At 64.0% G+C, this 57,671-nt stretch carries 49 protein-coding genes (1 of these 49 running past the window's edge); 24 read left to right on the forward strand and 25 right to left on the reverse strand.

The genetic code is table 11. The features are described from left to right. The 3 genes from P3T18_RS06155 to P3T18_RS06165 all read right to left on the reverse strand — a co-directional run. On the reverse strand, positions 1-200 hold a 200-nt coding region (locus P3T18_RS06155; protein WP_429299054.1), incomplete at its 3' end, for a hypothetical protein. Positions 201-1,073: 873 nt separating this feature from the next. Next, positions 1,074-2,498, reverse strand: a complete 1,425-nt coding sequence (locus P3T18_RS06160; protein WP_429299055.1) for an HdeD family acid-resistance protein — start codon at positions 2,496-2,498, stop codon at positions 1,074-1,076. A 106-nt stretch (positions 2,499-2,604) separates the two neighbouring features. Further along, entirely contained in the window at positions 2,605-3,531 is a 927-nt protein-coding gene (locus tag P3T18_RS06165) for a recombination-associated protein RdgC (protein ID WP_429299056.1), read from the reverse strand. Positions 3,532-3,746: 215 nt separating this feature from the next. Here P3T18_RS06165 and P3T18_RS06170 point away from each other — a divergent pair, with 215 nt between their 5' ends. The 6 genes from P3T18_RS06170 to P3T18_RS06195 all read left to right on the forward strand — a co-directional run bounded on the left by P3T18_RS06170 (position 3,747) and on the right by P3T18_RS06195 (position 9,952). Beyond that, on the forward strand, positions 3,747-4,316 hold the full coding sequence (locus P3T18_RS06170; RefSeq protein ID WP_429299057.1) for an ester cyclase: 570 nt from the start codon (positions 3,747-3,749) through the stop codon (positions 4,314-4,316). 102 nt (positions 4,317-4,418) lie between these two features. Beyond that, positions 4,419-4,739 carry a hypothetical protein gene (locus P3T18_RS06175; protein ID WP_429299058.1) on the forward strand — a complete coding sequence of 107 codons (321 nt, stop codon included), beginning with the start codon at positions 4,419-4,421 and terminating at the stop codon, positions 4,737-4,739. Between the two features lie 411 nt (positions 4,740-5,150). Beyond that, positions 5,151-6,476, forward strand: a complete 1,326-nt coding sequence (locus tag P3T18_RS06180; RefSeq protein WP_429299059.1) for an O-antigen ligase family protein — start codon at positions 5,151-5,153, stop codon at positions 6,474-6,476. Next, entirely contained in the window at positions 6,469-7,473 is a 1,005-nt protein-coding gene (locus P3T18_RS06185) for a glycosyltransferase (RefSeq protein ID WP_429299060.1), read from the forward strand. The genes P3T18_RS06180 and P3T18_RS06185 overlap by 8 nt, the downstream gene beginning before the upstream one ends. A 301-nt stretch (positions 7,474-7,774) precedes the next feature. Then, on the forward strand, positions 7,775-8,776 hold the full coding sequence (gene waaC, locus P3T18_RS06190; protein WP_429299061.1) for a lipopolysaccharide heptosyltransferase I: 1,002 nt from the start codon (positions 7,775-7,777) through the stop codon (positions 8,774-8,776). 45 nt (positions 8,777-8,821) lie between these two features. Further along, entirely contained in the window at positions 8,822-9,952 is a 1,131-nt protein-coding gene (locus P3T18_RS06195) for a glycosyltransferase family 4 protein (RefSeq protein ID WP_429299062.1), read from the forward strand. A 14-nt stretch (positions 9,953-9,966) separates the two neighbouring features. On the opposite strand, the gene P3T18_RS06200 is transcribed toward P3T18_RS06195, so the two are convergent. Together P3T18_RS06200 and msbA are read right to left on the reverse strand one after the other, a co-directional pair. Further along, positions 9,967-11,055 (reverse strand): glycosyltransferase family 4 protein, encoded by a 1,089-nt coding sequence (locus tag P3T18_RS06200; protein WP_429299063.1) that lies wholly within the window; start codon positions 11,053-11,055, stop codon positions 9,967-9,969. 132 nt (positions 11,056-11,187) lie between these two features. Continuing rightward, a complete protein-coding gene (gene msbA, locus P3T18_RS06205) occupies positions 11,188-12,981 on the reverse strand; it encodes a lipid A export permease/ATP-binding protein MsbA (RefSeq protein ID WP_429299064.1) in 1,794 nt (597 codons plus the stop codon). 217 nt (positions 12,982-13,198) lie between these two features. Between msbA and P3T18_RS06210 the strand changes: the two genes are divergently transcribed. Further along, positions 13,199-13,960 (forward strand): glycosyltransferase family 2 protein, encoded by a 762-nt coding sequence (locus tag P3T18_RS06210; protein WP_429299065.1) that lies wholly within the window; start codon positions 13,199-13,201, stop codon positions 13,958-13,960. Positions 13,961-14,038: 78 nt separating this feature from the next. On the opposite strand, the gene dnaE is transcribed toward P3T18_RS06210, so the two are convergent. Then, complete coding sequence (gene dnaE / locus P3T18_RS06215; RefSeq protein ID WP_429299066.1) at positions 14,039-17,608, reverse strand: DNA polymerase III subunit alpha; 3,570 nt, start codon at positions 17,606-17,608, stop codon at positions 14,039-14,041. A gap of 325 nt (positions 17,609-17,933) precedes the next feature. Here dnaE and P3T18_RS06220 point away from each other — a divergent pair, with 325 nt between their 5' ends. Both P3T18_RS06220 and gluQRS read left to right on the forward strand, forming a co-directional pair. Then, on the forward strand, positions 17,934-18,797 hold the full coding sequence (locus P3T18_RS06220) for a sulfurtransferase (protein WP_429299067.1): 864 nt from the start codon (positions 17,934-17,936) through the stop codon (positions 18,795-18,797). Next, the gene (gene gluQRS, locus P3T18_RS06225) at positions 18,761-19,684 is read left to right on the forward strand and encodes a tRNA glutamyl-Q(34) synthetase GluQRS (protein WP_429299068.1); all 924 of its coding nucleotides are present in this window, start codon (positions 18,761-18,763) and stop codon (positions 19,682-19,684) included. The genes P3T18_RS06220 and gluQRS overlap by 37 nt, the downstream gene beginning before the upstream one ends. A gap of 16 nt (positions 19,685-19,700) precedes the next feature. Here gluQRS and P3T18_RS06230 read toward each other — a convergent pair whose 3' ends face one another. From P3T18_RS06230 to purT, 6 genes are all read right to left on the reverse strand, one after another. Further along, positions 19,701-21,185, reverse strand: coding sequence for a DEAD/DEAH box helicase (locus P3T18_RS06230; protein WP_429299069.1), 1,485 nt, complete (start codon positions 21,183-21,185; stop codon positions 19,701-19,703). A 386-nt stretch (positions 21,186-21,571) separates the two neighbouring features. Beyond that, positions 21,572-23,008 (reverse strand): aldehyde dehydrogenase family protein, encoded by a 1,437-nt coding sequence (locus P3T18_RS06235; protein ID WP_429299070.1) that lies wholly within the window; start codon positions 23,006-23,008, stop codon positions 21,572-21,574. 32 nt (positions 23,009-23,040) lie between these two features. After that, entirely contained in the window at positions 23,041-24,693 is a 1,653-nt protein-coding gene (locus tag P3T18_RS06240) for an acetolactate synthase large subunit (protein WP_429299071.1), read from the reverse strand. A gap of 208 nt (positions 24,694-24,901) precedes the next feature. Beyond that, complete coding sequence (locus P3T18_RS06245) at positions 24,902-25,270, reverse strand: MliC family protein (protein WP_429299072.1); 369 nt, start codon at positions 25,268-25,270, stop codon at positions 24,902-24,904. Between the two features lie 50 nt (positions 25,271-25,320). Then, complete coding sequence (locus tag P3T18_RS06250; protein WP_429300051.1) at positions 25,321-25,533, reverse strand: DUF6726 family protein; 213 nt, start codon at positions 25,531-25,533, stop codon at positions 25,321-25,323. 143 nt (positions 25,534-25,676) lie between these two features. Then, entirely contained in the window at positions 25,677-26,891 is a 1,215-nt protein-coding gene (gene purT, locus P3T18_RS06255) for a formate-dependent phosphoribosylglycinamide formyltransferase (RefSeq protein ID WP_429299073.1), read from the reverse strand. 178 nt (positions 26,892-27,069) lie between these two features. Here purT and P3T18_RS06260 point away from each other — a divergent pair, with 178 nt between their 5' ends. Next, entirely contained in the window at positions 27,070-27,609 is a 540-nt protein-coding gene (locus P3T18_RS06260) for an META domain-containing protein (RefSeq protein ID WP_429299074.1), read from the forward strand. Between the two features lie 152 nt (positions 27,610-27,761). Further along, entirely contained in the window at positions 27,762-32,084 is a 4,323-nt protein-coding gene (locus P3T18_RS06265) for a DNA translocase FtsK (RefSeq protein ID WP_429299075.1), read from the forward strand. A gap of 172 nt (positions 32,085-32,256) precedes the next feature. On the opposite strand, the gene P3T18_RS06270 is transcribed toward P3T18_RS06265, so the two are convergent. After that, positions 32,257-33,453: a lactonase family protein gene (locus P3T18_RS06270; RefSeq protein WP_429299076.1), complete on the reverse strand. Its 1,197-nt coding sequence runs from the start codon at positions 33,451-33,453 to the stop codon at positions 32,257-32,259. Positions 33,454-33,779: 326 nt separating this feature from the next. Between P3T18_RS06270 and P3T18_RS06275 the strand changes: the two genes are divergently transcribed. Then, positions 33,780-33,932, forward strand: a complete 153-nt coding sequence (locus tag P3T18_RS06275) for a DUF3096 domain-containing protein (RefSeq protein WP_007175701.1) — start codon at positions 33,780-33,782, stop codon at positions 33,930-33,932. Between the two features lie 190 nt (positions 33,933-34,122). On the opposite strand, the gene P3T18_RS06280 is transcribed toward P3T18_RS06275, so the two are convergent. Further along, positions 34,123-34,368, reverse strand: coding sequence for a hypothetical protein (locus P3T18_RS06280; RefSeq protein WP_429299077.1), 246 nt, complete (start codon positions 34,366-34,368; stop codon positions 34,123-34,125). Positions 34,369-34,650: 282 nt separating this feature from the next. Between P3T18_RS06280 and P3T18_RS06285 the strand changes: the two genes are divergently transcribed. Both P3T18_RS06285 and P3T18_RS06290 read left to right on the forward strand, forming a co-directional pair. Then, a complete protein-coding gene (locus P3T18_RS06285) occupies positions 34,651-36,531 on the forward strand; it encodes a glycoside hydrolase family 15 protein (RefSeq protein WP_429299078.1) in 1,881 nt (626 codons plus the stop codon). A 179-nt stretch (positions 36,532-36,710) separates the two neighbouring features. Beyond that, positions 36,711-37,988: a polyhydroxyalkanoate depolymerase gene (locus P3T18_RS06290; RefSeq protein ID WP_429299079.1), complete on the forward strand. Its 1,278-nt coding sequence runs from the start codon at positions 36,711-36,713 to the stop codon at positions 37,986-37,988. Between the two features lie 107 nt (positions 37,989-38,095). Here P3T18_RS06290 and P3T18_RS06295 read toward each other — a convergent pair whose 3' ends face one another. Continuing rightward, on the reverse strand, positions 38,096-38,728 hold the full coding sequence (locus P3T18_RS06295; protein WP_429299080.1) for a TetR family transcriptional regulator: 633 nt from the start codon (positions 38,726-38,728) through the stop codon (positions 38,096-38,098). Positions 38,729-39,092: 364 nt separating this feature from the next. On the opposite strand from P3T18_RS06295, the gene rsxB reads away from it, so the two are divergent. The 3 genes from rsxB (at position 39,093) to P3T18_RS06310 (ending at position 41,298) form a co-directional block, all read left to right on the forward strand. Then, positions 39,093-39,944: an electron transport complex subunit RsxB gene (gene rsxB, locus P3T18_RS06300; protein ID WP_429299081.1), complete on the forward strand. Its 852-nt coding sequence runs from the start codon at positions 39,093-39,095 to the stop codon at positions 39,942-39,944. A gap of 94 nt (positions 39,945-40,038) precedes the next feature. Beyond that, positions 40,039-40,683 carry an endonuclease III gene (gene nth / locus P3T18_RS06305; protein WP_429299082.1) on the forward strand — a complete coding sequence of 215 codons (645 nt, stop codon included), beginning with the start codon at positions 40,039-40,041 and terminating at the stop codon, positions 40,681-40,683. Positions 40,684-40,863: 180 nt separating this feature from the next. Further along, the gene (locus P3T18_RS06310; protein WP_429299083.1) at positions 40,864-41,298 is read left to right on the forward strand and encodes a DUF1841 family protein; all 435 of its coding nucleotides are present in this window, start codon (positions 40,864-40,866) and stop codon (positions 41,296-41,298) included. 98 nt (positions 41,299-41,396) lie between these two features. Here the strand turns inward: P3T18_RS06310 and P3T18_RS06315 are convergent, their stop codons facing one another. Beyond that, positions 41,397-41,780, reverse strand: a complete 384-nt coding sequence (locus tag P3T18_RS06315; RefSeq protein ID WP_429299084.1) for a c-type cytochrome — start codon at positions 41,778-41,780, stop codon at positions 41,397-41,399. A 57-nt stretch (positions 41,781-41,837) separates the two neighbouring features. Then, positions 41,838-42,206 carry a c-type cytochrome gene (locus P3T18_RS06320; RefSeq protein WP_429299085.1) on the reverse strand — a complete coding sequence of 123 codons (369 nt, stop codon included), beginning with the start codon at positions 42,204-42,206 and terminating at the stop codon, positions 41,838-41,840. A 266-nt stretch (positions 42,207-42,472) separates the two neighbouring features. Between P3T18_RS06320 and P3T18_RS06325 the strand changes: the two genes are divergently transcribed. The 5 genes from P3T18_RS06325 to P3T18_RS06345 all read left to right on the forward strand — a co-directional run bounded on the left by P3T18_RS06325 (position 42,473) and on the right by P3T18_RS06345 (position 47,913). After that, complete coding sequence (locus P3T18_RS06325) at positions 42,473-43,315, forward strand: AAA family ATPase (protein ID WP_429299086.1); 843 nt, start codon at positions 42,473-42,475, stop codon at positions 43,313-43,315. A gap of 46 nt (positions 43,316-43,361) precedes the next feature. Next, on the forward strand, positions 43,362-44,537 hold the full coding sequence (locus P3T18_RS06330) for a vWA domain-containing protein (protein ID WP_429299087.1): 1,176 nt from the start codon (positions 43,362-43,364) through the stop codon (positions 44,535-44,537). Between the two features lie 126 nt (positions 44,538-44,663). Continuing rightward, positions 44,664-45,839 carry a benzoate/H(+) symporter BenE family transporter gene (locus tag P3T18_RS06335; protein WP_429300052.1) on the forward strand — a complete coding sequence of 392 codons (1,176 nt, stop codon included), beginning with the start codon at positions 44,664-44,666 and terminating at the stop codon, positions 45,837-45,839. 253 nt (positions 45,840-46,092) lie between these two features. Next, positions 46,093-47,046, forward strand: a complete 954-nt coding sequence (tal, locus tag P3T18_RS06340) for a transaldolase (RefSeq protein ID WP_429299088.1) — start codon at positions 46,093-46,095, stop codon at positions 47,044-47,046. Between the two features lie 444 nt (positions 47,047-47,490). Further along, a complete protein-coding gene (locus tag P3T18_RS06345; protein ID WP_429300053.1) occupies positions 47,491-47,913 on the forward strand; it encodes a VOC family protein in 423 nt (140 codons plus the stop codon). A 42-nt stretch (positions 47,914-47,955) separates the two neighbouring features. Here the strand turns inward: P3T18_RS06345 and P3T18_RS06350 are convergent, their stop codons facing one another. The 6 genes from P3T18_RS06350 to P3T18_RS06375 all read right to left on the reverse strand — a co-directional run bounded on the left by P3T18_RS06350 (position 47,956) and on the right by P3T18_RS06375 (position 53,685). After that, the gene (locus P3T18_RS06350; RefSeq protein WP_429299089.1) at positions 47,956-49,092 is read right to left on the reverse strand and encodes an FUSC family protein; all 1,137 of its coding nucleotides are present in this window, start codon (positions 49,090-49,092) and stop codon (positions 47,956-47,958) included. A gap of 133 nt (positions 49,093-49,225) precedes the next feature. Further along, positions 49,226-50,776 (reverse strand): monocarboxylate uptake permease MctP, encoded by a 1,551-nt coding sequence (mctP, locus tag P3T18_RS06355; RefSeq protein WP_429299090.1) that lies wholly within the window; start codon positions 50,774-50,776, stop codon positions 49,226-49,228. Beyond that, entirely contained in the window at positions 50,776-51,024 is a 249-nt protein-coding gene (locus P3T18_RS06360; RefSeq protein WP_429299091.1) for a DUF3311 domain-containing protein, read from the reverse strand. The genes mctP and P3T18_RS06360 overlap by 1 nt, the downstream gene beginning before the upstream one ends. Positions 51,025-51,497: 473 nt before the next feature. Then, positions 51,498-52,433, reverse strand: coding sequence for a spermidine synthase (locus tag P3T18_RS06365; protein ID WP_429299092.1), 936 nt, complete (start codon positions 52,431-52,433; stop codon positions 51,498-51,500). After that, entirely contained in the window at positions 52,430-52,903 is a 474-nt protein-coding gene (locus tag P3T18_RS06370) for a DNA-deoxyinosine glycosylase (RefSeq protein WP_429299093.1), read from the reverse strand. Before P3T18_RS06370 ends, P3T18_RS06365 begins: the two co-directional genes overlap by 4 nt. Then, on the reverse strand, positions 52,903-53,685 hold the full coding sequence (locus P3T18_RS06375; protein WP_429299094.1) for a chorismate--pyruvate lyase family protein: 783 nt from the start codon (positions 53,683-53,685) through the stop codon (positions 52,903-52,905). The genes P3T18_RS06370 and P3T18_RS06375 overlap by 1 nt, the downstream gene beginning before the upstream one ends. Positions 53,686-53,865: 180 nt before the next feature. On the opposite strand from P3T18_RS06375, the gene P3T18_RS06380 reads away from it, so the two are divergent. Then, the gene (locus P3T18_RS06380) at positions 53,866-54,372 is read left to right on the forward strand and encodes an OmpA family protein (protein ID WP_429299095.1); all 507 of its coding nucleotides are present in this window, start codon (positions 53,866-53,868) and stop codon (positions 54,370-54,372) included. Between the two features lie 77 nt (positions 54,373-54,449). Here the strand turns inward: P3T18_RS06380 and P3T18_RS06385 are convergent, their stop codons facing one another. After that, a complete protein-coding gene (locus tag P3T18_RS06385; RefSeq protein ID WP_429299096.1) occupies positions 54,450-56,294 on the reverse strand; it encodes a glycosyltransferase family 9 protein in 1,845 nt (614 codons plus the stop codon). A gap of 327 nt (positions 56,295-56,621) precedes the next feature. On the opposite strand from P3T18_RS06385, the gene P3T18_RS06390 reads away from it, so the two are divergent. After that, complete coding sequence (locus P3T18_RS06390; protein ID WP_429299097.1) at positions 56,622-56,891, forward strand: hypothetical protein; 270 nt, start codon at positions 56,622-56,624, stop codon at positions 56,889-56,891. 124 nt (positions 56,892-57,015) lie between these two features. Here P3T18_RS06390 and htpG read toward each other — a convergent pair whose 3' ends face one another. Then, positions 57,016-57,671: the final stretch of a molecular chaperone HtpG gene (gene htpG / locus P3T18_RS06395; protein ID WP_429299098.1), read on the reverse strand. It continues 1,243 nt past the right edge of the window; 656 of the gene's 1,899 nt are visible here — the last part of the coding sequence; its start codon lies beyond the right edge, outside the window; it ends in the stop codon at positions 57,016-57,018.

The following is a 57,671-nucleotide window of genomic DNA, read 5'->3' on the forward strand; positions in this document are numbered from 1 at the left end:
AGTGCGTCGCCACTCGCGAAGTCGGTTTCGGAGAGCGTGACAATGCCTTCCGCGGGCAACACGGGGTCGGCTGCTGGACATGTGGTTTCGGGCGCGGGTGGCACGGGAGCGCCAGCGCAAAAGTCCTGTATCCAGTCCTGTGCGTTAGGACAGTTCGTGTAGTTCAGGCTGCTAAACGGGTCGCCCGGTCCTCTGGACATGGGTGATGTGCCAGCCACCTGGATCGCGCAGGTCCGGTTGCCAGGAATCCCGAGGGACTTCTGATACGTCTGCATGCATTGGGTGTAGTCCGCAGCGTTGGTGCCAGTGCCCGTCAGTAGCAGGTTAGCCACGACAGACAACTGGACCAGCCACCTGAATGTACTGCGGCGGTCCGTCCACGCTTTCATATATCCCCTTCCGTTGTTAGTTGTGCCTTTGAAGGCCTAACAACTTTCAGGTCACACTCGACTCCTTAATATCCGACAACTCTTAAATGGATAATCACCTTGCGTTAGATCAAAGTCGGTAGATCACGGAGAACCAGCAAATAGTCAGACTGCATATCCACAACGTCGTGAATCACAGATCCATGAAAAAAATCAATGCGGTGAAATCCTTTGCATACATATACAAGCTAGAAAAGCCCAACAACGGCCACGTATCACGTCAACCGCAACCGCTGGTCCGACCTGTCGGTTATCCTCAAACCACGAGTATGAAAACGTATCCCGAGAAACCGAATGCCGCGTGGAGCTTTTAAATCACTTATCCTCCCGTCGCGCACCATCGCACACCTGATTCAACGTCGTCTTCGGCAAGCGCACGCAGCGCCTCGGCACGGGGCGATCCTCTTACTACACTCGGCCCAAAGTTGCAGGCTGCGGCGTATCTTCATTCACGAATGTATGCAGGCGTATTGTGTTGCAGGAAAAAGTTCTCCACAGTTTTTGTTCACAAGCCTGTGCATAACTCCCCAGCAAGCCAGGCAAGCACTTGATCCGCCAGCGAATTTCCATTACTAGCCAAAGCTATGCACCCCGCGCCTCACCGCATCAACGCCAGCGCGACTCCGACGCGACCAGCCAAAGCCATCACTCACGCATCGCCTCTGCCCGCTCATCGCCTTGCATCGCCGCATGCGAAACCGGCGCATGACGTGCCTCCTCGCGCCACTGCTGACGCGAGCGCGCCATCCGGCGTACAGCGAGGCGCGCCATCTTGACCCAGCCCGACGGCCTGGGGTCCGCGAGCATGCTGAGCGCGCGAGCGTAGTCGAGCGTCAGACCGGGCGTCCATGCCATCGTCGCCGCGCGCTTGCGCACTTGAGCGGCCACCCATAGCTCGGGCGTCGTCACGACGCGCAAGAACGGCCGCCATCCGCCGCCGCTGCCCCACACGCGCGCCGACGCGCCCTCGAGCGCGGCTTCGAGCGCACGCGACACGCTGCTGGAGCAGTTGCGATGCGTGAGGTTGTAAGTCGTGTTCTGACGATACGTTTCCCAGAAACGTCGTAAGCGCTCGGGATCGTAATTGCGGATGCGGACCTGAACCGTCGACGGACACCACGCCTTCGATTCGGTCGGATAGTCGGGCTGAAAAAGTCCCGGCACGTTGTTCTCTGCCGTGGCACGCAGAAGACGCGCGAAATCGTCGGGAGAACGATCTATTTCCACACCGGGATAAAGACTGATATACACGCCTTCGGGCGATTCGAGCGCGGCGTGGCCGGTCGAGATCACGCCGTTGCGGTCCACTGCCGCGATGTAACGATCGACGATCAACTGCCGGCGCGCCTCGCCCTTCGCCGAGCCGACCGGCGTCCACACGTGCACGGTCAGCGCGGTTTCATCGGCGGCAGGCGGGCCGTCCCACACGACAGCGCCCATATTCGCCGCCACGCCGGAACTCGCCACCGCGGCTGCGGCATCGGCGTTCGGATCGACGCCGGCCACCGCCGGATTCGACACGAGGCGTCGCACGCGCAGACTGAGCAGGATCATGTTCCAGCCGCCGAAGATCAACCCGAGTCCGAGGCAGTAAGGCACGGTCCCGGCGTAATGCGTCGGATACGGCTGATAGAAGAAAATCGCAATCGCGATTTCGACCGCGCCGCCGATCATCGCGAGTCGCCAGGTCCGGTAACGCACCACTTTCGCGGAGACGATCTGCAACAGGCCGTCCGCGAAAAAGAGCGTGCCGAAAATCATCGAAAGAATGAAGTGGCCGTAATGATGGCCGGCGAGAATCAGCGCAGCGGACACGCAGAACGCGAGCCCTTTCACGTAGCGCAAAGTGCGCTGGCCGCCCATGCCGGTCCACGCGACGGCCAGCGTGGCGAGGCCCTCGAGCAGCAGCAAAAGCGCAAACGGCGTGATGGGGAAATACAGGGCGCCGTCGAGCGCGTCGGTGAACACCACCACGCCGAACAGCAGGCTCGCACAGCCGATCCGTTGCAGCGAACGCCAGCGCGTGCGCAGGTAATCGACGCCCAGCAGGATCATGACCAGACGAACCATTGCATGCTCTCCGTGATCGACGCGGCCCAGTGGTCCCCATCTTAACCACTTTCACGGGCGCGCCCTAACGCGCAGCGCCCGCGCGATCCAGGTTCTACCGCAGCGATCAGGCTGCGGCGGCTTGCGGCATCGCCACGCTGTCCTGCTCGCCGCCAAGCGCGTCGAGCAGATCGCCGAGCATGCGGTCGAGTTCGGCGGTCATCAGCGCGACGTCCGAGTCGAAAACTTCGTCGTCGTTCTGCGCGGTAGGATCGCTCGCCTCCTTGATGACGTCCAGCGCGGCGATGCGCTTGATGGTCAGCGAAGGCGTGAGGACGAACGACACGCGGTCGTTCCAGGTCATCGCGAGGCGCATGCACTGTTTGCCTGCTTCGATGTGACGGCGCATGTCGTCGGCGTCGAGCGCATGGCCGACGTAGCGCACGGTCGCGTTGCCTTCCGACGGCGACCGCAACTCGGTGTCCTGATCGAGCGAGAAGCCGGCCGGGCCTTCGCCAGACAGCAGCCAGCCGGTCATCGCGGCCACCGGCGACTGCGCGACGCGCACGGTGCCGAGCGGCAACTGGTCGATCGATTTCACCAGCAGTCCGCGCACTTCATCGGCAACCGCCTGCGAAGCCGCGTCGATCACGAGCCAGCCATTGCGTGTGTCGATCCACACGCGCGTATCGCGGCGAATGCTGAAGGCGCGCGGCAGCAGTTCGTCGGTGACCTGCTCCTTGAGTTCGCGCATCTGCTTACGGCCGGGTTTGAAGCCCTGCTGATCTTCGAGTTCGAGCGCGCGCTCTTTGGTCACCTGCGTCACGACGGAGGCCGGCAGCAATTTCTTTTCGGCGCGAAACGTGAGCAGCATCTGGCCGTTTTGCGCGTAGACGAGCGAGTCGTTGTCGCGCGGCGACGCCCAGCCGTGACTTTGCATCTCGACGCTATTGCCGGGGGCAAACGCGTGCGGCGCGAGCCACTTCTGCATCTGTTCGGGAGTCACGGACCACGGAGCGGGAAGACGGTGCAACTGAAGGTTTTTGAACCACATGGGCGAGGTGTCGAGTTCGGGCAAAGCGCGCCATTCTATCCGACGGCTCCGACGCGGCCATCCGGAACACCCCGGCGCCTGGCTGCAAAAACGGCATCGATGCGCGCCCATTTTCAAAAATAACCAGAAAATCCTTTCGACGACAGCCCAATTATCAATTCAGTTCTTAAGCCGGAGAATTCAGCTCATCGACCGACACCTCTGCGGAGAACCACATGTCCAGCCTGCTCCCGAAACTTGCCGTCCCTGCCCGTCACGCCTTGCTGGCAGCCGGCCTCGTCCTCGGCGGCGCGATTGCCGCCCACGCCGCCTCTGCGTCCGATACGGCGAGCCTGCCGGTGCCGCATCACATGGCGGTCGATTCCGCTTCGCCGACGAGCGCGGCGATCGTGCAAACGGCGCGCCGTTATGCCGCCTTCTGGAACACGGGCGACGAGGCTGACGCGAGGCTCGCGCTGTCGCCGGATTTCGTCGATCGCACCTTGCCGGACGGACGCCCGCAAGGTCCGACCGGCCCATTGCAGGCGTCGAAGGGATTCCGCGCGGCCGTGCCGGACCTGCATGCCGAGATCGACGATCTCGTCGTATCCGGCGACCGCGCCTCGGTCCACCTGCACTTCCACGGTCACTTCACGGGCAAGTTCCAGAATTTGCGGGGCAACGGCCAGACCGTCGACTTCCAGGCGTTCGATCTGTACCGCGTGCAGAACGGACGAATCGTCGAAAACTGGCATCTGGAAGACAACCTGACGCTGCTCAGACAGCTCGGCGCCATCAAGCCCTGACGTCGTCCGCGGCCTGTCGCTCATTGCCGGTCGTCTTCGCTCTCTGCGCACGTATAAATCACCTAGACTTTTTAGATGCATGCGAAATAGACGGAGGCGGCCATGGCCGATGAAACCGCACCCTGGCAGATGGTGGAATACGAGGGCTTCGAAATTCACGTGGCGCCGCTGCCCATGCAGCCGCTCGACGAAACCCGGCCCGTCGCCACGACAGACGGGCGCTACACCTATATCGGTTATGTCTGCCACCCCGGCGCGAATCCCCACATTCCCGGCCACGCGGTTGCGTTTCACGCGGACGGTGAAGAAAGCTTCGCCGGCAAGGACGAGGCGCTCTACGAGGCGGTGCATATCGGGCGCAGCATCGTCGAGGGAACGCATCCGGATCTGACCGTTTTGCCGCTGGTGACGGGCGGCGTGTAGCGACGCGCGGCGGGGCGGCGTGTAGCGGCGTGCGGCGGCATGCCGTCACGGGTCGCCGGCCGGGAGCGTTCAGCGGAAAGGAAACGAAAGCAAAGCGGCTCACCGCGCCTGCACCAGCGCCGACGCTCCGTGCCGGCGGCGCCCCAGCCGCCACGCGAGGCGCCGTCGTGCCGCAACTTCAAGCCGATGCAGGTGCGGCGCCGGGTTGGCGCCCGCCCCCTGCCGCGCCGAAACGCCCAGCTGCCGCCGACCGACATTTCCGCCGCCCATCCGACCGCTCGCCGATGGCCGCAATCGGGGTTGTCACACGGTTATAATCCGGGTCGCCCTCTTATCTTGAAAGAAATGCACCCAGCCTCAGGCCCTCGAACGGCAGGCCGGCACGGTAATGCTCATACGAATTCTCGGCCTATGATTTTTGCTCCCAGCCTGATCTGGATAAGCACAGCTTTACTTTTTTTCGCGCCCGCTGTGAACCTCGTCTGGCGTGGCGGCACCGGTTACTGTTTCTTCGCGCTCGTCGCGCTGGCGCTGGGCGCCGCCATCGCCAACCGGCGCACGCCGGGCTATTTCCACGCGCTGCGGGCCTATCCCTGGTACACGGCCGGGATGGTGACGTACGTCGTCGTGCTCATCGCGCAACAATTGCTGCTCGGCTACTGGATGCCGCGCCAGTTCGATCCGCTGTCGCGCTTCGTATTCGCGCTGCCGCTGTTCCTGCTGCTGCGGCGATTTCCGTCGCGTAACCTGCGCATCGTCGGCTGGGGCTGCGCGGCCGGCGCTTTCGGCGCGGGCATGTGGGCGCTGCTCGATCAGATGCGCGGCGGACTCACGGACGCCAGCCGCCTGAACAACTACTACACGAACGCGATCCCGTTCGGCGACACCGCCCTGCTGCTGGCGTTTCTCGCGATTTTCACGCTCGGCTGGGACGGCCGGCGCGACTGGCGCGTGCTGTCGCTCAAATTGCTGGCGCTGGTCGCGGGCGGCTACGCGTCGTATCTGTCCGGCTCACGCGGCGGCTGGCTCGCCATCCCGGTGTTCGTCGTGCTGCTCGGGGTGCAATTCCACTGGTTCGCGCAAAAGAAGCGTCTTGCGGTTGCCGCATTGGCGCTGGTGATCTGCGGGGCCGCGCTGCTGTCGACGCAGCGCGTCACGACGCGCGTCGAAGCCGCCACCTCTGACCTCGTGGCGCTGCGTCACGGCAACGACAACACATCGACGGGCCTGCGTTTGCAGTTGTGGCAGGCGTCGTGGCAACTGTTCGTCGATCATCCGCTTTACGGCGTCGGCAAAGGCCGGCTGGTCACGGCGCTGGGCGATATGGCGAAGCGCGGCGAGGCAAAAGCCGAGATCGTCAACGAACGCGCGCACAGCGACTTTTTCTCGACCATCGCCGAAACCGGCGCGATCGGCACGGTTTGTCTGGTGCTGCTGTACTTCAGCCTGTCCGTCTATTTCTGGCGCAACCGCCGCTCGACCGATCCGGCGATCCGCGCCGCGGCGTATTCGGGCCTCGCCGTGTCGTTCAGCACCGTCATTTTCGGCCTGACGATCGACGTGCTGGTGCCCGTCATGGTCACGGCCTTGCTGGCCTTGCTGAGCGCCACGTTCCTCGCGATGATCGACGCGCGCAAGCGGGAACTGTCGGTACAGGCGTCGACTTCGGCATCAACCCCGGCGCCGGTCGAGGCATTGGCGCGAGCCGCTTCTTCTTCCCGTGAGCAGCATGGATAACAGCCCGTCGAACAGCGCTTCCGCCTCGCCGGAACGTCCCCTCGTCTCGGTACTGCTGATCGCTTACAAGCAGGAAAGCATGGTGGCGGACGCCGTGCGCGGCATCCTCGCGCAAACCTATTCGCCGCTCGAAATCATCATTTCCGACGACGCCTCGCCCGACGGCACGTTCGCCGCGATCGAGGCCGCCGTGCGCGACTATCGCGGCCCGCACCGCGTCGTCACGCGCCACAACGCCGCCAACGAAGGGATCAGCGCGCATCTTTCGCGCCTCGCCGCCATGGCGCAGGGCGAACTGCTGTTCGTCGCGGCCGGCGACGATATTTCCGCGCCGAACCGCTGCGAGCGGGTGGTCGATTACTGGCTGGAACACGGCCGGCGCCACGATCTGATCGCCACCGACCTCGTCGCCATGGATCAGGACGGCCAGTTGCACGAACGCATGGAGCCGACCGATCTCGACAGCTACCGGAGTTTCGACGACTGGCTCGCGCAGCGGCCCTGGCTGGTGGGCGCGGCGCACACGTGGTCGCGCCGCCTGTTCGAGCGTTTCGGCCCGATGATGGCCGGCTCGGCGTCGGAAGACCAGATCATGACGTTTCGCGCCATCGTGTCGGGCGGCGCGTCGAGTCTGCGCGAACCGCTCGTGCGCTACCGGCGCGGCGGTCTGTCGAGCAAACGGCACCATCGCACCACCGCCGAACTGATCGCGCGCTTCCGGCAAGGCAACGGCTTTGCCCTCGTCGAAACCGAACAGATCCAGCGCGACGCCGAGATTGCCGGTCTCGGCGAACGGATGCGCGCGGCGCTCGCGCCCAAGGTCGCGCGGGAACAATTCATCCAGTCGATGTTCAACGCCCGCGGCGTCGGCGAACGCCTGGCGCTGCTCGGCGGCGCCCGCGAAGTCAAGCTCGGTCTGCGCATCCGCCTGTTTCTCTACACCACCTGCCCCGGCGTCTACGCGCCGTCGCTCTGGCTGAAGCGGCTCAAACGCTGAAGACCGCGCGGACGCCGCGCCCGGCTGGATCCGGCGCTGCTCGCCCCGATGCTTCGCGGAATGCGTGTCCGGTATAATCGACCCGTTGAAAATTGCCTCGGCCGGCCCCGCAGCCGCAGAGCGCCGGGCCATCATGAACGCTTCGGTTCTTACTCGAAGCCGATCGTCTGAACGCGCGGCGCGACACGCCAGTCCGAAGCGTTCTCCTGCGAATCACGGCAAAGCGGCGGAACAGACCGGCCCGACCGAACACCCCGCCGCCGGACCACCCCTCAAACCTGCGGCCATTCAAACTGCGCTGATGAACAGAATCCTCATTGTCAAAGTCACGTCGCTCGGTGACATCGTTCACGGTCAACCCGTGGTATCGGATCTGCATCGCGCCTTTCCGGGTGTCAAGGTGGACTGGGCTGCCGATTCGGCATTCGCCGACATCCTGCGCTGGAATCCCGGCATCGACCGCGTCCTGTGCGCGCCGCTGCGCGGCTTCAAGAAGCGCCGCGGCCTCGACGAACTGAAAGCGATTGCCGCCTCGATCGGAGAATTGCGCCAGGTCAAGTACGACGCCGTGCTCGATCTGCATGGCGTGTACAAGAGCGCGATCATCGCGTTTCTCGCGCGCTCGCGCCGCGTGTACGGCTATCGCAAGGAAGACCTCGGCGAAAACGGCGCGGCCTTCGCCTACAACGTGCGCTACCAGCCGCGCGGCAATCTGAACGCGTGGAACGGTTTGCGTCAGACCGTGAGCCAGGCGTTCGGCTATCAGCTCGAAGGTGCGCCGAACTTCGGCCTGCGGATTCCCGCGCCGGCCGTCGCGCCGGAAGCGGCAAAGCATGCGCCCTTTGCGCTCTTCTTCCACGCCACCTCGAGCGACGAAAAGAAGTGGCCCGTCGAGCACTGGCACAGCATCGGCCGCTCGCTGCTGGATCAGGGCATCACGCCGCTGCTGCCGTGGGGCTCGGACGCCGAGCACAAAGACGCAATCGCGATCGCGGCCGGCATTCCGGGTTCGGTGGTGTTGCCGCGTCTGAGCGTGGAAGCCGTCGCGCAACATATCGACATGGCCGCGCTGATCGTCGGCACCGACACCGGTTTCGTGCATCTGTCGAGCGCGCTGCAAAAACCCACCGTGATGATTTTCACGGCCACATCGCGCCCTCACTTCGGCATCGACGTGCCGGGCCTGTCCATGTCCGTTGGCGACGAAGGCCGCCCGGCGACGGTCGACGAAGTACGCGAAGCCATTGGCACAGTGCTGAGCGAACCCTCCAGCTTCGCGAGCAGCAATGTTCTCGCCGGGTAGTCACCAGCCCGACAATAAGATCGCAAAGCGGCGACAGCCGGATCAATGAAAATACTACTGACGAATTTCCACTCGGGGCGGGGCGGTGGTCATGTGACATACGTGATCGCCATTGCAAAGGCGCTGGCTCACCGCCACGCCATCTACATCGCCACGCCGGCCACCAGCTCGCTCTACGCGCAAGCCCGAACGCTGCCGGACGTGACGCTCATTGCAAAAGACTTCCCGAGCAAGATCAAGCAACTGGGCAGCATGTGGCGCGCGGCGCGCCGGCTTCGCCAGTTGCTCGAACGCGAAGCAATCGACATCGTTCACGTCAACGGCTCGGCGGACCACCGGCTGGTGATGCTCGCCACCGCGGGTCTCGGGCGCAGGAAGCCGCGTATCGTCTTCACGAAACACAATTCGATCGCCGTCGGCAAAGGGCTCGCGAACCGGATCCGCGCGCGGGTTGCCACGCATCACGTGATCGCCGTTTCCGATTTCACGGCGCGCATGCTGCGCGATACGCCCTATCACCAGAGCGGCGTGACCGTGGTGAAAAACGGCGTGGACATTGCGCGCTTTTCGCCGCCGGACACGCAAACCATGCAGCGCCGCCGACGCGAGATCGTCGGCGAGGCCAACGCGGGCAAGCTGATCATCGGAACGGTGACGGGCTTCGAATGGTACAAGGGCACGATGGACATCGTGACCGCGGTTGCCGCGCTACCGGCCGCGCTGCGCGAACAGATTCATCTCGTCGTGGTGGGTCAGGAACCGACGCCCGAACAGATTGCAACCATCGACGAACTCGGCATGCGCGGCAACGTCACCGTGGCCGGTCTGCAGAGCGACGTGCGAAGCTGGATCGCGGCGTTCGACATCGGCTTCGTGCTGTCGTACGCCATTGAGACCGTCTCGTTCGCCTGCCGCGAAATGATGGCGATGGCCAAGCCGGTGATCGTCACGCGCTACGCGGGCTTGCCGGAAAACATCACCGACTCGCTCGACGGCTGGATCGTCGAACCGCAAGCGCCGGCGCAATTGTCGACGCGGCTCGCGGAGATCGTGACGCGACGCGGCGAGGTGGAAGCCATGGGCGAACTGGCGCGCCGCCGGGCCAACGCCGAGTTCGGCGAAAGCCATTTCATCGACGGAACCGAAGCGGTTTATCAGCGGCTTCTGGCAGTCTAAGGAGAGGCGCGGCGTCAGCGCGCCGCAGCGCCGCGTCGCTCGACAATCGTCTTCACCAGCGCGAGCAGCGCATCGACGTGGCCCGCCACGCGCGCGTCGTAGCGCACCGCGTCGCGCGCCAGTTCGGACGGCAACGGCGCCGGGCCAGCCAGCCGCTGCTGTACGGCGCGTTCGATGGTGGCGCGCAGGCTGGCGACATCCTCCGGCGCGAAAACGAACTTCGCGTGGTCCGCGATCGCATCGCAGCAGCCGATGCTCGACGGGAAAATCACCGGCGTGCCGCACATCACCGACTCGACGCCCACCAGCCCGAACGGCTCGTATTTCGACGCCAGAATCGTGAAGTCGGCGGCGCGGTAGGCGTCCTCGATATCCTTCACGTAACCGACATAGCGAACCCGCTCCGACGTGCGCTCCGGCGGCCGTCCCGCCACGGCGAGCACCACCGGCAATGCCGTGTCGCGCAACGCCGCTTCGATCAGCGGCAAACCCTTGCGCTCGTGGCTGCTCGACGGAAACAGCAGCACGATCTCGTGATCGGCGAAACCGAATTTCTGGCGCAGCGTGGCGCGCTGCGCGCTGTCCGCAGGCGTGAAACGCGCGCCGTCGACCGGCGGATACAACACGCGAATCTTCGATTCGTCCACGCCATACAACTCGCGCAGTTCGTCGTGCATCAATGCCGAATGCGCGACGATGACGCTTGCCTGTTCGTACTGACTTTTTTCGAGCGCGATCTGCCAGCGATCCGAGCGGCGCGGCGCGCGTCCGGTTGCGCGCAAAAAGCCGAGATGCGTGCCGCCGCAGATGGCGATTTCCGACGAGTCGACCCGATTGCAGCCGATCAGCACGTCCACTGCCGCCGCGCGCCGCGCCCGCCGCAAACGCCAGGAGAACCAGCCGTCGCGCAGCTTGCCCGGCAACAGCGACACGTTGATGCGATGCGCCTCGACCATCGCGGCCTCCGGCACCGAACTGTCGAAGCGGCGCGCAAAGAATGCCGGCCGGATGCCCTTCGCCGCGAAACCGCGCACGAGATCCATGGCGTAGCGTTCGAGGCCGCCGCTGTGCTTCAGCGCGTTGCTGGAAAGTCCAATTTTCATGATTCAGACGGCGGCGCGAGACGCCAGGTCAAGACGTGAGGAGAGAGAGCGACGGCGCGACGAAAGACCTGGGCCGAGCGGCCATGGCATCGTTGTGCGCCGTTCGCGCATGGGCGGGAACGGCGCCGCGCGTCAGGCCGCGGTCTGCTGGAACTGGATGCGGTGCAGATGCGCGTAGAGGCCGTCTTGCGCCAGCAGTTCGCGATGACTGCCGCTCTCGACGATACGGCCCGACTCCATGACCAGAATGCGGTTGGCCCGCTCGATCGTCGACAGACGGTGCGCGATGACGAGCGTCGTGCGGCCTTTCATCAGCGTTTCCAATGCGGCCTGCACGTGACGCTCGGATTCCGAATCGAGCGCCGAAGTGGCTTCGTCGAGAATCAGGATCGGCGCGTCCTTGTAAATGGCGCGCGCGATGGCCAGCCGCTGGCGCTGGCCGCCCGAGAGCATCATGCCGTTGTCGCCGACCAGCGTCTCGATGCCGTTGGGCATGGCTTCGACCGTGTCCCACAGGTTGGCCGCGCGCAGCGCCGCCTTGACCTTCTCCGGATCGGCCACCTGACCATAGGCCACGTTGTTCGCCACGGTGTCGTTGAACAGCACGACGTCCTGGCTCACCATGGCGATCTGGCTGCGCAGCGCCTGCAAGCTGTATTCGGGCAACGCCACGCCGTCGACCAGAATCGCGCCGCCGGTCGGATCGAAGAAACGCGGCAACAGATTCACGAGCGTGGTCTTGCCGCTGCCGGACGGACCCGCCAGCGCGACCATCTCGCCCGGCGCCACCTTGAACGACACGTGGTCGAGCGTCTGCCGGTTGTGCGTCGCGTTGGTGCCGTAAGTGAACGATACGTCGCGGAACTCCACCGCGCCGTTGGCGCGCTCCAGCGGCTTGCCGCCGCCTTCCGGCTCGGACGGTTCGTCGATCAGACCGAAGATCAGTTCGCACGCCGTCATGCCGCGCTGCAAAGGCTGGTTCACGTCCATCAGATGCTTGAGCGGCGAGATGATCAGCAGCATCGACGTGACGAACGCGACGAAGCCGCCCACCGTGGTTTGATCCGACGACGACTGCACCACGGCAATCGTGATGACCACCGCGAGCGCGATCGACGCGAGAAACTGCGTCAACGGCTGAGCGAGACCGCCAGAGACGGTCATGCGCATCGCGTAGCCACGCAGACGCTTGCTCATCGACGCGAACCGGTCCATTTCGTATTGCTGGCCGTTATGCACCTTGACGACCTTGTAACCGCCCACCGTCTCTTCGACGATGTACGACAGTTCGTTGGTCAACATCTGATGCTCACGGTTCAGGCGCCGCAAGCGGCGGTTGATCTTGCCGACCAGCCAGCCGATTCCCGGCAGCAGCACCGCGACGATCAGCGTCAGACGCCAGTTCAGATAGAACAGGTAACCGAGCAGGAACAGCACGGTGAGCGAATCGCGCACCAGCGTGACGAGCACGCTCAGCAGCACGTTGAGAATCTGGTTCACCTCGAACACGATGGCATTGATGACCGTGCTCGCGGTCTCGCGCTGGAAGAACGCGACGCTGGTGTGGATCATGCGGTCGAACATTTTCAGGCGCAGTTCGAGCAGGATCTTGTTCGACACGTAAGCCAGCAGATAGCCGGACGCGTATTGCGACACGCCGCGTATCAGCGCCAGGCCAACCACCGCGGCCGGCACGAGCCACTTGGCGTTGTCCGCCGCATGCGCGCCGAAGCCTTTGTCCAGCAGCGGCTTGAGCAGGGCCGGGATCGCGGCGTCGGTGCCGGCGCTGACCGCCATTGCAACCACGGCGCCGATCAGCACCCAGATGAGCGGCTTGATGAACGGCCACAGCCGCCGCATGACGACGGCGGGCGACGAGCCCTCACCTGAACCGATGGTTTTGCTTAACGTTGGCTTCGCGCTCAAGGAATCCTCTGGAATGCGGGACGGCGTTCACGCGCGGGACGGGATGTCGGCCGCGTGGAATATCAAAAACAGCATTGTAAACGCTGGCGATGACCACCGGCGCTTACCGGTCGTTACCTCGGCGCAAGGGCCACACCGCCCTGCAGCCGGATCATGACGCTGTGTATACTTGCGCGACCCCAGGCAGCACGGCACCTCATCGACAGGCAACTCAGGTATGCAAGAAATCACCCTTGGCGTCGCCATCATCACGAAAAATGCCGCGGCGCGGCTCGCGGAATGCCTGCAAGCCGTGGCCTTCGCCGACGAGATCGTCGTGATCGACGGCGGCAGCACCGACGGCACCGCCGGGATCGCCCGCTCGCACGGCGCGCGCGTCATCGATCAGGCCGACTGGCCGGGTTTCGGCCCGCAGAAAAACCGTGCGGTGGAGGCGCTCGGCACTCAATGGATTCTTTCGATCGACGCCGACGAAATCGTCACGCCCGAACTCGCGGCAGCCATTCGCGCGGCAATCGCCGCGCCCACGGCGGACGTCTACGCGGTCGATCGGCTGTCGAGCTTTTGCGGCCACTGGATTCATCACAGCGGCTGGTATCCGGACTGGATTCCGCGCCTCTTCAAACGCGGAGCCGCGCGCTTCTCCGACGACCTCGTGCACGAACGCCTCGTGTTCGACTCGCCGGCGCAACGTCTGAGCGGCAAGCTCATGCACTACTCGTACGAAGACTTCGAAGGCGTGTTGCGCAAGCTCGACGCCTATTCGACGGCAGGCGCGCTGCAGCGTCATGCGGCAGGTCAGCGAGGCAGCTTCGGCAAAGCCGTGGGACGCGGCATCTGGGCGTTCCTGCGAACCTACCTGCTGCGACGCGGATTTCTCGATGGCCGCGCCGGTTTCATGATCGCCGTGTTCAATGCAGAAACGGTGTACTACCGCTTTCTGAAACTCGCGCGTCTGGCTGAAAAACCGCAGCGTTGATTGCGCGAAAGCACGGGCGCTAGTGCCGGGGAATAATTGAAGTCGATCGGCCCACGCTGCGCGCGGGCCGATGGCAGATCAGTACACGATCTCGATGGAGCTTCCGGCGAATTCGCCGCGCAATGCCGCGAGCAATTCGTCCGTGGGTTTGACGCGCCACGCGTCGCCCAGACGCATTTCGCCTTGCGCGTTCTCGCTGCGATACACCACTTGCACGGCGAGTCCGTTCGGAATCTGCACGGGCTGACGCTGACCACCACCGTAGCCACCGCCGTTGCGCCCGCCTGCCCCGCCGCCTCCGCGCGACGACGCTGCCGGCGCTGGCGCGGCCTGCGGCTCGTCCTTACCTGCGCTGTGGGCTTCGAGCACGCGCCGCAACGCCAACGCGTCGGCATTGCCGTTCATCTGCACCTTGACGGCTTCCGCGTAACGGCAACGCGCACGGCCCAGATCCATGACCGTTTCGACAGTAAAGCGAATACCGCCCGTGAACGCGTCGTTGCGCGCCTGACCTTGCACGACCAGCAGTTCGTCTTCCTTGAAAAGCTGCTTGTGCGCTTCGAATGTCTCGTTGAAGACGGTCACTTCGCACTGACCCGTGCCGTCGTCGAGCAACGCGATCAGCATCTTGCCGCGCTGGGTCATCTGCGTGCGCAGCGAAGCGATCACGCCCGCAACCAGCTTGTCGCGCCCTTCCTTCAATTCGCCGATCTTCTGACGCACGAAGCGTCGCACTTCGTCTTTATAGGCGTCGAACAGGTGGCCCGACAGATAGAAGCCGAGAGCAGCCTTCTCTTCCTGCAGCTTTTTCTTTTCCGGCCATTCCGGCTCGTCGACCAGTTCGTGACCTTGCGACGGCGCGTCGCCCATGTCGAACAGGCCAGCCTGCATGGCGTTGGCGCTCGCCTGCTCGGCCGCTTCCATGGCGAGCGAAACGGACGCGATCAATTGCGCGCGATTGGCGTGCAGCGTGTCGAACGCACCCGCGCGGATCAGCGCTTCCACCGTGCGGCGATTCACCACGCGACGGTCGATGCGATTGCAGAAGTCGAAGATGTCGATGAACGGACCTTCTTCGCGCGCGCGCAGGATTTCTTCGATTGCGTTCTGGCCGCTGCCCTTGATCGCGCCGAGACCGTAACGAATGGTTTTCGAGCGCTTGCCGTCGGCTTCCGCCACCGGCTCGAAACGGTACGCGGACAGATTGATGTCCGGCGGCAGCACGGCCATCTTGTTCGTGAGACAGTCTTCGAACAGGATCTTGACCTTGTCCGTGTCGTCCATGGCGAGCGACATATTCGCTGCCATGAATTCAGCCGGATGGTGGGCCTTGAGCCATGCCGTGTAGTACGCGAGCAGCGCATACGCGGCCGCGTGCGACTTGTTGAAGCCGTAGCCCGCGAACTTCTCCATCAAGTCGAAGATTTCGTCCGCTTTCTCGCCGGTCAGCCCGTTTTTCGCGGCGCCCTGACGGAACAGCTCGCGATGCTGAGCCATTTCCTCGGCCTTCTTCTTACCCATCGCGCGACGCAGCAAGTCGGCGCCGCCCAGCGAGTAGCCGCCGATGATCTGCGCCATCTGCATCACCTGCTCCTGATAGACCATGATGCCGTAGGTCTCTTTCAGAACAGGTTCAACGCGCGGATCGGGATACTCCACCACTTCGCGGCCGTGCTTACGCGCGCAGAAGCTCGGGATCAGGTCCATCGGACCCGGACGGTACAACGCGACGAGCGCGATGATGTCTTCGAAGCGGTCGGGCTGCGCGTCTTTCAGCATGCCCTGCATGCCGCGGCTTTCAAGCTGGAACACCGCGACCGTATTCGCTTTTTTGAGGATCGAGAACGAGGCGGGATCGTCCAGCGGAACCTGCGCGAGCGACCAGTCCTGCTTCGACGGATCGAGTCGGCGAATGTAGCGCTCGGCCCAGTCGAGGATCGTCAGCGTGGTCAGACCCAAAAAGTCGAACTTCACGAGGCCGACGGCTTCGACGTCGTCCTTGTCGTACTGACTCACGACGCCGCTTTCGTCACCCTGTGTGTACAGCGGGCAAAAATCTGTCAGCTTGCCGGGCGCGATCAGCACGCCGCCCGCGTGCATGCCGACGTTACGCGTCAGGCCTTCCACCCGTTGCGCCAGTTCGAGCAGCTGGTGCACTTCGTCTTCGTTGTCGAAGCGCTCCTGCAGCAGCGGCTCTTCCTTCATCGCGTCGGCAATGGTGACGTGCTTGCCCGGCTTGAACGGAATCAGCTTGGCGATACCGTCGGTAAACATGTAGCCGAGATCGAGCACGCGGCCGATATCGCGCACCGCCGCCTTCGCTGCCATCGTGCCGAACGTGGCGATTTGCGAGACCGCGTCCGCGCCGTACTTTTCCTTCACGTACTGAATCACGCGGTCGCGGCCGTGCTGACAGAAGTCGATGTCGAAGTCGGGCATCGACACGCGTTCCGGATTCAGGAAACGCTCGAACAGCAGGTTGTAGCGCAGCGGATCGAGGTCGGTCACGCCGAGCGCGTAGGCCACCAGCGAACCGGCGCCCGAACCCCGCCCCGGACCGACCGGCACGCCGTTGTTTTTCGCCCAGTTGATGAAGTCCGCAACGATCAGGAAGTAGCCCGGAAAGCCCATCTTGATGATCGTGCCGCACTCGAATTCGAGCCGCTCGTAATACGTGGCGCGTTGCGCGGCGCGCTCCGCTTCGTCCGGATACAACTGCTCGAGTCGTTTTTCCAGGCCCTCTTTCGACAGATGCACGAGGTAGTCGTCGAGCGACATGCCGTCGGGAGTGGGAAAGAGCGGCAGCTTCGGCTTGCCGAGTTCGAGCGTGAGGTTGCAGCGCTTGGCGATCTCGACCGTGTTGGCGAGCGCCGAGGGAATGTCCGCGAACAGCGCGGCCATCTGCTCCTGCGTATGAAAATACTGATCGGCCGTGAAGCGTTTCGAGCGACGCGGGTTCGCCAGAATGTCGCCTTCGGAAATACACACGCGGGCTTCGTGCGCGGTGAAATCGTCCGGCGTCATGAACTGCATCGGGTGTGTGGCCACCACCGGCAATTTCAGCGACGCCGCGATTGCGACCGCCTGCTGCACGTATTGCTCGCCGCCCGGCTGACCGCTGCGCTGCAGCTCGATATAGAACGCGTTCGGAAACACCTTCGCCCAATGCTGCGCGTTGCGTTTCGCCGCTTCTTCGTTGCCGGCGGCAAGCGCAATACCGACGTCGCCCTGCTGCGCGCCCGACAGCGCGAGCAGGCCTTCGCCAAGGCCGGTTTCGAGCCAACCGGCTTCGACTTCGGCGCGGCCGCGATACTGATTGGTGAGCGAGGCCTTGCTGAGCAGTTCGCACAGATTCAGGTAGCCGCGGCGGTTTTTGACCAGCAGCAGCAAACGCGACGGCTTGTCCCGGTCGTCGGGATTGGTGATCCAGACGTCGCAGCCGGCAATGGGTTTGACCCCTTTGCCGCGGGCTTCCTTATAGAAACGGACGAGGCCGAATGCGTTGCCGAGATCGGTGAGGGCGAGCGCGCCCTGACCGTCTTTGGCCGCGGCCTTGACGATGTCGTCGAGACGCACGATGCCATCGGCAATCGAGAATTCGGAGTGAACGCGGAGATGGACGAAGCGAGGATCTGACATGGGCGACATTGTAACTCCACCCTTCCCGAGATTTCAGGCCAAAACCCGCGCCCTGGCCATTCAGCCTATGGCGAAAACGCGCAGGCCTTGTGCGCTCGGGCCCGGCGAGCGGTGCGAAAAACCGGCGTCGCCCTCCGACGGCAAAACCGGCGTTAGTTCGCCATAATTTGCGCTGCCGCAAGCGGTTAGCCATTGGGCGGAGTCGGACGAAGCGCCCGCTTGAGGGATAATGTGGGTTTCGCCCTATTCGACACGCCGCATGGCGCGCAACGGCAGCATTTAACTCAATGCGCCCCATTTTCGCGCCGCCGGCCGCTTTTACTGCTGGACTCAGATGAATATCGTCAACCTCTCCGCGTACCATTTCGCGACCATCGAAGACACCGCCGCCTGGCGCGCGCCCGTCACGGAGCGCTGCGACGCGCTCGGCCTGCGCGGCACGGTGCTGCTCGCGCCGGAAGGCATCAACCTGTTCGTGGCCGGCACGCGCGAAGCCGTCGACGCCTTCATGCACTACATCCGCCACGCCCCCCTGTTCGAGGGCAAGTTCGCCAGCCTGCAGTTCAAGGAAAGCCTGTCGGAAAAGCAGCCGTTCCGCCGCATGCTGGTCAAGCTCAAGCGCGAAATCATCACCATGAAAAAGCCGGCCATCCGGCCGGAACTCGGCCGCGCGCCGTTCGTCGACGCCCCTACTCTGAAGCACTGGCTCGACCGCGGCCATGACGACCAAGGCCGTCCGGTCGTGATGCTCGACACGCGCAATGCATTCGAAGTCGACGTCGGCACGTTCGAGAACGCGCTCGATTACCGCATTACGAAATTCAGCGAATTTCCGGAAGTGATCGAACAGAACCGCGCCGATCTCGAAGGCAAGACGGTCGTTTCGTTCTGCACCGGTGGCATCCGCTGCGAGAAGGCCGCGATCCACATGAAGGAAGTGGGCATCGAGAATGTCTATCAACTCGAAGGCGGCATTCTTAAGTATTTCGAAGAAGTAGGCGGCGCGCACTACAACGGCGACTGCTTCGTGTTCGATTACCGTACCGCGCTCAACCCGCAACTCGAGCCCACCGCCACGGTGCAGTGCTTCGGCTGCCGCGCCGTCGTCACGCCGGAAGCCCAGCAGTCGCCGATGTACGTGGCCGGCAAGACCTGCCCGGCATGCCATCCGGACGCCAGGGCGGCGCACGCGGCCTGATGCACCCGGCGTACCGTGGGCGTTTCGCGCCCTCGCCTACCGGCCCGCTGCACTTCGGCTCGCTCGTCAGCGCGCTGGCCAGCTGGCTTGATGCGCGGGCGCATCGCGGTGCCTGGCTGGTCCGCATCGAAGACGTCGACGGGCCGCGCACCGTCCCCGGCGCGGCGCAAGACATTCTCGCCACGCTCGAACGCTTCGGCATGGTCGCCGACGAACCGCCGCTCTGGCAAAGCCAGCGCATGGCACGTTACCGGGAAGCCCTGGAAGCGCTGCAGGCAGGCGGTCTGGTCTATCCCTGCGGCTGCACGCGCAAGGAGATCGCCGATTCCCTGCTGCATGCCCATTCACGCAATACCACACTCGCCTATCCGGGCACCTGCCGAAGCGGCTTGCATGGCAAGCCCGCGCGCGCCTGGCGCCTGCGCGTGCGCGACGGCGACGCAGCCGTGATTCGCTTCGAAGACCGCTGGCAGGGAACGCAAACGCAGAATCTGGCCACCGAGGTCGGCGACTTCGTCTTGCGGCGCGCGGACGATCAATGGGCCTATCAGTTGGCGGTGGTGGTAGACGACGCCGACGCAGGCATCACACACATCGTGCGCGGCGCGGATCTGATGGACTCGACGGCGCGGCAGATCTATCTGCAGCGCTGCCTCGGCGTCGCCACGCCCGCGTATCTGCATGTTCCCGTCGTCGTGAACGATCAGGGCGAAAAACTCAGCAAGCAAAATGGCGCGACCGCGCTGGACGCCCGCGAGCCGCTCGCCGCGTTGAACGCGGCGGCACGGCATCTGGGGCTTGACTTGAACGTGGCAGAACAGCCTACGTTAGAACGTTTTTACGCTGCGGCGACGCTCGCCTGGGCGCAAAAAATGGGCGTGCGCTGAAGGCACGCCAGTCAGCTTACGACGAAGACGACGACTTCCGGACCGGCATGCCGAAGCCGCCCAGCAACGCGGCGAGCGGCTGCTTGGAGGACGACTTCTGCGGAGCCGCGGCAGCACCGTCGGCTTCTTCGATCTTGCGAACCGAAGCGGGCGAAGGCTCGTATGGCTTGAGGAAGAAATCGTCCACCGGTTGAGCGCGATGGTGATGCGGACGGTCGAACGAGCCCGACGACGCAGCGCCCGGACGGCGACGCGCACCGCGCTCTTCACGCCCCTCGCGACCTTCGCTGCGCTCACGGCGCGGCGGACGGTCTTCGTGGTGATGGCGCGGCGGCGCATCCACCGTGAGACGCTGCACGTCCAACGGGCGCTTGATCAGCTTTTCGATGTCGGCGAGCTGCTTCTTCTCGTTCGGGCTGCACAGCGACAAGGCGTCGCCCGACGCGCCGGCACGGCCCGTACGGCCAATGCGGTGCACGTAGTCTTCTGCGTTGAACGGCAGGTCGAAGTTGATTACGGCCGGCAATTCGGCGATGTCCAGACCGCGAGCCGCGACGTCCGTGGCGACCAGCGCCTCGATCTCGCCTCGCTTGAACGCGTCCAGCGCCTGCATACGCTCGTTCTGCGAACGGTCGCCGTGAATCGCGGTGGCGACCACGCCGTCGCGTTCGAGGCTGCGCGCAAGGCGGCTTGCGCCGATCTTGCTGTTGCAGAACACGATGACCTGCTTCAGGTTGCGGTCGCGAATCAGCTTGACCACCGCGCCCGTCTTGTCACCTTCGGCAACTTCGTACACCACCTGCGTGACGTTAGTGGCAGTCGAATTGCTGCGTGCCACTTCAATGGTTTGCGGGTCGCGCAGATACGTGGCGGCCAGCTTCTTGATTTCGCCCGAGAACGTGGCCGAGAACAGCAGCGTTTGACGCTCTTTCGGCAGCAGGTTCAGGATGCGCTGCAGATCCGGCAGGAAGCCCATGTCGAGCATGCGGTCGGCTTCGTCGAGCACGAGAATCTGCACCTGGCCGAGGTTGGCCGTTTTCTGCTGCACGTGATCGAGCAGACGGCCCGGCGTGGCGATCAGGATTTCCACGCCGCGGCGCAGTTGCTCGGACTGCGGATTCATATCCACGCCGCCGAACACCACGGCGCTTCGCAGCGCCGTGTGCTTGGCATACGACTGCACGTTCGCGGCGACCTGGTCGGCGAGTTCGCGGGTCGGCGTAAGGATCAGCGCGCGCACCGGATGGCGGGCGGGCGAAGCGCTCGTGCTGGCGTGCGGCAACAAACGCTGGATGATCGGCAGCGAGAAGCTCGCGGTCTTGCCGGTGCCGGTCTGCGCGGCGCCCATCACGTCACGGCCGGCCAGCACGACGGGAATCGCTTGCGCCTGGATCGGCGTAGGCGTGGTGTAGCCCGATTCTTTGACGGCTTTCAGGATATCGGGCGCGAGGCCGAATTGATCAAAAGTCGCAGTGCTGGGCGTGACGGCTGTGTCGGACATGGTGGCTTTCGCTAAAAATGCGCTTGGCGCGGTGCGCGCGGCAGCGGTCGGAACCGCAGAGGGCATCGTGATGAAGGCGGAGCCACGGCGTTCCGCACGGGACCCGTCAGGATTGCGGGAAAAATGCGGCCGGCTCCGGCCGGCGGAAACACCCGCCGGAAAGGCCGGTATTGTAGCACTTCAGCAAAAACACTCATGGCGCTGCTGCCGGCTTTCTGCTTACGACGGCGAAAGCCGGCCGGCGCAGCGCCCGGCCGCGACTCGAAGCCGGGCGACCGGACAGACCGTCGCCGGCCCGCAAGCGCCCCCGCTGGCGAGCGTAAAGCGCCCAGACGACACTTATATGACACGTTCCGGCAAAAGCCCGGCCGCGCTCATCACCGCTGTCACCACGTCTCGCGCATCACCATCAGGCGCAACTCGGTCATGTCTTCGATCGCGTAACGCACGCCTTCGCGGCCGAGGCCGGAATCTTTCACGCCGCCGTACGGCATATTGTCGACCCGGAACGAGGGGACGTCGTTGATGACCACGCCACCCACTTCGAGCAGGTCCCACGCGCGATGCGCGTGCGCGAGCGAGTCGGTGAAGATACCGGCTTGCAGGCCGAAATCGCTATCGTTGACGGTGGCGAGCGCGGCGTCGAAATCGTCGAAACGCTCCAGAATGGCGACCGGGCCGAAGGCTTCCTTGCGGTAGAGATCGGTGTCGCGCTTCACGTTTTCGAGCAAGGTGGCCTCGAACATCGCGCCGTCCACCTTGCCGCCCGCAACGATGCTCGCGCCGGCCTGCACCGCGCTTTCCATCCAGCCGGCGAGGCGATTGGATTCCGACTCGGAGATCATCGGTCCGACGAAGGTCTTTTCGTCTTTCGGATCGCCCATCACCAGCGACTTCGTTTTCGCAATCAGCTTCTCGCGCAGCGCGTCGTAAAGCTTCGTGTGCACCAGAATTCGCTGCACGCCGATGCAGCTCTGCCCCGACTGATAGAACGCGCCGAACGCGAGCCGGTCGACCACATAGTCGAGCTTGTCGCCCTGATCGCCGTCGACGATCGCCGCCGCGTTGCCGCCCAGTTCCAGAATGACTTTTTTCTTGCCGGCCTTTCTTTTCAGTTCCCAACCGACCGCCGGCGAGCCGGTGAACGACAGCAGCTTGAAGCGCTCGTCGGTCGTGAACAGATCGGCGCCGTCGCGATGGGCCGGCAGAATGGAAAATGCGCCTTTCGGCAGATCGGTTTCCGCCAGAATCTCACCCATGATGAGCGCGCCGACCGGCGTACGGCTTGCCGGCTTCAGCACGAACGGCACGCCGGCCGCGATGGCCGGGGCGACCTTGTGCGCGGTCAGATTCAACGGGAAATTGAACGGCGAGATGAACGAGCACGGCCCGATCGGCACGCGCTTCACGTAACCATGATAACCCTTCGCGCGCGGCGAAATCTCCAGATTCACGATCTCACCGTCGATACGCACCGACTCCTCGGCCGCCACCTTGAAGGTGTCGATAAGGCGCGTGACTTCGCCGCGGGAATCGTTGATCGGCTTGCCGGCCTCGATACACAGCGCGAGCGCCAGTTCGTCGTAACGCTCGCGAAAACGCTTCACGCAATGTTCCAGCACGGCCTGGCGTTTGAACGGCGGAAACGCCCGCAACGCAGGCAGCGCCTCGACCGCATGGCCGATCGCCTGGTCGATCGCTTTCGCATCGGCCATCGCCACACGGGTGGCCACTTCGCCGCTGAATTTGTCAGTCACTTCGAGATCGGTGTTGGCGGCCACCGCCTCGTTGGCGAGGTAGTACGGGTAAGTCTTCTGCAACATGATGCGCGTCTCCTTTCCCTGACTTCATGAACTCACAGTTGCGCCGAAAGCCGTTTGATCTCGCGATTGAGCACGCGTTCGTTGTCCGAGTAGTCGATCGGCAGATCGATCACGTGCACACCCGGCGTGACGAAGCATTCGCGCAGAAGCGGCGCGAACTGTTCCGCCGATTCGATGCGATGCCCCTTCGCGCCGTAACTTTCTGCGTACGCGACGAAATCCGGATTGCTCAGCGTCATGCCGTAATCGGGGAAATTCATGTTTTCCTGCTTCCAGCGGATCATGCCGAAAGCGTCGTCGCGCAGAATCAGAATCACCAGATCGAGCTTCAGACGCACCGCCGTTTCCAGCTCCTGCGAATTCATCATGAAGCCGCCGTCGCCGCACACCGCGATCACCTTGCGGTCCGGATGCACGATCTTCGCGGCGATCGCGGACGGCAAACCCGCGCCCATCGACGCCAGCGCATTGTCGAGCAGCAGCGAATTCGGTTCGTGGGCGCGGTAGTAGCGCGCGAACCAGATCTTGTACATGCCGTTGTCCAGACACACGATGCCGTCCACCGGCGTGGTTTCGTACACGTCGTTGACGATACGCACCGGGTACATCGGAAAACGGTCGTCGTGCTGGCCTTTCACGAGATGCGCCTCGAAGTGTTCCTTGATCTCCTTGAAGCGCGAGAAATCCCAATGCTCCTTGCGCTCCTTGAGACTTTCCTTGAGTTGCCAGACGGCATTCGCGATATCGCCGACCACTTCGATCTGCGGGAAATACACCGTGTCGACTTCCGCGCCGAGGAAGTTCACGTGGATCACCGTCTTCTCGCCCGCGTCGCCGCTGCGCATGAAAAACGGCGGCTTTTCGATGACGTCGTGACCGACGTTGATGATGCAGTCGGCGTGATCGATGGCGCGATGGACGAAATCGCCGTCCGACAAGGTGGCGTTGCCGAGCCACATCGGGTGCGACTCGTCGATCACGCCCTTGCCCATCTGCGTGGTGAAAAACGGAATGCCGATCTGGTCGACGAATTCGCGCAGCATCTTCGTCGTGGTTTTGCGGTTTCCGCCCGCGCCGATCATCAGCAACGGATGCTTCGCGCGCGTGATGGCTTCGACCGCGTGCGCGACCGCCTTTTCCTCGGCAACCGGACGGCGGCTGAAACTCTTGGGAATCGGGTGGCCGTCGCCCTCTTCGTGCGCGACGTCTTCGGGCAGTTCCAGATGCACCGCGCCGGGCCGCTCTTCCTCGGCCTGACGCACGGCCTCGCGCACGGCCGCCGGAATGTTGCCGATCGACACGATCTGGCGCGTGTACTTGGTGAGCGGCTCCATCATGCGAACCACGTCGACAATCTGGAAATGCCCCTGCTTGCTCGACTTGATCGGCTTCTGTCCGGTGACCATCAGCATCGGCATGCCGCCGAGTTGCGCGTAAGCCGCCGCCGTCACGAAGTTGGTCGCGCCCGGCCCGAGCGTGGCGAGCGACACGCCGACGCGCCCCGTGAGCCGTCCATACGTGGCAGCCATGAAACCAGCGGCCTGCTCGTGGCGCGTGAGGATCAGGCGGATTCTGGAGCGGCGCAGCGATTCGAGCAGATCGAGATTTTCTTCGCCGGGAATGCCGAACACATATTCGACACCTTCTGCTTCCAGCGACTTGACGAACAGATCCGATGCTTTCATGGAGAGTCTCGCTTGATGACACGGACGCGGGCAATGAGCCCCGCCGCTAGAGTCCGGTAACGGACGATCGAAGACGACGACAAAGACTGGCGCGCCATATTGCACACGACGCGCCCGGCGCAGCGCTTACCACGCCGGACAGCTTACTACTCGAACGGGAATGATGCGCGCTCGCGGGCAAAGGCGGGCGGCGGAGAAAAGACGGGGCTCAGCGATTGATGGTCACGCAGTCGGACAGCATGGGCGGGGCGTTCTCGCCGCTCATGCCGTCGTACAGATCGGCACGCGGGCCCTTGGTCCACCACGTATAGCTGCCGGCCTGATACTTCGCGCCGGAAGCCGACATGGTGTTGACGAACAGCAGCTGCTTGCCCTTGACCGGCACCAGCGCGAAGCTTTGACCGTTCGCGGCGTTCCAGTACGTCACCTGAAGAATCTTGCCGGTCGCGCAGGTGTATTTATGGGTCTGACGGTTTTTCGTCTGAATCTCGACGAGCTTCAGCGGCGCGGCCCAGGCGCCGCCGCAAAATGCAGCGAGACTCGCCGCCGTAGTCAACGCAACAAGCCATTTTTTCATGTGACGCCTCGATTGTTGTCGCAGATCAGGCACAGTGCGCGTCGACCGGATCAGGGATCGATGACGTCGGCGCACGCGTCGGTGGGAGCGGCGGCCACGTGCCCGACCAGCGGCACGATCTTCAGTCCCGCCGACGCCACGCGGCACGGCGCGGCGGCGAGGCCGCAGCCGCTCAGCCCGGCGCTCAGCGCGAGCACCGCGGCCAGTGCGCCGAGCCGGGCAAGGCGCCCGGGGCACGATGTTCGACGGAACTTCAGGACCATACGGACCTCTTTGACTTCGATGATGCAGATCGATCGAAGATCGATCGGGTGACGCGCAGCAAAACGCGCTGCGCGCGGACCATCCATGCCGCTTCGGACGCGGCCTTCATGCAGGCCGCGTCACACTACGCGCGCCGACGGCCTTACTTCGTCGACACCGGCCGCACGGCCGCCGCAGCCTCTTTCGCGCGTTCGCGAGCCTGTTCGACGGTGTCGCCGGTGGCAAGCGCCACGCCCATGCGACGTTTGACGAAACTCTCCGGCTTGCCGAACAGACGCAGGTCTGCGTTAGGCACGGCGAGCGCCGCCGCCACGCCTTCGAACGCGATGCCCGCTTCGTCCAGCCCGCCGTAAATGACCGCCGACGCGCCCGGCGCGCGCAGCGACGTATCCACCGGCAAACCGAGGATGGCGCGCGCATGCAACTCGAACTCCGAGAAACGCTGCGAGCAAAGCGTGACCAGCCCCGTATCGTGCGGACGCGGACTCACTTCCGAAAACCATACGTCATCGCCGCGCACGAAAAGTTCCACGCCGAAGAGACCACGGCCACCGAGCGCCGCCGTCACCTTATGCGCGACGTCGCGCGAACGTTCGAGCGCCAGCGCGCTCATCGGCTGCGGCTGCCAGGATTCGACGTAGTCGCCGGCCACCTGAACGTGACCGATCGGATCGCAGAAATACGTGCTGACTTCGCCGCTCGCCGGGTCGATGGCGCGCACCGTGAGTTGCGTGATCTCGTATTCGAAGTCGATAAAACCCTCGACGATCACGCGACCGTGATTCACGCGGCCGCCCGCCATGGCGTGTTGCCAGGCCGGTTCGACGTCGGCCTCGCTCCTGAGCACCGATTGCCCCTTGCCCGACGACGACATGACCGGCTTCACCACGCACGGATAGCCGACTTTGGCGATGCCCGCGCGCAGCTCGTCGAGCGAATCGGCGAAGGCGTACGGCGAGGTCGGCAGGCCGAGTTCCTCGGCGGCCAGACGGCGGATGCCTTCGCGGTTCATGGTGAGCTGGGTGGCGCGCGCGGTCGGGATCACTTCGGCGAGGCCGTCGGTCTCGATCGCGGCGAGCGCGTCGGTGGCGATCGCCTCGATTTCGGGGACGATCAGATGCGGGCGTTCCTGCTCGACCAGCGCGCGCAACGCGGCGCGGTCGGTCATGTCGATCACGTGCGAACGATGCGCGACCTGGTGGCCCGGCGCATTCGGATAACGGTCGACGGCAATCACTTCGACGCCCAGCCGTTGCAGCGCGATGATCACCTCCTTGCCGAGCTCGCCGGCGCCGAGCAGCATGACACGCGTGGAGGAGTCGGAAAGGGGCGTGCCGATCCGTTGGCCGATCTGCATGGGGTCTCCAGATAAAAGTCGGATGAGAGTGGGATTGGGTAGAACACGATGTTAACATGCACACCCCAACGCGTACCCCCATGCGCACCCCGACGTGTACCCCGCCCATTTGGGCTCGCGTGCGGCGAGCCTGGTGCGTTACCCTTACGCCTTCGCCAGTTTGATGAGGAACGACGTCATGCTCCAAAGCTCCTCCACGCGACGTGTTGCGCGCGTCATGTCTCATGCGCGCGCGGCCATCGCCGCGTTGAGCGTCGCCGCGCTTTGCAGCGCCTGTGCGATCCCGAAACATCCCGATTCGGAAGCCCCGGCTCCCGACCCGTTCAACCCCGCCGCAACCCAATTGCTCGACGACACGAGCTGGGTGCTGTCCGGCTGGAAGCAGGCCGACGGAACCGCGCGTGCGATTCCCGGCGCCGACCAGGGCGCGCCGGTCACGCTCGTGCTGTCGACGGCAACCGGTCAGCGGCACGCCAGCGGCTTTTCGGGTTGCAACCGCTACATGGGTTCGTACATGCTAAAAGACGGCAAGCTGAGCTTCGGCACGCTGGGTGGAACGCGTATGGCATGCGCGACGCCGGGCGGCCAGATCGAGGGTGCCTATCTGAATGCGCTGAACCATATCGACCGCACCGGCGTGCAGATGCGCGCGCCGCAGCAGATGCAACTCGTGCTCGATAACGGCGACACGCTCACGTTCGATCGCAGCGCCAAATGAAACAGCGCGCAAACCCAGCGGACAGCCAGGCGCGCCGGCCTGCTGTCCGATTCGACGCAAGGCTCTTTGCGCGTGCCTTCGAAGCGATGCGCTTCGCCGGTTAAACTCGACGGATTGCGTTCGCGCGCGTCCGTCATTCGTTGATGTCTAGTATGCACACGGTAGTTTTCGGCTGGTTCGGCGGGTCGGCCGTCTGGTTCATTCCTCTTTTGTGGCGCCTCGTGAAGTCGGTGCTGCCGGGCGGCGCGGGTCTGCGCGGTCCCGGCACGATCCGCCTGTGGCTCGGCTTCGTCTGCGTGCTGGTGGCGAGTTGCACGCTGGAAGCCTCGCTGATCAATCTGTCCGGCGTGAACGGCTTCGGCCATGCGCTCGCGGCGGGCTTCGGTCACCTGCTCGGCCATATCGGCACGCCGCTCGCGGCGCTGGCGCTGCTCGCGATCAGCCTGCCGTGGCTGATCGATTTCAGTTGGCGCGATGTGCTCGTCTGGGCCGACGGTGCGTTCGGCCTCGGCCTGTCGCTCGGTCAGGCGCGGCGCGACGAAGACGCGCGCCGTCATCGCAGCGACGACGGTTTGCCGCAGCACGTCTCGCCGTCCACCAATACGATGGCGCCGAAAAGCAACGGACGCTACGCGCGCCCGACCGTCTGGCGTCCGCCGGCGCGGGGACGCGGCGCGGCTGCCGGCGCGGCCGGCGTGAGCAGCGCGGCAAATGGCATGAGCGGCATGAGCGGCACGCAAGCGACGCCGCGCGCCGCGAAGGAAAGCTGGCGCGCGGACGCGGCGGCGAAAAACCGTCCCCCGTCCGCGCAGTCGAGCGCGCCGGGCAATGCAGCGCGTCAGGCGCCGCGTCCCTTGCAGCCGCAGCCGCTGAACACCGACAAAGCAGCGTGGCAGCCGACCGAACCGGTCGCGCCGGCCGGCTGGCTGCGCGAGTCCGGCAGCGCGCCGCGCGCATCTGCCGGCGCCGGGCGGTCCGCTGCGCCGACAGCCGCCCCGGCCACTGCAAACTCCGCAACCTCCGCGCGCGACGGCTCGCCGGTCGGACGCCGCTCGGTCGGCGAACAGCGAACCGCGGGGTCGGCCGTTGGCGCCGGGCTGGGGCTCGGCGTTGCCGCTGGCGCGGGTCTCGGTGCAACGGGTCTGGCCGCTGCGGGCACGGCGTCGGCGGCCGGCACGCATGCCTCGCTCGCCGCAGCCGCAAGCACGGCCGCACGGGCCACGACGACGGCTGCCGGCGCTATGTCGCCAGCCGGCACGAACGCCGGTCGTCCCATGTCGACGTCGGCGACGCACGGCGCGTCCCCGACGAACGCGCGCGCCGCCACGGCTCGCCAACCGTTCGCCTCCGCGCCTCGCGCCGAGATCGCACCACCGCGAGCGAGCACAGGCCGGCCGGTTTCGCCCGCCCCGAGCTACACGCGTCCGATGCCGAACGCGCGTCGGACCACCCCGCCGCCGAGCGTGCAGGAAACCTTGCGCAGCATCGCGGAGAACGCCGCGCGCTGGACCGACATCGCCGGCGTGAGCCTCGCCCGCAGCAGCGGCGCGGAGAACGTCAAGGCGATCACGCAGTCTCCGGACGATGCGGCCTCGAGCGACGGCCGGATCGAAGCTGCGCACGCCGAAACCGAGGTCAATGCGCCTGGCGAGCAAGCCTCCTTCAACGCGCCGCAGACCGACGCATCGTTCGACGCAGAGAAAGTCGAAGCGGCAGATGCTGCTGCACGAGAGGCGATGGCGCATGCCGCGCCGCAGACGAACCCGGCATTGCAAGCGTCGCCCGCCGACGTTGCCTCGACGGCTTTGCCTTCGACTGAACACGTCCAACACGCCGAGCCGGTGGTGCAGTGGCCGATCGAGCCGCCTGTCATTCAGCCGCCGTTGGCGTCGGTTGCGGCTCCGGTTCTGGCGGCCGAGGTTGTGCCCGAGGTTGCGTCTGAAGTTGCGCCCGAAGTTGCTTCCGAGGCCGCAGCCGCCACGACGCCTGCGGTTGCCTCATCGTCTTCGTCTTCGTCTGCGGCCGCGTCGCCCGTTGCAGAACCGGTCGCCCTCGCGCCCGTCGTGACCTCGACGCAAAAGCCGACACCGACGCCCACGCCGTTCCAGATCTTCGCCGCGCAACTGGAAGCCGATCCGGAGCCGACCTTCGTCGATGAAGCAACATCAGCGGAACACGTTTCTGCGGATCAGCCGGCCATCGAAGCTCACGCTCCTACGCCTGCCGTTACGGAACGCGTCGCGACAGCCGCTACGGCGAGCCCATCGACGCCCGCGGTTGCCCCAGTCGAACCGCAAGGCCAGCACGCTGGAAACCCGGTCGCTACCCCTGCCGCGCCGGTCGCCGAAGTCGTATTCGCGAAACCCCTGGCGCCTTGGGAAGCCGAAGCCGACGCCGTTTCCATCGCATCGCAGCACGCGCCGGAATTGCCCGTCCGCACGACACTCGTCGCCGACCCTACTGACCTCGACCACGCACATCCGTCAGAGCCGGCAGCGAAACCCACGGACACCGACGCACACCGGAACGAGCCGTCCGTCCCAGACGCGCCCGCTTCGTCGCAGCCCCCTGCCCTCTCCGACGCAAACAACGCCGTGAGCCAGCCGGGCGCGACCGGACTCGCGCCGGAATCTGCCCAGTCGAACGTCGTGCGCTTCCCTGGCTTCGCCGCCCGCGTCGAAGCTACGCCCGCCGCATCGTTCGCGAGCGAGCCGGAACAGCCGCCCACGACACAGTCGCAGATAGCAGCACCGGCCGAGCTACAACACGAGCAGCAGCACGAGCCGCAGCCTGCCCCGGCCATCCCAAGCGCACCGTACTCCACGTCGCCGACACCGCCCCCCGCGCTACTGCACGACGCAGCGCCGGTCGATCAGTCGACGGAGCCTACCGAGCCCACAGCTGAGCCCACAGCCGAACCCGCCGCGCCCCGCGCTCCGTTGCGCGGCCACAGCCCGACCAACGGCTTCGAGTTTCGCGCGCCGGCCGCGTCGATGGTCGAACTGCCGACGCTCGATCTGCTGGCCCGCGCCGACACCGATGTCGAGCCCGTCTCCGAAGAAAAGCTCATCGAAACGGGCCTGCTGATCGAACAGCGCCTGCAGGAATTCAAGGTGCCGGTGACGGTGGTCGGCCATTCGGCCGGTCCGGTCATTACGCGCTTCGAGATCGAGCCGGCGCTCGGTGTGCGCGGCAGTCAGATCGTCGGGCTGATGAAGGATCTCTCGCGCGGTCTCGGCCTGACGTCGATCCGCGTGGTCGAAACGATTCCCGGCAAGACCTGCATGGGTCTCGAATTGCCGAACGCGAAACGCCAGACAATCCGCCTGTCGGAAATTCTCGAGGCGAGCGTCTATCAGAACTCGCATTCGCAACTGACGCTCGCGATGGGCAAGGACATCACCGGGCATCCAGTGGTCGCCGATCTGGCGAAGGCGCCGCACATGCTGGTCGCGGGTACGACGGGTTCGGGCAAGTCGGTGGCGATCAACGCGATGATCTGCTCGCTGCTCTACAAGGCGACACCCGAAGAAGTGCGCCTCATCATGATCGACCCGAAGATGCTGGAGCTGTCGGTCTATGAAGGCATTCCGCATCTGCTTGCGCCGGTCGTCACGGATATGAAGCTGGCGGCCAACGCGCTCAACTGGTGCGTCGGCGAAATGGAAAAGCGTTACCGGCTGATGTCCGCGGTCGGCGTGCGCAACCTGGCCGGCTTCAACCAGAAAATCCGCGACACCGAGGCCAAGGGCAAGAAGCTCGGCAACCCGTTCTCGCTGACGCCCGAAGCGCCCGAGCCGCTCGCGCCCTTGCCGCTGATCGTGGTGGTGATCGACGAACTCGCCGACCTGATGATGGTCGCGGGCAAGAAGATCGAAGAGCTGATCGCGCGGCTCGCGCAAAAAGCGCGCGCCGCCGGCATCCATCTGATTCTCGCGACGCAGCGTCCTTCGGTGGACGTGATCACCGGCCTCATCAAGGCCAACATTCCGACGCGCGTGGCATTCCAGGTGTCGTCGAAAATCGACTCGCGCACGATTCTCGACCAGATGGGCGCCGAGTCGCTGCTCGGCCAGGGCGACATGCTGTTCCTGCCGCCCGGCACCGGCTACCCGCAGCGGGTGCACGGCGCGTTCGTCGCCGACGAAGAGGTGCACCGGATCGTCGAGTATCTGAAGCAGTTCGGCGAACCGCAATACGAGGAAGGCATTCTCGACGGTCCGGCCACCGACGGCGGCGCGGCGCAAGACCTGTTCGGCGACTCGCCGGAAGCCGAGGCCGATCCGCTCTACGACGAAGCCGTGGCTTTCGTGGTGCGCACGCGGCGTGCGTCGATCTCATCGGTGCAACGGCAACTGCGCATCGGCTACAACCGCGCGGCACGGCTGGTCGAACAGATGGAAACGGCCGGTCTCGTCTCGGCCATGGGTATCAACGGCAGCCGTGAAGTGCTCGCGCCCGGACCGGCGGAATGATTGCCGCGCCTGACGCGCAAACTATCTCGCGCATGACTGCGCAATGAAAAACGGGCCGCTCACATCGTCGAGCGGCCCGCTTTTTATGTGTGTCGAGTTTTGCGGCCCGTGCAAACGCCGCGCCATCCAACGTCATCCCGACGTGACCCCGACACATCGACATACACCGCACTCACGACGGCGGCACCAGCTTGAAATCGACCGGCGAGCCGATATCGATACGCTTCGGGTTCGCTTCGAGCAGACCGCTCTGCTGGTCGCGCCGGAACACGTACACCGTATCGCTATTCTGATTGCCGACGATCAGCCAGTTGCCGGTCGGGTCGATGGCGAACTCGCGCGGCGATTTGCCGAGGCTCGACTGATGGCCCACCTTCTTCAGATGTCCGTTGGTGGGATCGACGGAGAAGATCACGATGTCGTTCGCGTCACCGCGATTCGACGCGTACACGAAGCGGCCGTCCGGCGACAGATGGATCGCCGAGCCACCCACGGCACCCTTGAAGCCGGGCTCGGTGAGTGAAAGCGTTTGCACCTGCGTGAGCTTACCGTCGGCGTAGTCGAAGACGCTGACGGTGCCGGCCAGTTCGCTCGTCAGATAGGCGTGTTTGCCGTCGGCGCCGAACACGAGATGGCGCGGCCCCGTGCCGGCTTTCTCCTGGGTGTAGCGCCAGTCGGTTGGGCCGAACAGACCACGGCTGCCGTCCGGCGTGTAGCGATAGGAATACAGCTTGTCTGCGCCGAGATCCTGCGCGAACAGATAATGGCCGTCGGGCGAGAACACCGTGGAGTGGACGTGCGAGTTGTCCTGCCGTCCCTTTACCGGACCGCCGCCTTCGTGATGCACGGTCAGCACCGAGTTGCCGACCTGACCGTCGGCCTGAAGCGGGAACACCGCGAAGCTGCCGCCAGGATCGGCGGCGACCGAGTAGTTCGCGGTCAGCAGATATTTGCCGTCGGGCGAGAGACTCAGATAGCAGGGATCGTTGCCGTCCGCCGACACCTTGTTGAGAAAACTCAACTGCCCGCTCACGGCGTCGAAGCGGAACGCGCTGATGCCGCCGCGCTGCGAAGCAGGACCGTTATCGCCGGGCAATTCGTTGACGGCGTAGACGAAGCGGCGGTCGCGGCTGACCACGAGATACGACGGGTTGACCGTCTGCGCCACCGACACGCGCGTCGCGTCACCGGTTTTCGTATCGAAGCGATAGACGTAGAGTCCCTCGCTCTTGCCACCGGTGTAGGTGCCGACCAGCATGTCATAGACACCGTCTGCGGGGACCGGGCCGGAATCTTGCGCGAAGGCGTGCGAAGCAACAAGCGAGACCATGAGCACGAAACCTTTTATCATCGAGCGGGCGGCACGCATCGGCACCCGCCGACGTAGCTGCACCGACCTGGATTGAGCGGCGGGAGTAGAAGCAACAGAAAGAAGAGAAGCTGCAACGGAACGTGCATCAACCCGGTCGAAACGGCGCATAAGACCTCCTCATCATCGGCATCTGGTTAATCCGGTTGTCATGGTGTCTCTGGTCTGCCGCGCGGTGGATCGAGCGTCGTTCTTATCGAAGCAAGTATAAAAGCGTTGCACCGGATCATGTAGCCCGGCCGGCCAGCGGCCGATGGTTTGCATGGGTAAGCTTGTCCCGCCCAGCGGGTCATTATTTCAACTCAGCCACACACCACGGAGTATTCATGAACGTCACACTCAGCCTGGGCCCGCTCGTTTCCCTGATCGCCGGCATTCTGATTCTCGTCATGCCGCGTCTGTTGAACTACATCGTCGCGCTCTATCTGATCATCATCGGCATCATCGGGATCTTCGGCGTGGGCTCGTCGCATTTCTGAACGGCCTATGCCGGTTCGGCCGGTTCGCGGACACGCACGAGCGGCGGTCCGCGAACCGCGCGTCGGGAGCAGGAGTGATGGGAGCGGAAAGCGCGCCTTTCCGGGCGAGCACGGACACGCCGCCTACCGGTCGCGGCCTTGCGCAAAAGATGGTCTGAAGCCGACAGCCGACGGTCGGCCTTCGAACGTGTCAGCCGTTCGAAAGTTGTTCGAGGCGCAAGCGTCCCTGCAGCGACAGCGCGCCGACGGCATAATGGCCCTCACCTTCCTGATGACGCCTGAAGCAGGCGCGTTCGATCAGAAAGGCCGCGGTAGCCAGCATGCGGTTGCGGCTCAGACCAAGACGGTCGTGATCGAGCGGCAACATGGAGTCGCCGGCGAGCTGGCTGGCGGCGGAGAGAATCGTGATGCAATCGGATTTCGAAGGGTTCAGCATGGCTATCGTCCCTGGAAACGGCGTTTGCTTGCGCGAAAGAGGTGGGCGGCGCAGTGAAAGGAGCCTTGCAGCCTGGAGGCGCGCAGCGGGAACACCACTTGCAGCCTCGTTGCGCCAGTTCGACACCCGATTGTAGGCATTCGTTCGGCAGATTACCAACTCGCGTTTTGCCGCATGGCGCGGCCACACGATGTGCTGAACCAAAGCGCATCGGCCGGGTCCGGTAATAACAACGACCCAAGCGCGGCGTCCGTGCCGCGCGTAATCCAGACACGCTCATCCATGCCCGCACTTATCGAAGACTATGCGCTCATCGGCGACGGCCACACGGCCGCGCTCATCTCCCGCGAAGGTTCCGTCGACTGGCTCTGCTGGCCGCGCTTCGACTCCGGGGCCTGCTTCGCCGCCCTGCTCGGCACGCCCGAACATGGCCGCTGGCTGATCTCGCCGGTCTCCGACACACCGCCCACCGTCACGCGACGCTATCGCGGCGAAACCCTGATTCTCGAAACCGACTTCGAAACGCCCGAAGGCGCGGTCACGCTCATCGATTTCATGCCGCCCGGCAACGGCTGGTCGGAGATGGTGCGGATCGTGGTGGGCAAACGCGGCACCGTACGTATGCAGATGGAACTCGTGCTGCGCTTCGACTACGGCTTCTCGATTCCGTGGGTGGATCGACTCAAACACGACAGCGGCATCAAGGCGATCGTCGGACCGGACAACGCCGTGCTGCGCACGCCCGTCGAACTGCGCGGCGAGAACATGAAGACGGTCGCGGAGTTCACCGTCAGCGAAGGCGAGCGCGTGCCGTTCTCGCTTGCCTATGCGGCCTCGCATCTGCGCATTCCGCCCGCGCGCGACCCGCATACGTCGCTCGCGCGCACGGAAAACCACTGGCTCGAATGGTCCTCGCGCAGCACCGTCGAAGGCAAATGGGCCGAGCCGATCCGGCGCTCGCTGATTACGCTGAAGGCGCTCGCCTACGAGCCGACCGGCGGCATCGTCGCGGCGCCCACCACTTCGCTGCCGGAACAGCTGGGCGGCACGCGCAACTGGGATTACCGCTACTGCTGGCTGCGCGACGCCACCATCACCCTGCTCGCCATGATGCGGGGCGGCTACTACGACGAAGCGCGCGCCTGGCGCAGCTGGCTCGGCCGCGTGATGGCCGGCGCGCCGGACCAGTTGCAGATCATGTACGGCATTGCCGGCGAACGCCGCCTGCCCGAATTCGAAATCGACTGGCTGCCCGGCTACCAGGATGCCAAGCCGGTGCGCATCGGCAACAACGCCGTCGGTCAGCGACAGCTCGACGTCTACGGCGAAGTGATGAACGCGCTGCATCTGGCGCGCGTCGGCGGACTGCAGGCGGACGACACCGCCTGGAACGTGCAATGCGCGCTGCTCGGCCATCTCGACACGATCTGGCAGGAGCCCGACGAGGGCATCTGGGAAACGCGCGGCGGACGCCAGCATTTCACCTTCTCGAAGGTCATGGCCTGGGTCGCTTATGACCGCGCGATCCAGTCGGCGGAAATGTTCGGGCTCGACGGCCCGCTCGACTCATGGCGCGCCACCCGCGACGCGATTCACGCCGAAGTCTGCGCGAAGGCGTGGAATTCCGAACTCAATGCGTTCTCGCAGTTCTACGGCAGCGACCAGCTCGACGCCAGCGTCCTGCTGCTGCCGATGGTCGGCTTCCTGCCGCCGGAAGATCCGCGCATCAAGGGCACGGTGGCGGCCATCGAACGCGATCTGATGCACGATGGTTTCGTCATGCGTTACCGCACGACCGAATTCGACGACGGTCTGCCGCCGGGCGAAGGCACCTTTCTTGCGTGCTCGTTCTGGATGGTGGACAACCTGGCCATGCAAGGCCGCATCGACGAAGCGCACGCCATGTACGAACGGCTGCTCGCGCTGTGCAACGACGTCGGGCTGCTCGCCGAGGAATACGATCCAGCGGCGGGCCGGCTGGTGGGCAACTTCCCGCAGGCGTTTTCGCACGTGGCGCTGGTGCACACCGGCTTGAATCTGATGAAGCACGAGCAGGAGATGGCTGAGGCCACCGGTCAGCCGCCACATAACGGCACGATGGACGAAGAACTGAAGGCTGCGGCAACTCCCGATGGCAACGCAGCAACATCGCCAGTACCATGATTTAATGACAGTTTGCGCGCTACGAGCGCGCAAATTGCTGCATTGCACAAGTAAGCTATGTTCGATATGATCGATCCGACTGTCGGCCGAAAATCAATGTGCCTACAACCAATACGGCCCGCCACAACGCCACACGCGTGTTTGCGAAGCCTCATGCGAACCGCTTAAACGGAGCACCCATGCTCTACCAATTGCACGAATTTCAGCGGGCGATGCTGAGCCCCCTTACCGCCTGGGCTCAGGCAGCGTCCAAATCGTTCGCAAACCCGGCCAGCCCGCTGGCCTATGTGCCCGGCGCGACGCGTCTTTCGGCCGGTTACGAACTGCTCTACCGGCTCGGCAAGGACTACGAGAAGCCCGAGTTCAACCTTCACCAGATTGTCAAAGACGGCCATAACATTCCGATCATCGAACAGACGATCGTCGAGAAGCCGTTTTGCCGCCTGATGCGCTTCAAACGTTTCGCCGACGACAGCGATGCCGTAACCCAACTGAAAGACGAACCGGTGGTGCTGGTCTGCGCGCCGTTGTCGGGACACCACGCCACGCTGCTGCGCGACACCGTTCGCACGCTGTTGCAAGACCACAAGGTCTACCTGACCGACTGGATCGACGCGCGCATGGTGCCGCTCGAAGCGGGCGAGTTTCATCTGGACGACTACGTCGCCTACATTCAGGAGTTCATCCGCCATATCGGCGCGAAGAACCTGCACGTCATCTCCGTTTGCCAGCCCACCGTGCCGGTGCTCGCCGCCATTTCGCTGATGGCGAGCCGCGGCGAAGACACGCCGCGCACCATGACCATGATGGGCGGTCCGATCGACGCGCGTAAAAGCCCGACTTCGGTCAACTCGCTGGCCACCCAGCACTCGTACGAATGGTTCGAAAACAACGTGATCTTCACGGTGCCGCCGAACTATCCGGGCGTGGGTCGCAAGGTTTATCCGGGCTTCCTGCAGCACACCGGTTTCGTCGCGATGAATCCGGAGCGGCACGCCGCTTCGCACTGGGATTACTACCAGAGCCTGCTGCGCGGCGACGAAGACGACGCCGAAGCGCATCGCCGCTTCTATGACGAGTACAACGCCGTCCTCGACATGGACGCCGATTACTACCTCGACACGATCCGCGTGGTGTTCCAGGAATTCCGTCTGGCCGAAGGCACGTGGGAAGTCGCCGGCGAACCGGTGCGTCCGCAGGACATCAAGACCACGGCGCTCTTCACCATCGAAGGCGAACTCGACGATATCTCCGGCGACGGCCAGACCTACGCCGCGCAGGATCTGTGCAGCGGCATTCCGGAGAAAGACAAGCGTCACTTCACCGCGGAAAAATGCGGCCATTACGGCATTTTCTCGGGCCGCCGCTGGCGCACCATCATCTATCCGCAGTTGCGCGACTTCATCCTCGAGCACAACAAGGCGCCGAAGGCTGCGAAGGAAAAAGCCGAAGCCTGAGTGCAACCGGCGAGCAGCGACGAACAACGGCCTCTTCGGAGGCCGTTGTCGTTTGTCAGGATGCCAAAATCTCGTCGCGAAACGCGAGATGCAATGCGAGCGCCGCCCTACTTTCGCAACAGGAACGCCAGCAGCAACTCGGTGTTCATCTGGATCACTTCGCTGCGTTCGCTCGCGCTACTGAAATCGCGGCCGAGGGTCGCTTCGAGCGTGAAGCGATTCGACACGATGTAGTAGCCCATGCCAGAGAGCGTGACGTAAAAGCGCAGCGGGTCGACGTTGGTGCGAAACAGTCCGGCGCGCTGGCCGCGCTCCAGAATGCTGCCGAGCGTGGCAACGATCGGCGAGATCATTTCGCGGATGCGTGTCGACTTCTGCATGTAGCGTGCCTCATGCAGATTCTCGTTGTTGATGAGCCGCAGCAGTTCGGGATGGTCGCGGTAATAGTCCCACACGAAATGCGCGAGACGCGTGACCGCTTCCACGGGTGCAATGCCGTTCAACTCGAGCGTGCGCTCCGCCTCGTTGAGCGCGCTGAACGCGTGCTCGAGTACGGCAGTGAACAATTGCTCCTTGCTACCGAAGTAGTAGTAAAGCATGCGCTCGTTGGTTTCCGCGCGGCGAGCGATCTGATCGACGCGCGCGCCGAATAGCCCACCATTTGCAAACTCTTCGGCCGCCGCAAGCAGAATGCGGCGCCTCGTGCCTTCAGGATCTCTTTTGATTTTCGGCTGATTCATGGTGGCATCGTCTTCGTGAGCCGCGTTATCCGGATCGCACCGTCGGCCTCTCTCGGGCCTTGCACCAACGGCACTGAACGGGCTGGTTGAGGGAATACCCTTCTGCGGTCTTTCGAAAAAAGCGCTTCGATTATGGCACACGGATTGCGGATAGCAATTGGGGAAATCGGCGATAATGTGGCATTTAGTTCAAGCCTAGCGCCCCCACATACTCGTCGCCAATCGCGCCTCAATCGTTGTCCGGTTTTGCCTGGATTGATGCGTGTTTGCGCGCCATAGCCGCGCTTTTGTGTTGCCCCAGGTCTGCCTCGCGTGTTGTCAACCGCGTCGCAGGCCGTGCGGCCACGAGGCAAGCCACAACGTCGTGACCGTGACCGATTCCAGAACACTCGCAGACCGCATCGAAGATCTGCTGCCCCAAACGCAATGCACGAAGTGCGGGTATCCCGCATGCCGCCCGTACGCCGAAGCCGTCGCGAGCGGCGCAGCCAATTACAACCAGTGTCCGCCCGGCGGCGCAGAGGGCATTGCCCGGCTTGCCGCGCTGCTCGGCAAGCCGGTGATCCCCCTCAATGTGACCAATGGTGTCGAACGGCCGCGGCCGCTCGCCGTGATCGACGAACAAGTTTGCATCGGCTGCACGTTGTGCATGCAGGCATGTCCAGTCGATGCAATAGTTGGCGCACCGAAACAGATGCACACCGTCATTGCCGAGCTATGCACGGGCTGCGACCTGTGCGTGCCGCCCTGCCCGGTGGATTGCATTGCGATGCCGGCCGTCACCGGTGAAGCCACCGGCTGGGACGCATGGAGCCAGAGCCAGGCCGACGCGGCACGCGAACGCCACGAGCGTCGCGAGGCGCGTCTTGCGCGCGAGCGTGAAGCGGCCGAAGCACTTGCTGCAGCGCGGCGAACCGCTGCCGCTACGCCCGCTGCGAATGCCTCCGCCGCGCCCGCGGCGGAGGCCGCAACCGGCGGCAGCTCGCAACCCGACGCCGAAGCCAACGACGCCGCCGCAAAAAAACGCGCCATCATTCAGGCGGCGCTAGAACGCGCGCGCCAGAAGAAAGAGGAACTGGCGGCCAAGGGCCAGGCGCCGCTCAATACCGAACGCGTCAGCGCAGACGTGCAGGCGCAGATCGACGCCGCCGAAGCGCGCCGCCGCCGTCTCGGTCTTGCGAAAGACGACGCCGACACGCCGCCGTCCAAACACTGAGCTTCGATATCCTGACTTTTCCAACGCGCTGCTAGCCGGTTTTTCTAGCCGCTTCCAGGCCACATTCAACCCGCATCCCACTTTCACGCCGCGCATGAACGCGAACAAACGCCGCGCCATCTACGAGACCTTGCAGAGTCTCAACCCGCATCCGACCACCGAACTGGAGTACACCTCGCCGTTCGAACTGCTGATCGCCGTGTTGCTGTCGGCGCAAGCCACGGACGTGTCGGTCAACAAGGCCATGCGCAAGATGTTCCCGGTCGCGAATACGCCGCAAACCGTGTTCGACCTGGGTGAAGAAGGCGTGACGGCGTACATCAAGACGATCGGGCTGTATCGCACCAAGGCGAAGAACGTGATCGCCACGTGCCGGATTCTGCTCGACCAGTACGGCGGCGAAGTGCCGGAAGATCGCGAGGCGCTGGAGAGTCTGCCGGGCGTCGGACGGAAAACCGCCAACGTGATCCTGAACACCGCGTTTGGCCACCCCACCATCGCCGTCGACACCCATATCTTTCGGGTTGCCAATCGCACCGGCCTCGCGCCCGGCAAGGATGTGCGAGCGGTCGAAATCGCGCTGGAAAAATTCACGCCGCCCGAGTTCAGACAGGACGCTCACCACTGGCTGATCCTGCACGGGCGTTACGTGTGCAAGGCGCGCCGTCCGGAATGCTGGCACTGCGCCATCGAGCCGTTGTGCGAGTTCAAACCCAAGACGCCGCCGCCGGACCTTTGAGCGAGTGACTCGAATCCGGCCGTAACTCGGCGACACGCTTCGGTGCGCCGCTAGCATGCAATCGGCACGGACGCGTCGCCAGCGCGCGCAGCGGCCCCGGCGTAAAATAGCCGGCTTACACGACGCGCCCAAGCCAAGATGCGCGCGCGTCCGCCCCACACTCAACGCACCGGTCCCACGATGTTCAATCCCAGCCGCGACGAAGTTCGCCTCTTCTTCACCGACACCTGGCGCAAGCAGCGTCAAGGCGAAATTCTGACGCCGCTGGAAGCGATCGCCGCCGACTGGATCGTCGAGCATCCCGAGTATCACGACGACCTCACGCATAGCGAAGCCGCCAAGACTCAGGATTATTCGCCCGAACGCGGCCAGACCAACCCGTTCCTGCATCTGTCGATGCACCTCGCGATCAGCGAACAGTTGTCGATCGACCAGCCCCCCGGCATCCGCGCGGCGCACGACCGGCTCGCCGCGCGCCTCGGCTCGACCCACGAAGCGCAGCACGCCATCATGGATTGCCTCGGCGAAACCATCTGGGAAGCGCAGCGCACCGGCACGCCGCCCGATACCGACGCTTATCTACAACGCATAGAACGCCGCGCCACGCGCGACTGATCCCCGAGCGGCAGCGTCACACGCGAGCGACGCCGGAATGCAAAACACCCCGCCAGAGCGGGGTGTTTGTTTTTTGCGGCGCGCGGCGCGCGGCGAGCTTACTTCTTCTGGACCAGATCGCCGTTCAGCGATTCGACGTAAGCCGCGATATCTTTCATGTCGCTTTGCGACAGACTTTGCACCTGCGCCTGCATGATCGGATTGTTCCGGCCGAGGTGCGGGTTGCCATTGCCCATCTGATACTGACGCAGCGACCAGTAGACGTAATCGGCATGCTGACCCGCCAGCTTCGGATACTCCGGGCTCACCGGCTTGTTCAGATTCACGCCGTGGCAAGCCGCGCAGTTGTGGCTTTCGGCCAGCACCTTGCCGTTGCCGGCGTCGGCCGCGTGCGCGAGATTCGCAGCAACCAGACCGAACACTGCCGCCGACGCGCATGCAGCCTTGAACACCGTGTGGAGTGCCTGTTGTGGCTTATTCATGAATTCTCCTATCCCGCGATTTGATTGCCGAGTGACTGGTTGGACGAGCGCCGCCGATCACTTGTCGGGATTGTTTTTAGAAGAGGAATTTTGCGCTGCGTAGTAAGCAGCGATGTCGGCGATGTCCTGATCGGACAGCGACACGGTGATCGCGTGCATCGTTTCGAAGTGGCGATCGCCCTTCTTGTAGCCATGCAATGCGTTTTCGAGGTATGCCTGATTTTGGCCGCCGAGCTTCGGCACGCGGTAGACCTCGGGGTAGGCCGTGCGGTACTCGGGAATGCCGTGGCAACCGATACACATCGCAACCTTGCCCTGGCCTGCCTTCGGGTTGCCCACGACATCCGCTGCCTGGACACTGACCGTATAACCCGCGAGCACCGAAAGCGCTGCGATCACGACGTGCTTGCCGACGAATTTATTCATAGCATGTAACCTGGCATGAGGGGAAACGGGCGCCCGAAAAGGCAACGGCCCGCGCCGTTCTTCTTATAGGGTAGCCACGCAGGCCAAAAAAATCGGGCTAATTGTACCGCGACGCTACAAAGAACGTCCACCGCGCAAGGCCCGAGGCGGTCTGGCCGGGGCCTGCCGCCGTCCGGCACCGCGGGTGAAACCATACGCGAGCCTGATTCGGTGCAACAGGCCTTCTGACTTATACTGGGTTTTTTCCCAAAAAAGAGCATCTCGCCATGCGTTTCGAAGGCTCATCGCAGTACGTCGCCACGGACGACCTCAAGCTCGCGGTCAACGCCGCGATGACGCTCAAACGCCCGCTGCTCATCAAGGGCGAACCCGGCACGGGCAAAACCATGCTGGCGGAAGAAGTCGCCGCCGCGCTGGGCATGCCGCTGCTGCAATGGCACATCAAGTCCACCACCAAGGCACAGCAGGGTTTATACGAATACGACGCGGTGTCGCGCCTGCGCGATTCGCAACTCGGCGACGAACGCGTCAAGGATATCGGCAACTACATCGTCAAGGGCGTGCTGTGGCAGGCGTTCGAGGCGGACCAGCAAACCGTGCTGCTGATCGACGAAATCGATAAGGCCGACATCGAGTTTCCGAACGACCTGCTGCGCGAACTCGACCGCATGGAGTTCTACGTGTACGAGACGCGCGAACTGGTGCGCGCGAAACATCGGCCGCTCGTCATCATCACGTCGAACAACGAGAAGGAATTGCCGGACGCGTTTTTGCGCCGCTGTTTTTTCCACTACATCAAATTCCCCGACCCGGTGACGATGCAGCAGATCGTCGAGGTTCACTATCCCGGCATCAAGAAGGAACTGCTCGCCGCCGCCATGCAGAGCTTCTTCGAGTTGCGCAACGTGTCGGGCCTGAAGAAGAAACCGTCCACCTCGGAACTGCTCGACTGGCTCAAGCTGCTGCTGGCCGAAGACATTCCGCCCGAAGCGCTGCGCTCGACCGACCAGAAGCAGATCATCCCGCCGCTGCATGGCGCGCTGCTGAAAAACGAGCAGGACGTGAGCCTGTTCGAACGGCTGATCTTCATGAACCGCAACAACCGTTGAGCGCTTTCGCACCGGTCTGCACGGCGTACGCCGCAAAGGACACAGCATGCTGATCGACTTTTTCTATTCGCTGCGCGCCGCCAGACTGCCGGTGTCGGTCAAGGAATACCTGACGCTGCTCGAAGCGCTCAAGGCAAACGTGATCGCGCCGTCGCTGGACGACTTTTATTATCTGGCGCGCATCACGCTGGTCAAGGACGAACAGTATTTCGACAAGTTCGACCAGGCGTTCGGCGCGTATTTCAAGGGCGTCGCGATGGCCTCGGAACTGGCCTTCGACATCCCGCTCGACTGGCTGAAGAAGAAGCTCCAGCGCGATCTCTCGCCGGAGGAAAAGGCGCAGATCGAGGCGATGGGCGGACTCGACAAGCTCATGGAGCGCCTGAAAGAACTGTTCGACGAGCAGAAAGAGCGCCACGAGGGCGGCAGCAAATGGATCGGCACGGGCGGGACGTCGCCGTTCGGCAACGGCGGCTACAACCCGGAAGGCGTGCGCATCGGCGGCGACGCGGGCGGCCAGCGCAGCGCCGTCAAAGTATGGGAAGCGCGCGCCTACCGCGACTACGACGACCAGGTCGAGATCGGCACGCGCAACATCAAGGTGGCATTGCGGCGTCTGCGCCGTTTTGCGCGCGAGGGCGCGGCCGAGGAACTGGACCTGCCCGACACGATCCGCAGCACGGCGGCCAATGCCGGCTGGCTCGACATCCGCATGGTGCCGGAGCGGCACAACAACGTGAAAGTGCTAATGCTGCTCGACGTGGGCGGCTCCATGGACGACCACATCAAGCGCACCGAAGAGCTTTTTTCCGCCGCCAAGGCCGAATTCAAGCATCTGGAGTTCTACTACTTCCACAATTGCGTCTACGATTTCCTGTGGAAGAACAACCGCCGCCGCCACGCCGAGCGCACGCCGACGTGGGACGTCCTGCACAAGTTCACGCCCGACTACAAGCTGATCTTCGTCGGCGACGCCACCATGAGCCCTTACGAAGTGCTTCAACCGGGCGGCTCGGTGGAATACAACAATGCCGAGGCCGGCGCCGTCTGGCTGCGCCGTCTCGCCGACCATTTCCCGCATCACGCCTGGCTCAATCCCGAACCGGAAGGTTTGTGGGCCTACCGCCAGTCGGTCGGCGCGATCCGCGAAGTGCTGGGCCAGCGCATGTACCCGCTCACGCTCGCCGGGCTCGAAACGGCCATGCGTTCGCTGAGCAAGTGAGCTTTCGTCAACCGCCGGCTGCCTGCCTTACCCGTTTCGCGCAATCCGCAGTTTGCAAACCTACTATAAGAACTTTTTTGCATGAGTCCGTCTTCTTCGCCTGATCTGTCGTCTGCCGGCCATCGTATGGGCCCGCTCAAACCGCTCGCCGACACGTCCTTATCCGCCATCGTCGCCGGCTTCGTCGCGATGATGACGGGCTATACCAGCTCGCTCGTCCTGATGTTTCAGGCCGGCCAGGCGGCGCATCTCAGCGATGCGCAGATTTCCTCGTGGATCTGGGCGCTCTCGATCGGCATGGCGGTGTGCACGATCGGCCTGTCGCTGCGCTTTCGCGCGCCGATCGTGATTGCCTGGTCGACGCCGGGCGCGGCGTTGCTGGTGTCGTCGCTGCCGCACGTGGCCTATCCGGAAGCGATCGGCGCGTTCATCGTGTGCGCGGTGCTGCTGACGGTGGTCGGCCTGACCGGCTGGTTCGACACGCTGATGAAAAAAATCCCGGCGGGCATCGCCTCCGCCCTGCTGGTGGGCATCCTGTTCGAGATTGGCATTGAAATTTTCCGCGCCGCGCAGTTCCAGACCGCGCTCGTGCTGACCATGTTCCTCACCTATCTGATCGTCAAACGCCTGGCGCCGCGTTATGCCATCGTCACGACGCTGCTGGTCGGCACGATCGCGGCGGGCGGCCTCGGGCTGCTCGACTTCAGCCACTTTCACGCGGCACTCGCGCATCCCGTCTTCACGATGCCGACGTTCACAGTGGCGGCGAGCGTCAGCATCGGCATTCCGCTGTTCGTCGTAGCGATGGCCTCGCAGAACGTGCCGGGCATCGCCGTGCTGCGCGCCGACGGCTACACCACGCCTTCCGCGCCGCTGATCTCGACCACCGGCATTGCGTCGCTGCTGCTCGCGCCGTTCGGCTCGCACGGCATCAATCTTGCGGCGATCACGGCGGCGATCTGCACGGGTCCCGAAGCGCACGAAAATCACGCGCGGCGCTATACGGCCGCCGTCTGGTGCGGGATTTTCTATCTGATCGCCGGGATTTTCGGCGCGACGATCGCCGCGCTCTTCGCTTCGCTGCCGAAGGCGCTAGTGGTGTCGGTGGCCGCGCTCGCGCTGTTTGGCTCGATCATGAGCGGCCTCGCCAACGCCATGCAGGACGTGAAACAGCGCGAAGCGGCGCTGGTGACTTTCATGGTCACCGCGTCGGGGCTGACGCTGCTGTCCATCGGTTCGGCGTTCTGGGGCCTGGTGGCCGGCGTGCTGACGCAGGTGGTGCTGAACGCGCGGCGTGCCTGACCCGGCTTCGGGCCGACGGAAAATCCGATTCCGCGGATTGCCGACGGCCGATTGAACGGATTGCCAATGGCAAGTGTCAACACTGCATCAGGCGATACGCCATAGAATAGAAGTATCCGGCAGCGTTTCCCGGCACCATGGAGGGGGAACGCTGCAGCGTGACCCGCGGCCACCGGCGCCAGGCTGTTTCTGCGTCCGGCGGCAACCTCATTTCTCCTGAACCACGGCGCAGACGCGCCCTGAAGGCCCGAACATGACAACCGCACTCGAGCAACTCAAGCAATACACCACCGTCGTGGCCGATACCGGCGACTTCCAGCAACTCGCCCAGTACAAGCCGCAGGATGCGACCACCAATCCGTCGCTGATTCTGAAGGCCGTCCAGAAAGACGATTACAAGCCGCTGCTCGAAAAGACCGTCAAGGCGCATGCCTCCAAGCCGGTCGGCGCCATCATCGATCAACTGCTGATCGCCTTCGGCACCGAAATTCTCAAGATCATTCCGGGCCGCGTCTCGACCGAAGTCGACGCCCGCCTGTCGTTCGACACCGAAGCGTCGATCGCCAAGGGCCGCGAGCTGATCGCGCTCTACAAAGACCACGGCATCGGCCGCGAACGCGTGCTGATCAAGCTGGCGTCCACGTGGGAAGGCATCCGCGCGGCTGAAGTGCTGCAAAAGGAAGGCATCCACTGCAACATGACGCTGCTGTTCTCGCTCGCCCAAGCCGCGGCCTGCGCCGAAGCGGGTGCACAACTTATCTCGCCGTTCGTCGGCCGTATTTACGACTGGTACAAGAAGAATGCCGGCAGCGCGTGGGACGAAGCGAAAGACGGCGGCGCCAACGATCCGGGCGTCAAGTCGGTGCGCCGCATCTATGCGTATTACAAGAAGTTCGGCTACAAGACCGAGGTGATGGGCGCGAGCTTCCGCACGCCGGGTCAGATCCTGGAACTGGCCGGCTGCGATCTGCTGACCATCAGCCCGGACCTGCTGCAAAAACTGCAGGACAGCACGGAAAAGGTGGAGCGCAAACTGTCGCCGGATCTCGCGAACGGCGCGGACATCGAACGCGTGCCGGTCGACGAAGCGTCGTTCCGTTTCCTCGTCAACGACGAAGCCATGGCAACCGAAAAGCTCGCTGAAGGCATCCGCGCCTTCGCGGCCGACGCGGTGAAGCTCGAAAAGCTGATCGAAGCACTGCGCTAAAGCGACGCCCGAACGCGCCGGCCATTCGCGGCCGACGCGCCGGCTTACGCGGCCTCCAGCCTGACGGCTCGGGGCCGCGTGTCGTTTACCGATCCGCTTCGCTTCGCGGTTTGGTTACGGGAAGTTGAAAGCCGGATTTGCGGTTCGCTTGCAGGCGCTTTACAGCGGGTTTGCGTGACGGTTTGCAGTCCGCTTGCGGCCCGTTCTGAGGCCCGTTTTGAAGCCCTTTTTACGATTAATTTGCCGCGCGCCTGCAATCCACGCCGCGCCAATCCCGAACCGTTCCGGCACTCGCCGCCCCTACTACAAAACGTCACAAACGCCGCCGCAACGGACGACTACAATCGTCTGCACGCCCGCGGCTTTGCGCCCTCGCACGTTCGTCGTGCGGCGCAGACACATCGCGGCGTGCCCGACCACAGACCCACATTCCGGGAGACGATCATGTACGTTCAGTCCTACGTGTTTTTCAACGGCCGTTGCGAAGAGGCGCTCGATTTCTACACCCAGAAACTCGGTGCGGAGGTCATGATGAAGATGCGTTACAAGGACGCGCCGCCCGACGCGCAGGCCACCATCCGGCCGGGCATCGAAGAAAAGATCATGCACGCCAGCATCAAGCTCGGCTCGACGATCTGGATGGCGTCCGACGGTCACTGCGACCCCGCCGAACCGCCCATGAGCGGCTTCAACATCTCGCTCACGGCCGACTCCACCGAAGCCGCTGAAAAATACTTCAACGCGCTGGCCGAAGGCGGCACCGTCAACCTGCCGTTTCAGCCCACCTTCTGGAGCAAAGGCTTCGGCATGGTGAAGGACCGCTTCGGTCTCGGCTGGATGGTCAGCTCGCCGGAAGAGCAGGCCTAGAGCCACATGTAGCGGCGCCCTCGCCCGCGTCCAGAACCGGAACTAGGTCTTCAGCAAGCTGCGCGAATGGCGCTCGATGTTCCAGTTCGGCTCGGTTTCCAGCAACAGTACGCGCAGGCGGTCCACCTGTTCCGCCAGCCGCTGACCGAGCCAGTACGGGCCTTGCAGATCGGCGGACAAGTCGGGCGCCAGCTGGCAGCTCATCTCGGCAAGCGAGGACGAGGCCGGAATACCGAACTGCGTCGTATGTCCGAAACGCAGACCGCGCGCCATCGCCAGCAGGATGGCGCGCACCGAGCGCACCTGCACCCCGCATTGCTGCGCATACGCGGCACGCGCTACCGCATCCGTGCGCATCAACGGCCCCGTCGCCAGCAACTCGAGCGAACTGAGCACGGCCCGATGCAGGCGCTGGATTTCTTCGAGCTTCGCCTGCGGCACGTCGATCTCCTTGGCCACCGAAGGCATGAGCGAGCGCAATTGCACGAGCTGTTTGTTGATCGCCAGAAAGCGTTTGACCTGCTCGTCTTCGCTGATCGCCTGACCGTCCAGCAGGCCCGTGTAGATGCGCGCGCATTCGCGCAGATTGGCGGCCAGTCCGTAGCGCCACGAATACGTTGCGTGCAGCGGCAAAGCAAATGAAAAAGCCAGTGCGATCACGATACCGATCAGCACGTTCAGCGTGCGCCACAGGCCGACGTCGATCAGGTTGTCGCCGTGACCGGCAACGATGCACATCGTAATGGCCGTGAGCAGGCCGACATAACCGGACGACCCGATCGCGAACCACGCGCATACCGCTGCGGCAATGCACATCAGCGCGTAGGTGAGCGGCAGCGAGCCCGTCAGATTCTGTTCGACGATCAACGCGAGCCCGATCGAGGCGCCGAGCAGCGTGCCGAGCGCGCGTTCCGTCGCTTTCTTGCGGATATTGCCGTGATGCTGCAAGCCGCCGATCACCACCAGCAGCGTGACCGACGACCAGATGCCGTGAGGAATGTCGATGCCGGTCGTGGCGAGAATCGAGACCAGCATGGCGAGGCCGACGCGCAGGCTGTGCAGCACCTTGGCGTGCCGGTAACGGTAGTACGGCGACGTGACCGCGCGCACCATGCGGCTCAAGGCCGAGCGGCGCACGACGTTGCGGCGGACACCGGAATTCGAATCGGTAGAAGCCATAGCGGCTCGACTCTTTGCGTGGGCAGTTCCGCTATCCTGCCCTGGAGTGACCCGCAAACACAAACGCCCACGGATTTTCGTCCGTGGGCGTTGCTTTACGACAATTTCCGGCCGGTGCCGATCGCAGTCGCGATCAGCTTTCCACGACGTCCAGATAGTCTTCCGGACGGGTACGGTCTTCGGCGCGCTGCATGCCGGCCGCGCGGACCAGCAGACTCACCACCACCGACACCACCAGGTTCACGATCAGCGACCATACCGCCGCATAGCCCGGAATGGCCATGCCGAACAGATGGATCGTGAAGATCGAGCCCGCCAGCTTCAGCGAAATCGCCATCCACGTACCGGTTGCAATCCCGACCGCCCAGCCGACCAGCAGGCCGCGGTAGTCGAGCACGCGCGTGTACAGACCGAGCACGATGGCCGGCAACGTCTGGATGATCCAGATACCGCCCAGCAACTGCAACTGGATCGCGTACGTGAGCGGCAGACCGAGAATGAACGCCACGGCGCCGACCTTGACGATCAGCGAGACCAGCTTCGCGACATTGGTCTCCTGCTCGTTCGTCATGTTGCGGTTGACGAACTCCTTGTGGATGTTGCGCGTGTACAGATTCGCGGCCGCGATCGACATGATCGCCGCCGGCACCAGCGCGCCGATACCGATCGCCGCGAACGCCACGCCGACGAACCACGACGGGAAATAATGCAGGAACAAAGCCGGCACCGCGAAGTTCGGACCGAACGCCTTGAAGTACGGCGCGAATTCCGGCATGTCCTTCACGCCCGAAGCCAGGGCCATGAAGCCGAGCAGCGCGAGCAGACCGAGCACCAGCGAATAGGCCGGCAGCATCGCCATATTGCGGCGGATGGTGTTGCCCGACTTCGACGAGAGCACCGCCGTGATCGAGTGCGGGTACAGGAACAGCGCGAGCGCGGAACCCACTGCCAGCGTGGCGTAAGCGCTATAGCCGTTCAGACTCGACACGTCCGGCGCCTTCAACAGCAGCTTGGCGGGCGGCACCACGCTGAAGATGTGCCCGAAGCCACCCAGTTGCGGCGGAATCACGATGATCGCGGCAAAGATGGTGATGTAGATCAGCACGTCTTTGACCACGGCGATCATGGCCGGCGCACGCAAACCCGAGGTGTACGTGTAGGCCGCGAGGATCGCGAACGCGATGATGAGCGGCAGATCGCCCACGAAGCCCTTGGTGTCGAAGCCCAACGCGCCGATCACCACTTCGATCCCGACCAGTTGCAAGGCGATGTACGGCATGGTCGCGACGATGCCGGTCACGGCGATCGCCAGCGCAAGCATGCGGCTGCCATAGCGTGCCGAGACGAAGTCCGCCGATGTCACGTAGCCCTGACGTTTAGCGATGCTCCACAGTTTCGGGAACACCACGAACGCGAACGGATAGATCAGGATCGTGTACGGCAGCGCGAAGAAACCCGTTGCGCCCGCACCGAACACCAGCGCCGGCACGGCGATGAAGGTGTAAGCGGTGTAGAGGTCGCCGCCTAGCAGGAACCAGGTGACGATCGTGCCGAAGCGCCGGCCGCCGAGGCCCCACTCTTCCAGATGCGCGAGATCGCCGCGCCGCCAGTGGGCCGCGATGAAGCCGAGAATCGTGACGCCGATGAAAAACAGAACGAAGACGAAAGTTGCGGTGGCGTTCATTAGCGTGCGCCCCCTTGCGAGCGGCTCGACGTGCCCGAGGAACGGGTCTTGGTCTTGAAGTACACGATCGCCGTGATGATCGCGCTGATCAGCACCCAGAGGAGCTGATACCAGTAGAAGAACGGAAAGTCGAACAGCTGCGGTTCGACCTTGTTATATGACGGCACCCAGATCATCGCGATCCAGGGCAACAACAGCAACCAGAGCCAGTGCTTGCTGGCCTTGTTCGCGTCGGCGTCGTGTGGCATGACGTCTCCTCTTTCCTATTATTGAAATGTTGGCCCGCGGCTCGATGGGTGGTGAACCCTGGGCGGGCGGTCGCCCCGCTTGTGGCTACGGGCGCCCCGAAAGCATCGAAAGAGTATAGGAGCCGCGAACGTGCGGTCAAGCAGGGTGGACCCGAGGCGGCAAGGCGTGTTCGGGCCGAAAACCGGCTGATTTACCGGCCGGGAAAACGCGCTGCGAAAGGCGGAAAAGCGCAGCCCGGATAACGCCGAAGGGACGGCTTATCGGCCGAATGGGCCGGAACGGGCCGAGATGGGCTGTAGTGGGTTAAGCGGATTGGATTGCGCTGGAGCAGGCAATCGTCCGCTGCCCTGGCAAGCGCGGCGCGCTGCGCCGATGCCGGACCGTCGCGTGGCCGCAACGGCAAAGGCCGCATGGTTGCGGATGCACCGCTTTGGGTCGGCGCGGCCATGCCGCCCGACCCTACGGATTCCTGCTAGATCGAGAACGACGCGCCGTTCTGTCCGGTCGACTCCTGCAGACCCTTGATCCACTTGCGCGCCGGCAAGCCGAGTTCGGCTTCGATCAGCTTCGCGCGTGCCTGCATCGCCGCGAACGGCACGTCCAGCGCCGGACCCGAAAAGGCGATCGCGATGCGGTTGCCGTCGTGCACTTCGGGCAAGGCCACCACGCGGCCGTCGAACGCTTCGTTCAGACGCTTCATGTTGCGCACGAAGCTCGGGTGGTCGCCGAACAGGTTCACCGTGACCACGCCGGCGTCGGTCAGACACGCGCGCACTGCGCGGTAGAAACCCACGCTGTCGAGCACCGGACCACGTGCGGTGGCGTCATACACGTCGATCTGCAACGCGCCGATCGTGCCGTGATTGGCGGCGTCGTTGACGAAATCCCAGGCGTCCATTTCATGCACGGTCAGACGCGCGTCGTCGTGCGGCAATTCGAACATCGTGCGCGCGGCGACCACGACAGCCGGGTTCACCTCGACGGCCTCGACCTGCGCGCGCTTCAGAAAGCGATGGGCGAATTTGGTGAGCGCGGCCGCGCCGAGACCGAGTTGCACGATACGCTTCGGCGTTTCGATGAACAGTAGCCACGCCATCATCTGCTGGGCGTATTCGAGTTCGATGTGATCCGGCTTGCGCAGACGCATGGCGCCCTGCACCCATTCCGTGCCGAAATGCAGAAAGCGCACACCGCCCTCTTCGGAGAACGTCACCGGCGCGAAACGCGGCTTGCGCGGCGCTTCGATTTGCGGCGCGTCGTGCAGATCGTCGTCGTGCTGCGAACGCTTTTTAGTGCGTACGGCCTTCTGTTTTTGCGCGTGTCGATCCGATGCGCCGCGCTCGGCGTCGGCGTCACGATGGCGGAAAGCGCGGGCTTCCGCCGACGCGCGCTTGATCAGTTTCGTCATGTCAGGATGTCGCGCCAGAGACGCAATTTTTGGTCGAACGAGAGCATAGCATTCGCCGGACTCGACGAAGGCAGCACGAGGGTTGCGTAGCCCGCCTCGCCGATCACCGGCGCGAAGCGGCCCGCGGTCTTGCCGTTGAAGCAGACTTTGGCGAGCTTCGGCGCGTGGGCGCGCAACGAAGCGAAATCGTTGGGACTGGCGTTGCGGATCGCCGCGTCGAGACTGCCTTCGCGTTCGCACGCGGCCAGCACGTCCCACACGCCGATTCCGTGCGCGAGCAGACGCCGCAAGCGCTCTTCGTAGGGCTGGTCGGCGAGCGGTTCGTCGAGCACGGCGCCGAGCAGACGCCAGAACTGGTTGCGCGGATGGGCGTAGTACTGCGTCGCCGCGAGCGACGCTTCGCCGGGAAAGCTGCCGAGAATCAGCGTGTGCGTATCCGCCGCCACGACAGGAGGAAAGCCGCGCAGCATCAGCGCTTCTCCCCTGAATCGGAATCCGGATTCGGCTCGCGTTTGCCGGCGCGCGCGGCGTTGCTTTCTGCGGACGAAGCACCGGACGCTGCATGCGCGCGCGACACCGTATGCCCGATCGACCTTCCATGCTCGTGCGAATGACTGCGCGACGACGTCTGCGTCGATGGCGCAGCCCGTTCACGCGCCGATGCGCTTTGCGCCGTTGCCGAAGCCGTCGCCGAATTCGAAGCCAGATGCGTCCACAGTGCCGGCAGCATGCACTCGGTCACCATCAGCGGGGCGCCGTGCCGCTCGAACACCGAGCGCCGGGCAAGCAAAGCATGCGGCGGCGCGCCATCCATGTCGCGAGCGGCCAGCCGGAACAGCGCATGGCGCGCCGTCAATCGCCGGCTCACCAATGCCGAACGCGCGACGCTGCTATCGCTGTACAGCAATTCCGCGAGCGGGCGCGTGCGCAAACGCCGTGTGGCTTGCCAGACGCCCGCGCTCGCGGCAAGCGGCACGACGCTATGCGCTGCGACGAACGGCACGCCATCCACCGACAGCACCACTTCCCGCACCCAGACCGGCGCACGCGGCGCGAGTCCCAATGCGGCGTGTTCGTCGGACCACGGCATGGCGACCGCTTCGCGCGTCACGCGCACGGCCACCGCGCCGAGCGCGCGCAGATGCGCGGTCAACGAACCGCCACGGGTCAACCAGTCTTTCTGAGCGGCGCTGAGGCCGGCGAGGGGCACGACGCGCCAGTGGGCGTCGGCGGCATCGAAACGAATAGGCATGGTGTCGGATTATAGCGGCGCACCCGTCAGATCATTTCCAGGCGTGCACGCTTTCGGAGTGCTCCGATTCTCCTCTTACGTCGACGCGAGATACAACCGCCAGGCATGACCAGGTCGACGGCGTGCGCTGCAAAAAGCAGCCGCGCCGTGGAGTCGAATATTCAAGGAGAAAAAGAAGACATGAGAAAGTTTCTGAGCTTAACGGTGTGCGCGGTGTCGGTTCTATTGACTACGGGTTGCGCAGCCCCGCTCGATCGCGACAAGGAAGTCGCGCTGAACAAAGCGGTCGGCATCGAGGTCGCGACGCTTCCCGGCGGCGTAGCCGTCAAACTTCCTGAAGCCGCATTATTCGAGTTCGATCATTCGGACGTGCGCGGCAACGCGGGCGCGGTGCTCGACCGCTCGGTGGTCCTGCTCAAGCGCTCGCGCAAACCCATCGTGGTCGAAGGTCATACGGACAACGTCGGCACGCTCGAATACAACCAGAAGCTCTCCGACGACCGCGCGACGGCGGTCGGCTATGCCCTCGTCGCGCGCGGCGTGGCACAGGAGCGGATTCGCACCAAGGGCGACGCGTTCAACCATCCCGTGGCGAGCAACGACACGCCGGAAGGCCGCGCCTTGAACCGGCGCACGGAGATTTTCGTGCGCGGCGAAACGATGGATACCTTGATGGGCCGCAAGTAAGCCTGTCTTTCCTTACCGCCGGAATGCAAAACGCCCGCATCTTGCGGGCGTTTTGCTATTCGGGATCGAGGTTGGCCTCAAGCCGTTGACGTATCGGATAGCGTGGTGGTCAGCACGGCGATGCGCGCGGCCACGCGTTCCGCGACCTCCTGCCAGGCGCCCGGTCGAGGCTGCCGGAACAGTTCCACCGAGTCGTACCACGGCTGCGTCTCCTCGTTGCCCCACGACCAGTGCGACACGTGATCGAGCATCGCCAGCACCGGACGTCCGAGCGCGCCGCCCAGATGCAGCGGCGCGCTGTCGATCGTGACGAGCGCATCGAGCGCGGCGAGATGCGCGGCGGCATCGTCGAAGCCTTGCGTGTAGCGAGCGGTGTGGTCGTCGAGGCGATAGCCGCGTGCCGCTAACGCGGCCGCGTCGGCGGCGCGGCCCGGCGTCAATGGATGAAACACGACGTTCGGCAGCGCCAGGATCGGTTCGAGCGCGTCGAGCGGAATGGAACGTTTCGCATCGCGCCGATGCGTCGGGTTGCCGGACCAGACGAGTCCAATATGCCGCATTCCCGCGCCAGCGGATGCATCGAGCCGATCACGCCAGACTGCCATTTTCGCGGCGTCCACACGCAGATAGGACGCACCGCGCACCCGCTCCGGTTGCAGATGAAGCACGGCCGGCAGGCTCATCATCGGCAGCGCATAGTGCGGCGTGCCGAGCGGGCCGTCTTCGATCGACACGCAATCGGCGTAGTAACGCGCGAAGAGCGGCTGCAGCGGGCGGCGCACGGCGAGCAGCAGCCGGCCGCCTTCGTCGCGCACGCGCGCGGCCAGTTCGGGCACGAAGCGCACCATCTGGATATCGTCCCCATTGCCCTGTTCGCTGTGGACGACCAGCGTCTTGCCGCCGAGCGGCTCGCCGCGCCAGCGTGGACACGCGCGCTGCATGAGCGGCACCACGTTGTTCGGCTCGCGATCCGCGCGCGCGAGACGTGCCTCGAAGCGCGACCATCCCGTCGACCACGCGCCGCGCCGCAACTCCAGGTCGGCGAGATCGACCGACACTTCCACCGCCGACGGATCGACGGCCAGCGCGGCATGCAACGCCGCCTCGCCCTCTTCGTAACGCGCCTGCTCGACGAGATACATGCCGATGGCGCCGAGCACGTCCACGTTGCCGGGCGCGGCGGAGTCCGCGGCGCGCATGGTGGCTTCGGCGGCCGCCGCGTCGTTACGCTGCCACTGTGCATGACTGAGTTGCCAGGCAATTTCCGCGTCTGCGGGATGATGCGCGAGCGTCTCTCGGCAGACGCGTTCGACCGCCGGCCAGTCGCGACGCTCGCGCAACGCAAGCACCAGTTGCAAGGGCAACGCTGGATGAACCGCGCGATCGAGCGCATACGCGCGAAAGAGAGCGGCAAGGCGCTCGTCGCTTACACCCGCCTGCGTTTGTGTTTGCGACGCAAGCACGACCGCCAGCCACCACGGTGCGCGTGCATCCTGCGGCGCGCGCTGCTCGTAGGCGCGCAACATGTGCGCAGCCGCTGCGTGCGCGAGGCAGCGATCGCTCAGCCAGACGATCCATTCGAGCGTCGCGGCAGACGATTGCAACGCCACCGCCGCCTCGCTGTTGCGGCGCGCTGCGTCGATGTCGCCGAGTGCGTCGGCAAACAGCGCGAGCCGTGCATGGCGCGCGCCGTTATCGTGTTGCGCCGAGGTGTGCGCCGGCATCAGCGTCTGTGATGCGCTGTGATAGGCCGCTTCGAAGCGCCCCGCGCTTGCACACACATCGGCATGCAATTGCGGCGTCGCGCCGCGCCCGACGAGTTCGACGGCACGCTGGACAGCCGCATCGACACCCTGCTCGCGCAAAGTGGACCATAAGGAATAGAGCGGTTCAGCGAGTTGCGTGGGAAAAGAATCTGACATGGGAATACATGGATGTTGATTGCAACGGAATTCGCGCAGCGAGCTTAAGAATTCGCGCAGCGAGCTTAATTTTCAGCTCGTCTGAATACGCAAACGCAGACTTTAAGAATCGGCACTGACGAGGCTTATGAATAACGAAATAAACCTTTAATTGTCCGAATCTGGTTCGCGCGAGAATAGGACGAATAGTCGATTTTTAATCTCATAAAGCAATCTCAATTTATGGTCGTTGAAGATTTTTAATTAGTTAACCATAATGATTTTTCAGGCGATTTTCAATGCGACACGACTTCGTCTGAATCAACAATAACATCAAGGAGTAAAGGCTTGAGTTCTACGAATCCCAAAGAAACATCCGACCGCATCGCGCATCTGGCGGCCGTCGTTCTGCGTCGTCCGGGCGTGCTGCATCAGGAAAAGGAACTGGCCGGCTCGGCGCTGGCACAGCATCACACCGCCAAGCAAACCAGCCCGGTCATCGCCAGTCTCGCCGCAAGCGTGCTGGCCAGTCATCACTCGTGCCTGGAAGCCAAGGAACTCGCCGGGTCCGTGCTTTCGCAAGTGCGTCTTCTGCACGGTCATTCGCCGGCCGCCTGAGCAACGCCAGGCGCCTCGTTGCGCGTCGAGTAATCTGACTCGAAACGTGTAGGCGAAAAAAAAGCGCTGCCGAGGCAGCGCTTTTCAAAGTTCAACACATGTTCAAAGCATGTTCAACGCACGCTCAGCTTGCGCGCGCCAGCAACAATGCGTTGGTGCGCTTCACGAAGCTCGCCGGATCTTCCAGCGAACCGCCTTCTGCGAGCAAGGCCTGATCGAACAGCAGATGGCACCAGTCGTCGAAATTCGCGCTGTCCGTGTGCAAGCCCTTCACCAGTGCGTGCTCCGGATTCACTTCGAGAATCGGGTTGAACGAAGGCGCGTCCTGACCCGCCGCCTTCAGCATACGCTGCAGATAGCCGCTCATTTCGCCGTCGTCGGCCACGAGACACGAAGGCGAGTCGGTCAGACGGAAGGTCAGGCGCACGTCTTTCGCCTTGTCCTTTAATGCGTCTTTCATCTTCTCGACGAGCGGCTTCAGTTCTTCGCTCACCTTCTCCTGCGCCTGCTTCTCTTCGTCGTTCAGCGCGCCCAGATCGAGGTCGCCGCGTGCCACGCTTTGCAGCGGCTTGCCGTCGAATTCAGTGAGGAACGACAGCATCCATTCGTCGACGCGATCGGTCAGCAGCAGCACTTCCACGCCCTTCTTGCGGAACACTTCCAGATGCGGGCTGTGGGTGGCGGCTTGCCAGGTGTCGGCCGTCACGTAATAGATCTTGCTTTGCTCGGGCTTCATGCGCGACACGTAATCGGCGAGCGAAACCGTCTGCTCGGCCGTGT

This window comes from Paraburkholderia sp. GAS199, from assembly GCF_050436585.1.
Classification (GTDB): domain Bacteria; phylum Pseudomonadota; class Gammaproteobacteria; order Burkholderiales; family Burkholderiaceae; genus Paraburkholderia.

Excerpts from the sequence above, each read along its gene's own strand:
- P3T18_RS06295 (WP_429299080.1), bottom strand. The coding sequence starts at position 38,728 with ATGAATCAGCCGAAAATCAAAAGAGATCCTGAAGGCACGAGGCGCCGC.
- P3T18_RS06375 (WP_429299094.1), bottom strand. The coding sequence starts at position 53,685 with ATGCCTATTCGTTTCGATGCCGCCGACGCCCACTGGCGCGTCGTGCCC.
- purT (WP_429299073.1), bottom strand. The coding sequence starts at position 26,891 with ATGCAGATCGGCCAACGGATCGGCACGCCCCTTTCCGACTCCTCCACG.
- P3T18_RS06220 (WP_429299067.1), top strand. The coding sequence starts at position 17,934 with ATGAATATCGTCAACCTCTCCGCGTACCATTTCGCGACCATCGAAGAC.
- waaC (WP_429299061.1), top strand. The coding sequence starts at position 7,775 with ATGAACAGAATCCTCATTGTCAAAGTCACGTCGCTCGGTGACATCGTT.
- P3T18_RS06280 (WP_429299077.1), bottom strand. The coding sequence starts at position 34,368 with ATGCTGAACCCTTCGAAATCCGATTGCATCACGATTCTCTCCGCCGCC.
- nth (WP_429299082.1), top strand. The coding sequence starts at position 40,039 with ATGAACGCGAACAAACGCCGCGCCATCTACGAGACCTTGCAGAGTCTC.
- P3T18_RS06160 (WP_429299055.1), bottom strand. The coding sequence starts at position 2,498 with ATGGTTCGTCTGGTCATGATCCTGCTGGGCGTCGATTACCTGCGCACG.
- P3T18_RS06370 (WP_429299093.1), bottom strand. The coding sequence starts at position 52,903 with ATGCTGCGCGGCTTTCCTCCTGTCGTGGCGGCGGATACGCACACGCTG.
- P3T18_RS06245 (WP_429299072.1), bottom strand. The coding sequence starts at position 25,270 with ATGAAAAAATGGCTTGTTGCGTTGACTACGGCGGCGAGTCTCGCTGCA.
- P3T18_RS06195 (WP_429299062.1), top strand. The coding sequence starts at position 8,822 with ATGAAAATACTACTGACGAATTTCCACTCGGGGCGGGGCGGTGGTCAT.
- P3T18_RS06325 (WP_429299086.1), top strand. The coding sequence starts at position 42,473 with ATGCGTTTCGAAGGCTCATCGCAGTACGTCGCCACGGACGACCTCAAG.
- P3T18_RS06240 (WP_429299071.1), bottom strand. The coding sequence starts at position 24,693 with ATGAAAGCATCGGATCTGTTCGTCAAGTCGCTGGAAGCAGAAGGTGTC.
- P3T18_RS06175 (WP_429299058.1), top strand. The coding sequence starts at position 4,419 with ATGGCCGATGAAACCGCACCCTGGCAGATGGTGGAATACGAGGGCTTC.
- tal (WP_429299088.1), top strand. The coding sequence starts at position 46,093 with ATGACAACCGCACTCGAGCAACTCAAGCAATACACCACCGTCGTGGCC.
- P3T18_RS06315 (WP_429299084.1), bottom strand. The coding sequence starts at position 41,780 with ATGAATAAGCCACAACAGGCACTCCACACGGTGTTCAAGGCTGCATGC.
- P3T18_RS06265 (WP_429299075.1), top strand. The coding sequence starts at position 27,762 with ATGCACACGGTAGTTTTCGGCTGGTTCGGCGGGTCGGCCGTCTGGTTC.
- P3T18_RS06230 (WP_429299069.1), bottom strand. The coding sequence starts at position 21,185 with ATGTCCGACACAGCCGTCACGCCCAGCACTGCGACTTTTGATCAATTC.
- P3T18_RS06365 (WP_429299092.1), bottom strand. The coding sequence starts at position 52,433 with ATGACGAAACTGATCAAGCGCGCGTCGGCGGAAGCCCGCGCTTTCCGC.
- P3T18_RS06385 (WP_429299096.1), bottom strand. The coding sequence starts at position 56,294 with ATGTCAGATTCTTTTCCCACGCAACTCGCTGAACCGCTCTATTCCTTA.
- P3T18_RS06345 (WP_429300053.1), top strand. The coding sequence starts at position 47,491 with ATGTACGTTCAGTCCTACGTGTTTTTCAACGGCCGTTGCGAAGAGGCG.
- P3T18_RS06200 (WP_429299063.1), bottom strand. The coding sequence starts at position 11,055 with ATGAAAATTGGACTTTCCAGCAACGCGCTGAAGCACAGCGGCGGCCTC.
- P3T18_RS06170 (WP_429299057.1), top strand. The coding sequence starts at position 3,747 with ATGTCCAGCCTGCTCCCGAAACTTGCCGTCCCTGCCCGTCACGCCTTG.
- P3T18_RS06285 (WP_429299078.1), top strand. The coding sequence starts at position 34,651 with ATGCCCGCACTTATCGAAGACTATGCGCTCATCGGCGACGGCCACACG.
- mctP (WP_429299090.1), bottom strand. The coding sequence starts at position 50,776 with ATGAACGCCACCGCAACTTTCGTCTTCGTTCTGTTTTTCATCGGCGTC.
- P3T18_RS06235 (WP_429299070.1), bottom strand. The coding sequence starts at position 23,008 with ATGTTGCAGAAGACTTACCCGTACTACCTCGCCAACGAGGCGGTGGCC.
- P3T18_RS06380 (WP_429299095.1), top strand. The coding sequence starts at position 53,866 with ATGAGAAAGTTTCTGAGCTTAACGGTGTGCGCGGTGTCGGTTCTATTG.
- gluQRS (WP_429299068.1), top strand. The coding sequence starts at position 18,761 with ATGCCATCCGGACGCCAGGGCGGCGCACGCGGCCTGATGCACCCGGCG.
- P3T18_RS06330 (WP_429299087.1), top strand. The coding sequence starts at position 43,362 with ATGCTGATCGACTTTTTCTATTCGCTGCGCGCCGCCAGACTGCCGGTG.
- P3T18_RS06250 (WP_429300051.1), bottom strand. The coding sequence starts at position 25,533 with ATGGTCCTGAAGTTCCGTCGAACATCGTGCCCCGGGCGCCTTGCCCGG.
- P3T18_RS06260 (WP_429299074.1), top strand. The coding sequence starts at position 27,070 with ATGCTCCAAAGCTCCTCCACGCGACGTGTTGCGCGCGTCATGTCTCAT.
- P3T18_RS06180 (WP_429299059.1), top strand. The coding sequence starts at position 5,151 with ATGATTTTTGCTCCCAGCCTGATCTGGATAAGCACAGCTTTACTTTTT.
- P3T18_RS06165 (WP_429299056.1), bottom strand. The coding sequence starts at position 3,531 with ATGTGGTTCAAAAACCTTCAGTTGCACCGTCTTCCCGCTCCGTGGTCC.
- P3T18_RS06360 (WP_429299091.1), bottom strand. The coding sequence starts at position 51,024 with ATGCCACACGACGCCGACGCGAACAAGGCCAGCAAGCACTGGCTCTGG.
- P3T18_RS06290 (WP_429299079.1), top strand. The coding sequence starts at position 36,711 with ATGCTCTACCAATTGCACGAATTTCAGCGGGCGATGCTGAGCCCCCTT.
- P3T18_RS06210 (WP_429299065.1), top strand. The coding sequence starts at position 13,199 with ATGCAAGAAATCACCCTTGGCGTCGCCATCATCACGAAAAATGCCGCG.
- P3T18_RS06270 (WP_429299076.1), bottom strand. The coding sequence starts at position 33,453 with ATGCGTGCCGCCCGCTCGATGATAAAAGGTTTCGTGCTCATGGTCTCG.
- P3T18_RS06335 (WP_429300052.1), top strand. The coding sequence starts at position 44,664 with ATGGGCCCGCTCAAACCGCTCGCCGACACGTCCTTATCCGCCATCGTC.
- P3T18_RS06275 (WP_007175701.1), top strand. The coding sequence starts at position 33,780 with ATGAACGTCACACTCAGCCTGGGCCCGCTCGTTTCCCTGATCGCCGGC.
- P3T18_RS06350 (WP_429299089.1), bottom strand. The coding sequence starts at position 49,092 with ATGGCTTCTACCGATTCGAATTCCGGTGTCCGCCGCAACGTCGTGCGC.
- P3T18_RS06320 (WP_429299085.1), bottom strand. The coding sequence starts at position 42,206 with ATGAATAAATTCGTCGGCAAGCACGTCGTGATCGCAGCGCTTTCGGTG.
- P3T18_RS06185 (WP_429299060.1), top strand. The coding sequence starts at position 6,469 with ATGGATAACAGCCCGTCGAACAGCGCTTCCGCCTCGCCGGAACGTCCC.
- dnaE (WP_429299066.1), bottom strand. The coding sequence starts at position 17,608 with ATGTCGCCCATGTCAGATCCTCGCTTCGTCCATCTCCGCGTTCACTCC.
- P3T18_RS06310 (WP_429299083.1), top strand. The coding sequence starts at position 40,864 with ATGTTCAATCCCAGCCGCGACGAAGTTCGCCTCTTCTTCACCGACACC.